Source organism: Mycobacterium sp. MUNTM1 (genome assembly GCF_054660795.1).
On the sequence record NZ_BAAGDE010000004.1, the window covers coordinates 111,462 to 167,059 of the forward strand.

53 protein-coding genes (1 of these 53 only partly in view) are annotated in these 55,598 nt (G+C 67.7%); 26 read left to right on the forward strand and 27 right to left on the reverse strand.

The window, feature by feature from the left end; genetic code table 11:
• Nucleotides 1–771 carry the 3' portion of a hypothetical protein gene (locus tag ACYQ8K_RS03860; RefSeq protein ID WP_459967064.1) on the forward strand. Its footprint begins 345 nt before the window's first position, so 771 of the gene's 1,116 nt are visible here — the last part of the coding sequence; its start codon lies off the left edge, out of view; the stop codon is at nt 769–771.
• 1 nt (nt 772) lies between these two features.
• On the opposite strand, the gene ACYQ8K_RS03865 is transcribed toward ACYQ8K_RS03860, so the two are convergent.
• Both ACYQ8K_RS03865 and ACYQ8K_RS03870 read right to left on the reverse strand, forming a co-directional pair.
• A complete protein-coding gene (locus tag ACYQ8K_RS03865; protein WP_459967063.1) occupies nt 773–2,140 on the reverse strand; it encodes an LLM class flavin-dependent oxidoreductase in 1,368 nt (455 codons plus the stop codon).
• Nucleotides 2,137–3,375: an MFS transporter gene (locus ACYQ8K_RS03870; protein WP_459967101.1), complete on the reverse strand. Its 1,239-nt coding sequence runs from the start codon at nt 3,373–3,375 to the stop codon at nt 2,137–2,139. The genes ACYQ8K_RS03865 and ACYQ8K_RS03870 overlap by 4 nt, the downstream gene beginning before the upstream one ends.
• 223 nt (nt 3,376–3,598) lie before the next feature.
• Between ACYQ8K_RS03870 and ACYQ8K_RS03875 the strand changes: the two genes are divergently transcribed.
• A complete protein-coding gene (locus ACYQ8K_RS03875; protein ID WP_459967062.1) occupies nt 3,599–4,945 on the forward strand; it encodes a flavin monoamine oxidase family protein in 1,347 nt (448 codons plus the stop codon).
• Here the strand turns inward: ACYQ8K_RS03875 and ACYQ8K_RS03880 are convergent.
• Nucleotides 4,940–5,905 (reverse strand): alpha/beta fold hydrolase, encoded by a 966-nt coding sequence (locus ACYQ8K_RS03880; RefSeq protein ID WP_459967061.1) that lies wholly within the window; start codon nt 5,903–5,905, stop codon nt 4,940–4,942. The two genes, ACYQ8K_RS03875 and ACYQ8K_RS03880, sit on opposite strands and share 6 nt — an antisense overlap.
• Before the next feature lie 120 nt (nt 5,906–6,025).
• On the opposite strand from ACYQ8K_RS03880, the gene ACYQ8K_RS03885 reads away from it, so the two are divergent.
• Nucleotides 6,026–7,414 carry a flavin monoamine oxidase family protein gene (locus tag ACYQ8K_RS03885; RefSeq protein ID WP_459967059.1) on the forward strand — a complete coding sequence of 463 codons (1,389 nt, stop codon included), beginning with the start codon at nt 6,026–6,028 and terminating at the stop codon, nt 7,412–7,414.
• A gap of 11 nt (nt 7,415–7,425) precedes the next feature.
• Here the strand turns inward: ACYQ8K_RS03885 and ACYQ8K_RS03890 are convergent, their stop codons facing one another.
• Together ACYQ8K_RS03890 and ACYQ8K_RS03895 are read right to left on the reverse strand one after the other, a co-directional pair.
• A complete protein-coding gene (locus ACYQ8K_RS03890; RefSeq protein ID WP_459967058.1) occupies nt 7,426–8,511 on the reverse strand; it encodes an AraC family transcriptional regulator in 1,086 nt (361 codons plus the stop codon).
• 34 nt (nt 8,512–8,545) lie between these two features.
• On the reverse strand, nt 8,546–9,709 hold the full coding sequence (locus ACYQ8K_RS03895; protein WP_459967056.1) for a glycosyltransferase: 1,164 nt from the start codon (nt 9,707–9,709) through the stop codon (nt 8,546–8,548).
• A gap of 204 nt (nt 9,710–9,913) precedes the next feature.
• On the opposite strand from ACYQ8K_RS03895, the gene ACYQ8K_RS03900 reads away from it, so the two are divergent.
• Nucleotides 9,914–10,810: a chemotaxis protein CheB gene (locus ACYQ8K_RS03900; RefSeq protein ID WP_459967055.1), complete on the forward strand. Its 897-nt coding sequence runs from the start codon at nt 9,914–9,916 to the stop codon at nt 10,808–10,810.
• Here ACYQ8K_RS03900 and ACYQ8K_RS03905 read toward each other — a convergent pair whose 3' ends face one another.
• The 3 genes from ACYQ8K_RS03905 to ACYQ8K_RS03915 are packed head-to-tail and all read right to left on the reverse strand — an operon-like array spanning nt 10,811 to nt 14,479.
• Nucleotides 10,811–12,652, reverse strand: a complete 1,842-nt coding sequence (locus ACYQ8K_RS03905; protein ID WP_459967054.1) for a CheR family methyltransferase — start codon at nt 12,650–12,652, stop codon at nt 10,811–10,813.
• 55 nt (nt 12,653–12,707) lie between these two features.
• Complete coding sequence (locus ACYQ8K_RS03910) at nt 12,708–13,469, reverse strand: STAS domain-containing protein (RefSeq protein WP_459967053.1); 762 nt, start codon at nt 13,467–13,469, stop codon at nt 12,708–12,710.
• A complete protein-coding gene (locus tag ACYQ8K_RS03915; RefSeq protein WP_459967052.1) occupies nt 13,466–14,479 on the reverse strand; it encodes a chemotaxis protein CheB in 1,014 nt (337 codons plus the stop codon). The genes ACYQ8K_RS03910 and ACYQ8K_RS03915 overlap by 4 nt, the downstream gene beginning before the upstream one ends.
• 116 nt (nt 14,480–14,595) lie before the next feature.
• Between ACYQ8K_RS03915 and ACYQ8K_RS03920 the strand changes: the two genes are divergently transcribed.
• Together ACYQ8K_RS03920 and ACYQ8K_RS03925 are read left to right on the forward strand one after the other, a co-directional pair.
• Complete coding sequence (locus ACYQ8K_RS03920; protein WP_459967050.1) at nt 14,596–16,698, forward strand: catalase; 2,103 nt, start codon at nt 14,596–14,598, stop codon at nt 16,696–16,698.
• A gap of 71 nt (nt 16,699–16,769) precedes the next feature.
• On the forward strand, nt 16,770–17,027 hold the full coding sequence (locus ACYQ8K_RS03925; protein WP_065030913.1) for a DUF7218 family protein: 258 nt from the start codon (nt 16,770–16,772) through the stop codon (nt 17,025–17,027).
• On the opposite strand, the gene ACYQ8K_RS03930 is transcribed toward ACYQ8K_RS03925, so the two are convergent.
• Nucleotides 17,024–17,599 (reverse strand): nucleotidyltransferase family protein, encoded by a 576-nt coding sequence (locus ACYQ8K_RS03930; RefSeq protein WP_459967048.1) that lies wholly within the window; start codon nt 17,597–17,599, stop codon nt 17,024–17,026. The genes ACYQ8K_RS03925 and ACYQ8K_RS03930 overlap by 4 nt on opposite strands.
• A gap of 91 nt (nt 17,600–17,690) precedes the next feature.
• On the opposite strand from ACYQ8K_RS03930, the gene ACYQ8K_RS03935 reads away from it, so the two are divergent.
• The 4 genes from ACYQ8K_RS03935 (at nt 17,691) to ACYQ8K_RS03950 (ending at nt 20,967) form a co-directional block, all read left to right on the forward strand.
• Nucleotides 17,691–18,362, forward strand: a complete 672-nt coding sequence (locus ACYQ8K_RS03935; protein WP_459967047.1) for a glycosyltransferase family 2 protein — start codon at nt 17,691–17,693, stop codon at nt 18,360–18,362.
• Complete coding sequence (locus ACYQ8K_RS03940; protein WP_459967045.1) at nt 18,359–19,312, forward strand: acyl-CoA dehydrogenase family protein; 954 nt, start codon at nt 18,359–18,361, stop codon at nt 19,310–19,312. The genes ACYQ8K_RS03935 and ACYQ8K_RS03940 overlap by 4 nt, the downstream gene beginning before the upstream one ends.
• The gene (locus ACYQ8K_RS03945; protein WP_459967044.1) at nt 19,309–20,082 is read left to right on the forward strand and encodes a PIG-L deacetylase family protein; all 774 of its coding nucleotides are present in this window, start codon (nt 19,309–19,311) and stop codon (nt 20,080–20,082) included. The genes ACYQ8K_RS03940 and ACYQ8K_RS03945 overlap by 4 nt, the downstream gene beginning before the upstream one ends.
• A gap of 120 nt (nt 20,083–20,202) precedes the next feature.
• Nucleotides 20,203–20,967, forward strand: coding sequence for an endonuclease/exonuclease/phosphatase family protein (locus tag ACYQ8K_RS03950; protein WP_459967043.1), 765 nt, complete (start codon nt 20,203–20,205; stop codon nt 20,965–20,967).
• 4 nt (nt 20,968–20,971) lie between these two features.
• Here ACYQ8K_RS03950 and ACYQ8K_RS03955 read toward each other — a convergent pair whose 3' ends face one another.
• Both ACYQ8K_RS03955 and mbp1 read right to left on the reverse strand, forming a co-directional pair.
• Nucleotides 20,972–21,256, reverse strand: coding sequence for a DUF3349 domain-containing protein (locus tag ACYQ8K_RS03955; protein WP_459967042.1), 285 nt, complete (start codon nt 21,254–21,256; stop codon nt 20,972–20,974).
• A 161-nt stretch (nt 21,257–21,417) separates the two neighbouring features.
• On the reverse strand, nt 21,418–21,654 hold the full coding sequence (gene mbp1, locus ACYQ8K_RS03960; RefSeq protein ID WP_459967041.1) for a microaggregate-binding protein 1: 237 nt from the start codon (nt 21,652–21,654) through the stop codon (nt 21,418–21,420).
• Between the two features lie 225 nt (nt 21,655–21,879).
• Between mbp1 and ACYQ8K_RS03965 the strand changes: the two genes are divergently transcribed.
• The 4 genes from ACYQ8K_RS03965 to ACYQ8K_RS03980 all read left to right on the forward strand — a co-directional run bounded on the left by ACYQ8K_RS03965 (nt 21,880) and on the right by ACYQ8K_RS03980 (nt 26,590).
• Complete coding sequence (locus ACYQ8K_RS03965) at nt 21,880–22,716, forward strand: SDR family oxidoreductase (RefSeq protein WP_459967040.1); 837 nt, start codon at nt 21,880–21,882, stop codon at nt 22,714–22,716.
• A 229-nt stretch (nt 22,717–22,945) separates the two neighbouring features.
• The gene (locus ACYQ8K_RS03970) at nt 22,946–23,344 is read left to right on the forward strand and encodes a heme-binding protein (RefSeq protein ID WP_459967039.1); all 399 of its coding nucleotides are present in this window, start codon (nt 22,946–22,948) and stop codon (nt 23,342–23,344) included.
• 128 nt (nt 23,345–23,472) lie between these two features.
• Nucleotides 23,473–24,528, forward strand: coding sequence for a DNA topoisomerase IB (locus ACYQ8K_RS03975; RefSeq protein WP_459967038.1), 1,056 nt, complete (start codon nt 23,473–23,475; stop codon nt 24,526–24,528).
• Between the two features lie 268 nt (nt 24,529–24,796).
• Nucleotides 24,797–26,590, forward strand: coding sequence for a thiamine pyrophosphate-requiring protein (locus ACYQ8K_RS03980; protein WP_459967036.1), 1,794 nt, complete (start codon nt 24,797–24,799; stop codon nt 26,588–26,590).
• Nucleotides 26,591–26,600: 10 nt separating this feature from the next.
• Here the strand turns inward: ACYQ8K_RS03980 and ACYQ8K_RS03985 are convergent, their stop codons facing one another.
• On the reverse strand, nt 26,601–27,275 hold the full coding sequence (locus ACYQ8K_RS03985; RefSeq protein WP_459967035.1) for a UdgX family uracil-DNA binding protein: 675 nt from the start codon (nt 27,273–27,275) through the stop codon (nt 26,601–26,603).
• Between the two features lie 70 nt (nt 27,276–27,345).
• A complete protein-coding gene (locus tag ACYQ8K_RS03990) occupies nt 27,346–27,906 on the reverse strand; it encodes a hemerythrin domain-containing protein (protein ID WP_459967034.1) in 561 nt (186 codons plus the stop codon).
• Between the two features lie 143 nt (nt 27,907–28,049).
• Here ACYQ8K_RS03990 and ACYQ8K_RS03995 point away from each other — a divergent pair, with 143 nt between their 5' ends.
• The 3 genes from ACYQ8K_RS03995 to ACYQ8K_RS04005 all read left to right on the forward strand — a co-directional run bounded on the left by ACYQ8K_RS03995 (nt 28,050) and on the right by ACYQ8K_RS04005 (nt 31,219).
• The gene (locus tag ACYQ8K_RS03995; protein ID WP_459967033.1) at nt 28,050–29,123 is read left to right on the forward strand and encodes a hypothetical protein; all 1,074 of its coding nucleotides are present in this window, start codon (nt 28,050–28,052) and stop codon (nt 29,121–29,123) included.
• A gap of 71 nt (nt 29,124–29,194) precedes the next feature.
• On the forward strand, nt 29,195–30,205 hold the full coding sequence (locus ACYQ8K_RS04000; protein ID WP_459967032.1) for a sensor domain-containing protein: 1,011 nt from the start codon (nt 29,195–29,197) through the stop codon (nt 30,203–30,205).
• 42 nt (nt 30,206–30,247) lie between these two features.
• Nucleotides 30,248–31,219: an aldo/keto reductase gene (locus ACYQ8K_RS04005; RefSeq protein ID WP_459967031.1), complete on the forward strand. Its 972-nt coding sequence runs from the start codon at nt 30,248–30,250 to the stop codon at nt 31,217–31,219.
• Here ACYQ8K_RS04005 and ACYQ8K_RS04010 read toward each other — a convergent pair.
• The 4 genes from ACYQ8K_RS04010 to ACYQ8K_RS04025 all read right to left on the reverse strand — a co-directional run bounded on the left by ACYQ8K_RS04010 (nt 31,216) and on the right by ACYQ8K_RS04025 (nt 37,514).
• Nucleotides 31,216–31,983: an SDR family oxidoreductase gene (locus ACYQ8K_RS04010; RefSeq protein ID WP_459967100.1), complete on the reverse strand. Its 768-nt coding sequence runs from the start codon at nt 31,981–31,983 to the stop codon at nt 31,216–31,218. The two genes, ACYQ8K_RS04005 and ACYQ8K_RS04010, sit on opposite strands and share 4 nt — an antisense overlap.
• A 93-nt stretch (nt 31,984–32,076) precedes the next feature.
• Entirely contained in the window at nt 32,077–33,822 is a 1,746-nt protein-coding gene (locus ACYQ8K_RS04015; RefSeq protein WP_459967030.1) for a diguanylate cyclase domain-containing protein, read from the reverse strand.
• 267 nt (nt 33,823–34,089) lie between these two features.
• Nucleotides 34,090–36,240 carry a glycogen debranching protein GlgX gene (gene glgX, locus ACYQ8K_RS04020; protein WP_459967029.1) on the reverse strand — a complete coding sequence of 717 codons (2,151 nt, stop codon included), beginning with the start codon at nt 36,238–36,240 and terminating at the stop codon, nt 34,090–34,092.
• A gap of 92 nt (nt 36,241–36,332) precedes the next feature.
• The gene (locus ACYQ8K_RS04025; protein ID WP_459967028.1) at nt 36,333–37,514 is read right to left on the reverse strand and encodes a zinc-dependent alcohol dehydrogenase; all 1,182 of its coding nucleotides are present in this window, start codon (nt 37,512–37,514) and stop codon (nt 36,333–36,335) included.
• Between the two features lie 64 nt (nt 37,515–37,578).
• Here ACYQ8K_RS04025 and ACYQ8K_RS04030 point away from each other — a divergent pair, with 64 nt between their 5' ends.
• Complete coding sequence (locus tag ACYQ8K_RS04030) at nt 37,579–37,791, forward strand: hypothetical protein (protein WP_459967027.1); 213 nt, start codon at nt 37,579–37,581, stop codon at nt 37,789–37,791.
• A gap of 37 nt (nt 37,792–37,828) precedes the next feature.
• Here ACYQ8K_RS04030 and ACYQ8K_RS04035 read toward each other — a convergent pair whose 3' ends face one another.
• The gene (locus tag ACYQ8K_RS04035) at nt 37,829–38,542 is read right to left on the reverse strand and encodes a GAF and ANTAR domain-containing protein (protein ID WP_459967025.1); all 714 of its coding nucleotides are present in this window, start codon (nt 38,540–38,542) and stop codon (nt 37,829–37,831) included.
• A 306-nt stretch (nt 38,543–38,848) separates the two neighbouring features.
• Between ACYQ8K_RS04035 and ACYQ8K_RS04040 the strand changes: the two genes are divergently transcribed.
• Nucleotides 38,849–40,159 (forward strand): NAD(P)/FAD-dependent oxidoreductase, encoded by a 1,311-nt coding sequence (locus tag ACYQ8K_RS04040; RefSeq protein WP_459967024.1) that lies wholly within the window; start codon nt 38,849–38,851, stop codon nt 40,157–40,159.
• A gap of 20 nt (nt 40,160–40,179) precedes the next feature.
• On the opposite strand, the gene ACYQ8K_RS04045 is transcribed toward ACYQ8K_RS04040, so the two are convergent.
• Nucleotides 40,180–40,716: a DUF1360 domain-containing protein gene (locus ACYQ8K_RS04045; RefSeq protein ID WP_459967023.1), complete on the reverse strand. Its 537-nt coding sequence runs from the start codon at nt 40,714–40,716 to the stop codon at nt 40,180–40,182.
• Nucleotides 40,717–40,781: 65 nt separating this feature from the next.
• Nucleotides 40,782–41,147, reverse strand: coding sequence for a MerR family transcriptional regulator (locus tag ACYQ8K_RS04050; protein ID WP_459967022.1), 366 nt, complete (start codon nt 41,145–41,147; stop codon nt 40,782–40,784).
• Between the two features lie 142 nt (nt 41,148–41,289).
• On the opposite strand from ACYQ8K_RS04050, the gene ACYQ8K_RS04055 reads away from it, so the two are divergent.
• Both ACYQ8K_RS04055 and ACYQ8K_RS04060 read left to right on the forward strand, forming a co-directional pair.
• Complete coding sequence (locus ACYQ8K_RS04055; protein WP_459967099.1) at nt 41,290–41,739, forward strand: Hsp20/alpha crystallin family protein; 450 nt, start codon at nt 41,290–41,292, stop codon at nt 41,737–41,739.
• A gap of 128 nt (nt 41,740–41,867) precedes the next feature.
• Nucleotides 41,868–42,551 carry a PAS and ANTAR domain-containing protein gene (locus ACYQ8K_RS04060; RefSeq protein WP_459967097.1) on the forward strand — a complete coding sequence of 228 codons (684 nt, stop codon included), beginning with the start codon at nt 41,868–41,870 and terminating at the stop codon, nt 42,549–42,551.
• A gap of 28 nt (nt 42,552–42,579) precedes the next feature.
• Here the strand turns inward: ACYQ8K_RS04060 and ACYQ8K_RS04065 are convergent, their stop codons facing one another.
• Nucleotides 42,580–44,232, reverse strand: coding sequence for a sensor histidine kinase (locus ACYQ8K_RS04065; RefSeq protein ID WP_459967096.1), 1,653 nt, complete (start codon nt 44,230–44,232; stop codon nt 42,580–42,582).
• 59 nt (nt 44,233–44,291) lie between these two features.
• Complete coding sequence (locus ACYQ8K_RS04070; RefSeq protein WP_459967021.1) at nt 44,292–44,960, reverse strand: response regulator; 669 nt, start codon at nt 44,958–44,960, stop codon at nt 44,292–44,294.
• 220 nt (nt 44,961–45,180) lie between these two features.
• Here ACYQ8K_RS04070 and ACYQ8K_RS04075 point away from each other — a divergent pair, with 220 nt between their 5' ends.
• Nucleotides 45,181–45,597: a pyridoxamine 5'-phosphate oxidase family protein gene (locus ACYQ8K_RS04075; protein WP_459967020.1), complete on the forward strand. Its 417-nt coding sequence runs from the start codon at nt 45,181–45,183 to the stop codon at nt 45,595–45,597.
• 9 nt (nt 45,598–45,606) lie between these two features.
• Here ACYQ8K_RS04075 and ACYQ8K_RS04080 read toward each other — a convergent pair whose 3' ends face one another.
• Nucleotides 45,607–46,581, reverse strand: a complete 975-nt coding sequence (locus ACYQ8K_RS04080; protein WP_459967019.1) for an Acg family FMN-binding oxidoreductase — start codon at nt 46,579–46,581, stop codon at nt 45,607–45,609.
• 139 nt (nt 46,582–46,720) lie between these two features.
• Here ACYQ8K_RS04080 and macS point away from each other — a divergent pair, with 139 nt between their 5' ends.
• The gene (gene macS, locus ACYQ8K_RS04085; RefSeq protein WP_459967018.1) at nt 46,721–47,881 is read left to right on the forward strand and encodes a MacS family sensor histidine kinase; all 1,161 of its coding nucleotides are present in this window, start codon (nt 46,721–46,723) and stop codon (nt 47,879–47,881) included.
• Nucleotides 47,871–48,536, forward strand: coding sequence for a response regulator (locus ACYQ8K_RS04090; protein WP_459967017.1), 666 nt, complete (start codon nt 47,871–47,873; stop codon nt 48,534–48,536). The genes macS and ACYQ8K_RS04090 overlap by 11 nt, the downstream gene beginning before the upstream one ends.
• A gap of 52 nt (nt 48,537–48,588) precedes the next feature.
• Here the strand turns inward: ACYQ8K_RS04090 and ACYQ8K_RS04095 are convergent, their stop codons facing one another.
• The 3 genes from ACYQ8K_RS04095 to ACYQ8K_RS04105 form a co-directional block, all read right to left on the reverse strand.
• Nucleotides 48,589–49,905 (reverse strand): acyltransferase family protein, encoded by a 1,317-nt coding sequence (locus ACYQ8K_RS04095; protein ID WP_459967016.1) that lies wholly within the window; start codon nt 49,903–49,905, stop codon nt 48,589–48,591.
• A gap of 153 nt (nt 49,906–50,058) precedes the next feature.
• Entirely contained in the window at nt 50,059–50,349 is a 291-nt protein-coding gene (locus tag ACYQ8K_RS04100; protein ID WP_459967015.1) for a YiaA/YiaB family inner membrane protein, read from the reverse strand.
• Nucleotides 50,350–50,394: 45 nt separating this feature from the next.
• Nucleotides 50,395–51,681, reverse strand: a complete 1,287-nt coding sequence (locus ACYQ8K_RS04105) for a hypothetical protein (RefSeq protein ID WP_459967013.1) — start codon at nt 51,679–51,681, stop codon at nt 50,395–50,397.
• Between the two features lie 93 nt (nt 51,682–51,774).
• On the opposite strand from ACYQ8K_RS04105, the gene ACYQ8K_RS04110 reads away from it, so the two are divergent.
• Nucleotides 51,775–52,830: a hypothetical protein gene (locus ACYQ8K_RS04110; RefSeq protein WP_459967012.1), complete on the forward strand. Its 1,056-nt coding sequence runs from the start codon at nt 51,775–51,777 to the stop codon at nt 52,828–52,830.
• A gap of 46 nt (nt 52,831–52,876) precedes the next feature.
• Here ACYQ8K_RS04110 and ACYQ8K_RS04115 read toward each other — a convergent pair whose 3' ends face one another.
• The gene (locus ACYQ8K_RS04115) at nt 52,877–54,067 is read right to left on the reverse strand and encodes a cation:proton antiporter (RefSeq protein WP_459967011.1); all 1,191 of its coding nucleotides are present in this window, start codon (nt 54,065–54,067) and stop codon (nt 52,877–52,879) included.
• A 267-nt stretch (nt 54,068–54,334) separates the two neighbouring features.
• Between ACYQ8K_RS04115 and ACYQ8K_RS04120 the strand changes: the two genes are divergently transcribed.
• Nucleotides 54,335–55,555 carry an HNH endonuclease signature motif containing protein gene (locus ACYQ8K_RS04120; RefSeq protein WP_459967010.1) on the forward strand — a complete coding sequence of 407 codons (1,221 nt, stop codon included), beginning with the start codon at nt 54,335–54,337 and terminating at the stop codon, nt 55,553–55,555.
• Nucleotides 55,556–55,598: the final 43 nt, after the last annotated feature.

Genomic DNA, 55,598 nt, shown 5'->3' on the forward strand with positions numbered 1-55,598 from the left:
ACCTGGAAAGGGCTGTTCGACGTCGTCCAGGAACAGCCGCACATCCTGCGGGCGGGTAACCGGGTGACGCTGGACGCACAGCGTTTTGCGCAGCTGGGCAGCTGGAGCGGACATCTCGTCATCGACGGCGAGGAGATCACCGTCGATCCCAACACCTGGCTGGGCAGCCGCGACCGGTCGTGGGGAATCCGTCCGATCGGCGAGGCCGAGCCCGCGGGACGCCCCGCCGACCCGCCCTTCGAGGGCATGTGGTGGCTGTACGTGCCCATGGCCTTCGACGATTTCGCGATCGTGATGATCATCCAGGAGGAGCCCGACGGGTTCCGCTCGCTCAACGACTGCTCCCGGATCTGGCGCGACGGCCGCGTCGAGCAGTTGGGCTGGCCGCGGGTCAAGATCCACTACCGCTCCGGCACCCGCATACCGACCGGCGCGACGATCGACGCCACCTCCCCCGACGGCACGCCGGTGCGCTTCGACGTCGAGTCCAAGCTGCCGGTGCCCATTCACGTCGGCGGCGGCTACGGCGGCGACTCCGACTGGATCCACGGCATGTGGAAGGGCGAGAAGTTCGCCGAGCGCCTGACCTACGACATGACCGACCCCGCCATCATCGGCCGGGCGGGGTTCGGTGTGATCGACCATGTCGGCCGCGCGCTCTGCCGCGACGGCGACGGCGAGCCGGTCGAGGGCTGGGGCCTCTACGAGCACGGCGCGCTGGGCCGGCACGACCCGTCCGGGTTCAAGGACTGGCTGACGATCGCGCCGTAGTTCAGCGGCGGTACCTCGCGCCGGGGTGGTCGGCCGGCAGCAGCGCGCCGACGGCGCCCAGCCTTTCGCGCAACGTCGAGCGCGGCGGCTCCTTGGGCACGCGTCCCCGCCGACGCAGCTCGGGCGCAACGAATTTCGCGAAATCGACAAAGGTGCCCGGGGTCGTCACGTAGGCCAGGTTGAACCCGTCGACGTCGGCCTCGTCGACCCACCGTTCGAGTTCGTCGGCCACCTCGGGCGGCGAGCCCACCAGCACCGGGCCGCGGCCGCCGATGCCGATCTCGTCGGCCAACTCCCGCACGGTCCAGGCCCGCTCGGGCGCCGCGGTGGTGAACGACGCCAGCGCCGAGCGGTTGGCGTCGGTCTCGACGTACGTCAGCGGTTCGTCGGGGGGGGCCACCGGCCCGGGGGCCCCCGGGGAGCCCCCCCACAAGGGGAGCGCCGCCCCGGGGGGTGCGCACCCCCCCGGAGGCCGCCCCGATGCGACGGCCTCGTCGTGCGTCTCGCCGACCACCGGGGTCACCATGGTGAACACCTTGATGGAACGGGGGTCGCGGCCCAACTCGGCGGCGGCCGCGCGCAGCGCCCGCACCGGACCGGACACGATCCGCGGCGTCGGCCCCGAGACGAAGACCGCCTCAGCGTGCGCCGCCGCGAACCGGACCCCCCGCGGTGACGCCCCGGCCTGGAACAGCACCGGGGTGCGTTGCGGCGACGGCTCGCACAGGAACGGGCCGGGCACCGCGAAGTAGCGGCCCTTGTGCTCGATGTCGTGCACCTTGGCCGGGTCGGTGAACACGCCGCGCTCCGCGTCGCGCACCACGGCGTCGGCCTCCCACGAGCCCTCCCACAGCTTGTAGCAGACCTCGAGGTACTCGTCGGCGATTTCGTAACGCTGGTCGTGCGGGATCTGGGCGTCCAGCCCCAAATTCCTTGCGGCACTGTCTAAATAGGACGTGACGATATTCCATGCCACCCGGCCTCCGGTCAGGTGGTCCAACGTCGAGAGCCTGCGTGCCAGCGCGTACGGCTGCTCGTAGGTCAGCGACAACGTGATCCCGAAGCCGAGGCTCTCGGTGACCGCCGCCATCGCCGAGACCGCGGCGGTCGGATCGTTGACCGGGAACTGGGCGGCGTCGGCGACCGCCGCGTCGCGCGACGCCCCGTACACGTCGTACACCCCGAGCACGTCGGCGAGGAACAGCGCGTCGAACCCGCCGGCCTCCAGGATGCGGGCCAACTCGGTCCAGTAGCCCAGTTCCCGGTAGCGATGGCCCTGGTCGTCGGGGTGGCGCCACAGCCCCGCGGACTGATGCCCGACGCAAGCCATGTCGAAGGCGTTGAGAAAGATCCTGCGTGGTGCGCTCATCCGAGGTACTCCTCACGCGTCTCGTCCGCCGCGTACGCGGCGACGGCGGTGATCGCCGCCAGCACCGCGAAGTAGCCCACGATCAGCCACGGCCGGCCGCCACCGACCACCAATAACGAGGCGGCGATCAACGGCGCGAACCCGCCCGAGAGCACCGCGCCGATCTGATAGCCGAGCGAGGCGCCGCTGTAGCGCACCCGGGTGTCGAAGAGTTCGGCAAACCAGGCCGCCTGGGGACCGTACATGGCGTCATGAACGATGTTGATGCCGAACACGATTGACAGCACCACCCACAGCGCCGACCCGCTGCCGGCGGCCACGAAGAACAACACCAGGGCAACGACTCCGGCCACCGCACCGAACAGATACAGTGGCCGCCGCCCCACCCTGTCCGACAACAGCGCCCAGCCCGGTGTGCTGAGGAAACCGAGGGCCGACGAGACCAGCACCGCGATCAAACCCACGGAGCTGCCCTTGCCGAACGAATCCTGCAGATAGGTAAGCGAATACGTCGTCAGCAACACGAAAAGCCCGATCTGCGAGAGCCGCAACCCGGTGGTGATCGCAACGTTGCGCGAATCGGTGCGCAGCACTTCGACTATCGGCAGCCGGGCCAGCTCGCCGCGCGCCTTGACCCGGTCGAAGATTTCGGCGTCGGTCAGCCTTAGCCGGACGAACAGGCCAATTCCGACCAGAAAAACGCTGAGCAGGAACGGGATTCGCCAGCCGTAGGCCAGGAAGGCGGTGGGCCCGGTGGCCCTGCGCGCGAGAAAGAACACCGAGGTCGCCAGCAGCATGCCGGCGGGTGAGCCCAGCTGCGTGAAGCTGCCGAACAATCCGCGACGATCAGGCGGCGCGTGCTCCACCGAGAGCACCGCGGCGCCACCCCATTCGGCGCCCACGGCGAGACCCTGCAGCACGCGCAGCGACGCCAGCAGGGTGGGCGCCAGCAGCCCTGCCTCGGCGTAGGTCGGCAGCACTCCGATCGCGGTGGTGACCAACCCCATCACCACCAACGCGCCCACCAGAACCGTTTTGCGGCCCAACCGGTCGCCGAAGTGCCCGGATAGCACCGCGCCCAGCGGCCGGGCGCCGAATCCAGCGGCATAGGTGGCGAACGACGCCAATGTCCCCGCGGTCGGTGAGATGTTCGGGAAGAAAAGCGGTTTGAAGACCAGCGCCGACGCGGTCGCGTACAGGTAGAAGTCATACCACTCGATGGTGGTGCCGATCATGCTGCCCAGGGCCACTGTTCGCAGGTCGGGCTTGGTGCCGGCGACCGGCGCCGCACTGGCCGTACTGGTGGCAGAAGTTACGGGAAGCACGTGGTGGCAGCGTAATTAACAGCGTCACGTCGGCATATGTTTGCCATCGCGGTGATGCGAAACGGCGGGCGATCCGGCAGTCAGCTTGGAGAAACCGCCGTGAAAACCGCAGAAATGCGGTTCACTAGACCGCGTGTCAAAACCCCCCCAGATTGTCGACGTTGTCGTGGTCGGTGCGGGCTTTGCCGGACTCGCCGCGGCGCGTGAGCTGTACCAACAAGGCCACGACGTGGTGGTTTTCGAGGGTCGTGACCGCGTCGGGGGACGGTCGCTGACCGGCAGCGTCGCCGGATTGCCGGCCGATCTGGGCGGCACTTTCGTCGGGCCGACCCAGGACGCGGTCCTGGCGATGGCCGCCGAACTCGACGTCCCCACCACCCCGACGCACCACGACGGCAAGAACCTCATCCATTGGCGCGGATGGACGCACGCGTATCACGGCACCATCCCCAAGCTTTCGCTGACCGGGCTGCTGGACATCGGTCGGCTGCGGTGGCAGTTCGACAGGATCGCGCGCAGCATCCCGCTCGCGGCGCCGTGGGACGCCCGGCGGGCGCGCGAGCTCGACGGCCTGTCGCTGGGCGGCTGGTTGCGCTCGGTGCGCGCGACCGCTTCCTCGCACGACCTGCTGGCGATCGTGGCGCGGGTGACCTGGGGGTGCGAACCCGACGACGTGTCGATGCTGCACGCCGCCCGCTACGCGCACGCGGCGGGCGGCCTGGACCGGCTGCTCGACGTCCAGGACGGTGCCCAGCAGGACCGCTTCCCGGGTGGCACCCAACAGATCGCCGAGGCCGCGGCCGCCGAACTGGGCACCCGGGTGGTGCTCAACGCGCCGGTGCGCCGAATCGAGCGCCACGGCGCGGGCGTCACCGTCACGAGCGATGTCGGCGAGACCGAGGCGGGGTTCGTCATCGTCGCCATCCCGCCCGCCCATCGCGCCTCGATCGAGTTCACACCCCCGCTGCCCGCCGAGTACGAGCAACTCGCCCGGCATTGGCCGCAGGGCCGGCTCAGCAAGGCGTACGCGGCCTACTCCACGCCTTTCTGGCGGACCAATGGTTTCTCCGGGCAGGCGCTGTCCGACGAAGGCCCGGTGTTCATCACCTTCGACGTCAGTCCGCACCCGGACGGTCCCGGCATCCTGATGGGTTTCGTCGACGCCCGCGCGTTCGACTCGCTACCCAGCGACCAGCGTCGCCGCGACGCGTTGCGTTGCTTCGCAACGCTTTTCGGTGATGACGCGCTCAAACCCCTGGACTATGTCGATCATCGGTGGGGGGTGGAGGAATTCGCGCCCGGCGGCCCGACCGCGGCGGTGCCGCCCGGGTCCTGGACCCGGTTCGGGCCGTGGTTGCGCGAACCGGTCGGACCGATTCACTGGGCCGGCACCGAGACCGCCGACGAGTGGACCGGGTTCCTCGACGGGGCGATCCGCTCCGGGCAGCGCGCGGCCGCCGAGATCACCGCCCTGCTATGAACTGATCCGCCGGGTGGCGGCGTTGTGTACCGCCATCTCGGCGAGCGCGCGCAACTGGCGATTCACCTCGCGCGGTTGTTCCAGCATCGAGCAGTGCCCGCCGGGCAGCTCGACCAGCTCGATCAGGTTGGGTGCGGTGCGCGCGATCCTGCGCGACTGGCTGATCGGGGTCAGCCGGTCGCGTTCGCTGCCGATCACCAGCGTCGGCACGGTCAGGCCGTCCAGGTTGAGATACCGCGACCCCAGCGACGTGACCAGCGCCCTCGCGCAGCCGGCCCGCCCCGCCGGTGATGTCTTCTCGAAGAGCTCATAAACGAGCCTGGCGATGCCCGGATCGGCGTCTCGTCCGGTGGCCAGCATCGCCACCACGTACTGGCTCGGGATGCGGGCGGCACCGGGGACCGGAAAGCCACCGAACGCGTTGATCAGAGCGCGGCCGGCCAGAACTCGGGCGGGCGACAACCCGTACGGCACCGGCAGCAGTTGCACCTGTCCGATCAGGTCTCCGGTGGTGGTGTTGAGCAGCGCGACGGCGTCGGCGCGCCGGGGAACCTTGTGGCGGTAGCGCTCAGACCACGCGGCGATGGTGATGCCGCCCATCGAGTGACCGGCGATCACAGCCCGCTCGTGTGGCGCCAGGGTCGCGTCGAGCACCGAATCCAGATCGGAGGCAAGGTGTTTGAGACTGTAGGCCTTGGGACGCGGCACGCCGCTTCGGCCGTGGCCGCGATGATCGAAGGCGATCACCCGGTAGTCGTTGGACAGGTCGGCGATCTGGTAGGCCCACGCCCGGATGGCGCAGGTGATGCCGTGCGTCAAGACGATCGGATAACCGTCGGCAGGCCCGAACACCTCGACGTGCAGCCGGGTGCCGTCTGCCGCCCGGACCGACACCGTCTCGCTCGGCGGCAACTGGTCGGGGAACGGGTCAACCGGGCGAGCCGATCGTCGAGCACTCATCACCGCTCCCCCCTCGAACGCGGCCCCGTTGCCGCAGCTAAGGATCAGACGATTTTATCCCTAAGTTCGGTTCGCTTTTACCGAAATCCGGCAAACGATTCTTATGAGACGCTTAGACACGTGTCTGGGTTGTCGCGTCGGGCATTCTTCGCGGCCGCGACCGGGGTGGCCGGCGGTGGGCTGACGGCCGCCTGCGCGCCCAACCCACCGACTCGCTCGGGCGGTGGCGCGTCCGACCGGCCCGCGCCGCCGGACACCACGTCGGTCCTTGTCGTCGGCGCCGGGATGGCGGGCCTGTCGGCCGCCCGCAGCCTTGCCGAGGCCGGACGGCCGGTTCGCGTCATCGAAGCCCGCGGCCGCATCGGCGGCAGGGTGTGTACCGACCGTGACTGGGGCACGCCCCTGGAGATGGGTGCGTCGTGGATTCACGGCATGGCGGGCAACCCGGTCACCGAGCTGGCCCGGCGGGCAGGAGCGCAGCTGGTCAGCACCGACTACTACGGATGGGCCAAGCTCGCGGTGGATCCAGCCGTGGCGCCGCTGGATTACCGCAGCGCGACCTGGCGATCGTTTGTCGAGCGGGCGCGCGGTCAGGCCGGTGCGGGGAGTCTGGGCGCCGCCGTACAAGCCGCCGCCGACAGCGCACGGCTGTCCGCGGCCGATCGCACGCAACTGGCGTTCTACCTCACCACCGAGATCGAGGACGAGTACGGCGCCGACGCGAACCAGCTCTCGGTTGGCGGCTTTGACAAGGGTGACTACGCCGGCGGCGACCAAGGCGTCATCACGAACGGTTATGACGCCCTGCCGAAATCGCTCGCCGGCGGACTCACGATCGAGCTCAACTCGCCCGTCACCGCGATCGTCCAGCGCGACGATACCGTGATCGCGCGGACCAAGGACAGATCGTTTCAGGGGCCCGCCGCGATCGTGACGGTCCCCCTCGGCGTGCTGAAATCCGGTGCGATCGCCTTCGATCCGCCACTGCCCGCTGGCCATGCCCGGGCCGTGCAGGCGCTGGGCTTCGGGGTGTTGTCCAAGAGCTTCTTTCGCTTCGATCAACGAACGTGGAAGGCGGACAACGCTTTCTATCAGCACATCGGTCCCCAAGGTGGGCTGTGGTCGCAATGGTTCACCTTGCCGGATGCCGCCGGTCCCATCGTCGTGGCCTTTCACGGCGGCGGGCGCGGACGGTTCGTGGAATCGTGTGCGACAAAGGATCTGCTGGCCGGCGCGCTGCCGGTGGCCCGCCGGCTTTTCGGTGACAACGTGGCGCTGACGGACGTGCGAACGTCGAACTGGACCCTCGACCCGTACGCGCTCGGCGCGTATTCGTTTCACCCGCCCGGCTCCGGCCTGGACGACCGGCGCCGACTGCAGCAACCGATCGGCGACCGGCTTTACCTGGCGGGTGAGGCTGTGGGCGTCGACAATCCGTCCACGGTGACGGGGGCGTTGGCCAGCGGCCGCTACGCCGCGAACCAGTTGCTGCACAAGCTGAATGGGTGACCGGGCCGGAATCAGGCTGACGAGGCCTGCTGCCGCAGCGTGGTGTGCGGGCTCTGGCCGTAGGTTTGCCGGTAGAGCACCGCGAACCGGCCGGTATGGGCGAACCCCCACCGCTGGGCGATCTCGGTGACGGTGGATGCGGCGGCGGTTACCGCCACCAGCTCTTGATGGGCGTGGCCGAGCCGCACACGACGCATGTATTCCGTCGGCGTCGTGTCGAGCTGCCGGCGAAACAGGTATTGGACCGCCCGAGGCGTCAGATGGACCGCGTCCGCGACTTCGTTGATGCCGATGTCTTCGGAGATATGGCGGTGGATGAAAGCCACCGCCTCCCTGAGGCTGTCGGGGACCGCCAGATCGCCGGCCGGATCCTGTTCGGTGAGATTGGAGGGGTAACACTCGAGCAGCGCACCGACCACCAGGTGGGCCATGCCCGCGGCGATCAGCGGCTGCTGGGCGGTGTCGGTGGACGCCAGGGTGGCTTCCACGTAGTCCAGAGCCCGATGCCATGCCCGCACGGCCGCACGGGAACGGGGCCGCCAATTCACGAACTGGGTCTGTTGACCCAGCGACGTGTGCCAGTCCGCGGCCACCTTGTGCAGTACGTCCGCGTCGACCGTCACCACGTCGAAACGCACGTTGTTGCAATGTAATACGCGAGACTTTCCGTCGGCCGCGAGGATCGGAAAATCGGCGGTCAGCACGGGACCGCCCGCGACACTCAACGATCCGGCGCGCGGCTGGATCACCACAATGGTGTCGGCCGCCGGAATCTCGATCGTCACGCGTCCCTGGATCATCACCTCGTCGACGCTCATCGAGCCCGCGTCACTGCGCCGGTGTGACACCACGACGTGATTGCCAAGCCCGGAGGTCCGCCAGCCCGGCCGATACGCGCCGGCGAAGAACCGACGTGCCGCATGCGCATCGGCCGTGCGAAACTGCTTGTACTGCACGGCGACCGGACGGAATCCATGCTCGGCATCCGCCGCGAGCACAGGACGGCGCGGGCAAAAGCCGGACCGAGTTCCCTCACCGTCGGAATCGATGACCAGCTTGGGGACCTCGCCGTCGATTTTGCTCGTCGCGGTCGTCATGGCCGGCCCTCCGAAAGGGCCACAAGGGGCCGCATCACCGCGCCGTACCTATCGGTGCCCGGTCCGGCGACGCGATGCTGCCGTAAATATTCAGCGCGTCGAGCGCTATTCGCTCCCAAGCGAAGCGTGAGGTGGCGCGACTGCGGCCCGCAGCGCCCATGCTCTCGCATTGAAAGCTATGAGCGAGAAGCCTTCTCAACGCCGCAGCCAAGCCGACCGGATTCTCCGGCGACAGCATCAGCCCGGTGATGTCGTCGAGCACGACGTCGGCCAGCACACCGACACTGGCCACGACCACGACCACCCCGGTGGCCATGGCCTGCAACACGGTGGTGGCACGAGGCGGCTCGCGCGGAGTGCACACCAGCACGTCGGCGGACCGGATCAGTTTCGGCAGGTCGTCATCGGCGACCGTGCCGGCAAAACTGACGCGGTCGGCCACACCCAGCAGTTCCGCGAGATGCCGCAATCGGGCCCGCGCGTCGTTGTGATCGGCGTTCGTCGCGTCATTCTCGGCGATCACCAGCTCCGCACCACGCACCGTGGGCAAAGCGCGGATTGCGATATCGATGCCGTGGCGCCACAAGGGATTCGGTGCCACGCACACAATGCGCTGCAGGCCGTTACGCGAGAAAGCGGGACCGGTCGGGGCATAGCGCTCGGCGTCCACGCCGCAGGTCAAGGCAGACACCCGGGTCCGGCGGTGGCGCAGCCGGGCCAGCGCGTCGACGTCCAGGCTGCTCTCGCCCGTCACCCAACTCGCGCTGCGCGCCAGCAGCGGCTCTATGCGCTCGCGTTCGCTGTTGTGGCCGTCGGCGTGGCCGCGTGATGTCGCGGCCAGACCGAGGAATGTCTGCACGACGGGGATGCGCCGACGGCGAGCGGCGAGCTGAGCGGCCAGGCCGCCGAGCCAGCCATAGGCGTGCACGACGTCCGGCGGCTCCAACGACCAGGTCCGCTCGAGCTTGACGGCCCAGTCCCCTACGTAGGGCAGGACGTCGATGGTCGATGCGGGTTTGCGCGGGCCGACGGTAACCGACTGGCAGCGGTAGTAGCCGTCGGCGGCCGCCCTTACCGAGTGTCGACCGGCACGTCGCAGATGCACCGTCGCCTCGTGCCCCTGGTCGGCCAGCGCAGCACACAGCTCCTCGGGGTCCGCCCCGACGACGTCATCGCCGCTGACAATTGCAATCTTCAACTGCAATTCCCTCCGCGCGCCATCGTCCATCCGCCAACACCAGGTTGCATACCCCGCCCGATGTTCGCGAAACGGGCCGGACGGCCACTTTGCAGGCTGGCCGAGAATCGCCTGTCCAACCCCGGTGAGCTGCTGGAATGCGCCGACGCGGGATCGTCCACCGCAGGACTTTGGCGGCGGGACGACAAGGTGGAGACTTAAGAGGTGACGACTGACGGGCATGGCCGGGGCGTTCAGCTGGTGGTCCTGCTGGCATCGGCAGGAGGGTTGGAAGCTCTGACGACCGTATTGCGGGGTCTGGCTTCCGACTTTCCCGCGGCCGTCGTCGTGCAGCAACACCTGGGCGGTCACGACAGCCTGCTGACCACAATCCTGCGCAGGCAGACGGGACGTGCGATCAGCTGGGCGCAGGATGGGCTGCTCTTGCGACCCGGGCAGGTCGTCGTCTGTCCACCGGGCGTGCTGCTGGAACTGACCTCGGAAGGGCGCTGTCGCCTGCGCGATGCGCAGAGCCATCAGGCGCTGGTGTTCGACTCGCTGCTGGCATCAATCGCCGGGTCGTACGGCCCGCGCAGCGTCGCGGTGGTGCTGTCGGGTTCCGGACATGACGGCGCGGCGGGCACCGTCGCGATGAAGCGGGCCGGCGCCATCGTCATCGCCCAAAGCCCGGAGACCGCACAGTACCCGTCGATGCCGATCGCCGCCGCGCGCGCCGGTGCCGATTTCGTGTTGGACGTCGCAGAAATCGCCGGCGTCCTCACTGCCGTTGTCGGAGGGGCGGCGCTACCCCCGCGACGAGAACCGCCGATACAACCTGCCGTGGACCGATCCGCTACCACCGCCACCACGCATGGCATTCTCGAGCGGCTGCCCCCGAGGTTCAGCACGAACACCGCGGCGGCGCGGGGTGAGCTGGCCCGGCTGCGCGCGACGGAGCTGGAACGCCGCCGCAAGGAGCTCACGGTGGGATTCGGCGCCACACAGGAGACGGTTGCCGTGGCACGGCGCAGGGCCGAGGAGTCGCGTTGCCGTGCGCAACTGGCTCATCAGGCCGCCGAGGAAGCCTCGACGCGCTACGTCACACCGCGACATCGCGGGTGACTAGCCCACAACCTCCATCAGCAGCAGCGCCCCGCCGACCGTCCCCTCGCTGGACCGGAACGACGTGCAGGTGATGCGCACCGTCGCGGGGCGGCCACGCCTGTTGACCGCCTCCACTACCGCTTCACCGGAGCTGTCCGGGTCAACGAAAGCGTTGCCGATCAGGGGCCGCACCGCGTCGAGCGGCAGGCCGATGTCCAGATTGGTCAGCCCCGTCCCGATCGTCTCGTCGGCCCGCAGCCCCCAGAGCTCTTCACAGCCGCGGTTCCACAGGATCACCTTCATCTCCCGGTCGACCACCACCATGCCCATCCGAACAGAGTCGATCAGCGAATCCTGGAAGAGCTTTGCTTCGTCGAGTTCCAGGCTGCGCTCGCGCAGCATGTCGTTGATGGTGTGCAGCTCGTCGTTGGTGGACTGCAGCTCCTCGTTCATCGTCTCGAGTTCCTCGTTGGTGGACTGCAGCTCCTCGTTCGTGGTCTCGAGCTCCTCGACGGTGGACTGCAGCTCCTCGTTCGTGGTCTCGAGCTCCTCGTTGGTGGACTGCAGCTCCTCGTAGGCCGCCTCGAGCTGGCGGTTGGTTTGGACGACCTTGTCCAGCAGCGCGCGGGTCGCGGTGACGTCGAAGAACACGATCGACACCCCGAGCAAGCCGTTCTCGGCGTCGACGAGCGGGTTGACGTGGATTTCGAACCACACCGTTTCGGCGCCCGGCCGCTGCCATTTGACGTCCTGGATTCGCGCGGAGCGGCGCTCGACCTTGGCCTGCTCCAGGTAGGCGCGCAGCTCCACCGGGCGGTAGGACACCTCGAGGTCGCGCAGCAGCCGGCCGATGTCGCGGGCCGAGAGTCCGAAGATGGTCTCCGCCTGCTGGTTGATCATCGCGACGGTGTCCTCGCCGGTGACCACGATCTGGGCCACCGGGCTGGCGCGGAAGGCCAGATCGCGCACTGTCGTCAACCCCGACAGGTCCACATTGCGTTCGTAGAACCCGGCGTTCGGGTCGTAGCGATCCGCGCCGCCGTGCGTTCCGGCCGCCTTGCGGAAGATTCGGTGTTTCAGGTTCAGCGGGGCGAACCGGTCGCCGTGACTAAGCAGCATCTCGGCGTGGCCGAGGAATAGCGTGCCCTGCGGCGCGAGTGCAAAATGCAGACGCCCCAACACATTTCGCTGTGTCTCGGCGTTCAGGTACATCAAGCTGTTGCGGCACACCAGCAGATCGACGCGCGAGATGGGCGCGTCCTTGACCAGGTCGTTGCGGCCGAAGATCACCGCGCGCCGCAGGTCCTTGTGAAAGACATAGCGGCCATTGACCTGTTCGAAGTAGCGGCCCAACAGATCCGCCGGTACGGACTCGACCGCCTTGGCATCGTAGGAGGCGATGCGCGCCTCGGTGAGCGCATCCTCGTCGACGTCGGTGGCGTAGATCTTGACCCGCTGCCGGAACCCGTCGGGTCCCAACGCCTCGGCCAGCAGCATGGCCAGGGTGTATGCCTCTTGGCCCGAGGCGCAGCCCGCGCTCCACACCCGGATCGGGTCGTTGGGACCCCGCTCGGCCAGCAGCCGAGGAATGACCTCGGTACTGACGAACTCCCATGCGTCCGGGTCGCGAAAGAACGACGTGACGTTGATCAGGATGGTGTTGAAGAGCGCGGTGAATTCGTCCGAGCTGGCCTGCAGAAAGTCGAGGTACTCGTCGAACGCGGTATAGCCCGCCTGGTCCATCCGGTGCCGGACGCGGCGCATCAGTGACGTGCGCTTGTAACCCGTGAAGTCGAACCCGCGGGAATCGCGCATGTAGCGCAACAGAGCCTCGAAGGCCTCGTCGGTCGTGGATTCCATGCAAGTCCCGTCCGGATTAAGGGTTCACCGAAGGACTTGAACACTACTCGCGGCGTCAGAGCTGGTTTTCCCGCCCGACCGATCCCCACACCGTTTTGCCGGACGACGTGGGGGTGGCCCCCCACACGCGGCACAGCGCAGACACGATCGCCAGTCCGGAGACGATGTCGGCCCCGCGGTCGGCGTCCTCGTGCCGGCCCGGCAGGTGGAAGCTGCCGTCCTCCACCGCGACGGTGACGGTGTCTTGGTGGCTCTCGACAATCAGCGCCGGCGCGCTCTCCGTATGGTCGAGGACGTTCTCGACGAAGACGGTCGCCACCGTGGCCGCGGCCGGGATCGCTTCAGGAACGTCCCATTGGGTCAGCCAGTCGGCGATCACACTGCGGGCGGTATCGACGCTGCTGATGCTGCGCGCCAGCTCGGTGCGCGCCCGCCGCCGAACCTGCAGCGACTGGCCCCGCACGGCATCCAGCGCGAGTCCGAGGGTGGAATGTATTGGTACATAACGGGTGACGCCGGCCTTGGTCATCTCCCGGTGCGCCCGCAGGTCGGCGCACACCAGCAGGATCGGCACGTCGGGCCAGACGCTGACGTGCCAGCGGGCGCTGGTGAACACCGCCCAGGCCGAGCTGGTCGACGCCCGCAAAGCGTTGATGTCGACGATCACCGCCTGCGGCTCGTCGATCGCCGCCTTGATGACGGCGTCGCGAACGGTCCGGTAGGTCGAGCTGTCGAGGTCGCCCTCCACCACCAGGACAGGCGTGTCCTCATGCGATTCCGCGCGGATACGGACGGCGGCATTCGGCTCCTCGGTCATCCGGCTTCACCCTCGTGCGAAGCGGTGGTCGACAGCCGGTCGCTGAGCAGGGCCAGCGCGCGCTCGGCCTCCTCCGCGATCGCCGCGTAGCGCCGGGACAGTAGCCCCGTTCCCGCTTTGCCCGCCATGTCACGGGCCAGCCTGGCTTTTTCCTGCAGGCTGCGCACCGCGATCCACATCGCCCCCTCGAGCTCGGTGTCCCGCGCGCCGAGCAGCGCCTCGGCCGTCCAGGCATGCCCGACCTGGCAGCGGAAGTTTCCCTTGCTGATGGAAACCAGCGAACCGTTGCAGTCCGGACAGGTATAGCCCGACGGGGCCCCCAGTTTCTCGGTGTCGAAATCGGTGGAGAACCGCGACATCATGGCGATGCGGTTCTCGAGCTCCATCGCGGAGTCGCGCTCCATGTCAGAATCCTCTATCTCTCGCTGCGACAGCTCTTTGAGGACCGCACCGATGTCGGCGACCGCGGCCTGCCGATCCACCACGCCGGCCTGCACGGCGTTGGTCGGCATCGCCGGGAACAACGCGTCCTCGGGTAACTGTCCGACGGTCGTGCCGCCACGCGAACGGATGGCGCCCATTCCCAGCACACCATCGTCGAGCACACCGGACAGCAGCACGCCGATCGCGCGCGGTCCGAAAGCCAAGGCCACCGAACGGAACAATGCATTGATGGCGGGCCGGTGCCCGTTCTCGGTCGGCCCCTGTGACAGCAGCACGTGACGATCGGCGACCAGCAGGTGGCGGTCGGGGACACCGACGTAGATCTGGCCGGGTTCGAGGGCCGCGCCATGTTCGGCGGCGGTCGCGGGCAACGGTCCACTGCGATCGATGATGCGGGCCAAAATACTTGGGGCTCCCGCGGGCACATGGAGCACCATCAAGTAGGCATAGGGTACGTCCGCCGACAACCCGGCGGCGAGATTCGACAGCGCCTCGACACCGCCTGCCGACGCACCAATTGCTACCACACCTTGCAGGGCGTCGACTTCAGCCGTCTCAATCACCACTTTCGACTACCCCTATAGATGGTAGGCAACCCTCCTCGTGGTGAATAGGGCCTCGTTCGTGCCGTTTGCCCCGGTTGCACGGTGGTACTCCCCTCCCCGTTGGAAGGAGATGAGTCATGGCCACCGACCAGAATCCGAAGCAGCGCGATCTGGAGCCCGCCCGGTTTCGACGCGACACCGGATACCTGACCACGCAGCAGGGTGTTCGCGTCGATCACACCGACGATTCGCTGACCGTTGGAGAGCGGGGCCCGACGCTGCTGGAGGACTTCCACGCCCGAGAGAAGATCACCCACTTCGACCACGAGCGCATTCCGGAGCGCGTGGTGCACGCACGCGGGGCCGGCGCCTACGGTTACTTCGAGCCATACGACGATTGGCTGGCCGATTACACCGCGGCGACATTTCTCACGACTCCGGGCGTTCAGACACCGGTGTTCGTCCGGTTCTCGACTGTGGCCGGGTCGCGTGGATCTGCCGACACGGTCCGCGATGTGCGCGGCTTTGCCACCAAGTTCTACACCGAACAAGGCAATTACGACCTGGTGGGTAACAACTTCCCGGTGTTCTTCATCCAGGACGGCATCAAGTTCCCCGACTTCGTGCACGCGGTGAAACCCGAGCCGCACAACGAGATTCCGCAGGCGCAGTCGGCGCACGACACGTTGTGGGACTTCGTGTCGCTGCAGCCCGAGACCCTGCACACCATCATGTGGCTGATGTCGGACCGGGCGTTGCCGCGCAGCTACCGTATGATGCAGGGCTTCGGCGTGCATACCTTCCGGCTGGTGAATGCCGGCGGGGAAGGCACTTTCGTGAAATTCCACTGGAAGCCGCGGCTCGGTGTGCACTCGCTGATCTGGGACGAATGCCAAAAGATCGCCGGCAAGGATCCCGACTACAACCGGCGCGATCTGTGGGAGGCGATCGAGGGGGGCCAGTATCCGGAGTGGGAGCTCGGCGTGCAGCTCGTCGCGGAGGCCGACGAGTTCAAGTTCGATTTCGACCTGCTCGACGCGACGAAAATCATTCCCGAGGAACAGGTTCCGGTCCGGCCGGTGGGCAAGATGGTGCTCAACCGCAACCCGGACAACTTCTTCGCCGAGACCGAGCAGGTGGCATTCCACACCGCCAACGTGGTGCCGGGCATCGATTTCACGAACGATCCGCTGCTGCAGTTCCGCAACTTCTCCTATCTCGACACACAGCTGATCCGCCTGGGCGGCCCCAACTTCGCTCAGCTGCCGATCAACCGGCCGGTGGCCGAGGTCCGGACCAACCAGCACGACGGCTACGGGCAGCACGCGATCCCGCAGGGCCGCTCCAGTTACTTCAAGAACAGCATCGGCGGTGGCTGCCCCGCACTGGCCGACGAGAACGTGTTTCGGCACTACACGCAGCGGCTCGACGGAGCGGCAATGCGCAAGCGCGCCAAGTCCTTTGAGAACCACTACAGTCAGGCGCGAATGTTCTGGCAGAGCATGTCGCCGGTGGAAGCCGAACACATCGTCGCCGCGTTCGCCTTCGAGCTCGGCAAGGTCGAAATGCCCGAGATCCGTTCGGCCGTTGTGGAACAACTCGCCCGGGTCGACGGCGGGCTGGCCGCCCAGGTGGCGGCCAAGCTGGGGCTGCCCGAGCCGCCGGAGCAGCCGGTCGACGACCACGTGGTCGCGTCGCCGGCACTATCCCAGATCGGAGTCAGCGACACCATCGCCTCACGCAAGATCGCCGTCCTGGCCGCCGACGGGGTCGACGTGGTAGGCACCCGGCGCTTCATCGAGCAGATGGGCGAACGCGGCGCGATGGTCGAGGTGCTGGCCCCGGTTGCGGGCGGCACATTGGAGGGCGGATCCGGCGGCGAGCTACCGGTCAACCGGTCGTTCACGTCGATGGCGTCGGTGCTGTACGACGCCGTCGTGGTGGCGTGCGGGCCCCGGTCTGTATCGACCTTGTCCAATGACGGCTACGCCGTGCATTTCGTGACGGAAGCCTACAAGCATTTGAAGCCGATCGGCGCCTACGGCGCGGGCGTCGACCTGCTGCGCACCGCCGGAATCACCAACCGCCTGGCCGAGGACACCGACGTACTCAACGATCAATCCGTCATCACCACCAAGGCCGCGGCCGATGAGCTGCCGGACCGCTTCGTCGAGGAATTCGCCGCCGCCCTGGCCCGGCATCGGTGCTGGGAGCGGCGCACGGACCCGGTTCCCGCCTAGGACGTGGTTTTTTATGCGGCCGGGGCGGGCACTCGGAGAGTTAGGCCGTCTCATCGTGGACAGGAGGAATCATGCCGCGTTCGTCGATCAAGAACGAGAAGTTGTACCAGGATTTGCGCAAGAAGGGCGACTCCAAGGAAAAGGCCGCGCGGATTTCGAATGCGGCCGCCGGACAGGGTAAGTCGAAGGTCGCCCGCAGGGGCGGCAAGTCCGGCTCGTACCAGGACTGGACGGTGCCGGAACTCAAGAAGCGCGCCAAAGAGCTTGGCATGTCGGGCTATTCAAGCCTGACCAAAGACAAGCTGGTGGCCAAGCTGCGCAATCACTAGCCGGTGAGGCCGAGCCGTTCGGTCAGGACCAGGAACGCGACCGCATAATCGTTGTCGGCGGTCAGTGTCTTGATGCTCTGCCAGTCGAGCCGTTCGCGCACCGCTCGCACGGCCGGCAGCAACTTGGCGAAGTCGCAGTAGTGCTCGTTCAACGCTCGCAGCTGCTGGACGAGGACCATGGTCGGCGGCAGCACCGGCATGCCGATGGCCAGCACGTCGTGCCGTTCAGCGTGGTCCAGGGTGCCGGCATCGACCGGTATCCCGTTGAGCCGGTGCAGGACATCGACCAGCGTGTCGGCGATCCGGGCCTTGAACAGCCAGTCCTCCGGCGGGCGCTCGATGACGAACCCGGCGCCGGCCAGGGTCGCCACGGCCGCTTCCACATCGGACTCCGCCACCACCAGGTCCACGTCATGACTGGGCTCCGGTGCCCCGTACGCCCATAACGCGTAGCTGCCGGCCAGGGCGAAACGCGGTCCGTTCTCCTTGAGCGCCGACGCCGCCCCGCGCAGCGCATCGCGCAACCGCGTGACGCAACCGGGTGCGTCGGGATGGGCGTCGGTGGCGGCCATGGTGCATACGTCATACCCGGCCTGCGGTGGAAGCAACCTGGGGCGGCGGCAGAGTCGTTTAACTTGTGGCGAGTTGGGAAATCTTGGGGTTATGTCAACCGCCGTGCCATGCGCCTATTCCGCTGCCGCCGTAGTGATCCCCGCCCACAACGAGCGGGCAAAGCTGCCGGCCTGCCTGCGCGCGGTGCTGACCGCCGCCCTGTGCGCTCCGGTTCCGGTCACGATCGTGGTGGTGCTGGACGGCTGCGAGGACGGCAGCGACGAGCTGGCCGGCGAGTACGGGCCCGACGTGCACTTCGTGAGCGTGGACGTGCACAACGTCGGGACCGCCCGTGCGGTCGGCCTCGGTTACGCCCGATCGCTGTTGGGGGACGACGCCAAAACGTGGTTTGCCACCGTCGATGCCGGCAGCCGGGTGGACCCGCGATGGCTGCTGGATCAGTTGCGGTCCAGCGCGGACATGGTCGTCGGCGTCATGCGCTGCTACGAAGCCGGCGCCCATGCCCGGGAAAGCCGACACGAGGTCGTCGATGGCGACATGGGATTCAGTGCGCGCGCATATTGGGCCGTCGGTGGCTTTCGCAGCTTGGCAACCGGCGAAAAGGCCGACCTGGTCGAGCGGTTCGAAGCGGCTGGCCACCACATACATCGAGACACCGACCTGTCGGTGATCACATCGAAGCGGATCCAGGCCCGGGACCCTTATGGATTCGCCGACTACCTCACGCAATTGGGGAGAACGGCGGCGGGTGATTGCGCGTGACAGCGGGTTTGGTTGAGCACTGGCTGGAGTCCGGACGACTGGAGTTGCCCTTCCCGGCATCGGGGCGTACGGCGGAACGCTGGCAGCGTTTGGCGCGGCTGGCCGAGGAGAACATCGTGGCGGCCCGGATCGCCGAAGCCCATGTCGATGCGGTCGCGATACTCAACGAATTGGGTGGTAAGCCACCAGAACCGGGTCAGCTGTGGGGTGTCTGGGCGGCCGAAGCGCCCGACGCCACATTGACGGCGGCCGATAGCGATGGCGCGTTCACGCTGAACGGCACCAAGGTGTGGTGTGCGGGCGCCGGGTTTTGCACCCACGCGTTGGTGACCGCGCGGCTCGACGACGGAAGGCGCGGCCTGTTCGCGGTCGCCGCGACCGATCCAAGCGTCAAGGCATTGCCCAGCACGTGGTGGAACGCCGGGATGGCGGGCAGTGATACCAGGCCCGTCCAGTTCACCAATGCTCAAGCCGTGGCGGTGGGCGACCCCGACGCCTATCTGAATCGGCCCGGGTTCTGGCACGGCGCCATCGGGGTGGCCGCCTGCTGGTTGGGCGGCGCGCGGCGGGTCGCCGACCCGCTATACCGTTGCGCCGCAAGCCAGTCGGCCGATGCATACTCGCTCGCGCACCTTGGCGCGGTGGACGCCGCACTGGCGGCCAGTGACGCGATCCTGGCCGCGGCCGCGAGTCAGATCGACGATGATCCGTTCGACCGGGCGGGCATGGCGCAGCTTCTTGCCCGCCGGGCTCGCACGGTGGTGGAACACGCGGTCGACGAGGCCATCACCCGCACCGGGCGCGCGTTGGGGCCCGGGCCGCTGTGCCAGGATGGCCGGCACGCGCAGCGGGTGGCCGACCTGAGCATCTACATCCGGCAGAGCCACGCCGAGCGGGATCTTGCCGAACTCGGGCGGCTGGCGGGTCATCAGGGGATGCGAGTGCCATGAAAACGGCGGCTGCGGGCAACTGCGCGCGGTTTGCGGCCAAGCCGCTGACTCACGGCGGTACGCCAGCGCCGTTGTGGCTGGCCAGCTTCGAGGAGCGCCCGCTGCCGACACTGGATTTAACGGAGTGCGAGCAGTTGATCGTGCTGGCCGCTCAGCCCGATGACGAAACCCTTGGCGTGGGTGCGATGATCACCCAATTGGCCGCCGCCGGAGTTCCCGTTCGCGTTGTCTGCGCCAGCGATGGCGGCGCCGCCCGGCCCGGCGCGTCGGCATCGGAACGGCTTCGCATCGAGACCATTCGTCGCTACGAATTACGCAGAGCGACAAATATTTTGAACATCCCTCCCCCGCTGCGGCTGGGTCTGTCCGCCGGTGAACTGACAAGACACGTTGACAGGCTCACCGAGATGCTGACCGCAATCCTCGACGACGCCGGCCCGACGACCTGGTGCGCCGCGACGTGGCGGGGAGACGGTCATCCCGACCACGAAGCCGTGGGGCGTGCGGCCTCGGTCGCCTGCGCCCTTACCGGGTCGACGTTATTGGAATATCCGGTGTGGATGTGGCACTGGGCGTTTCCGGCCGACGACGCCGTCCCGTGGGACCGGGCCTACGCGGTGCCCACTTCCAGTTGGGCGACGGAGCGCAAACGCCGTGCCGCGCAATGCTACCGAAGCCAGTTGGGGCGCGATGGCGACACAGCCGCGCCCAATCTGCCCGGCTTCGTGCTACCACGGTTGCTTGCGGTGGGCGAGGTCGTATTTCGGTGACCGCACCCGGGCGCGACGCCCCCGGGATGCCTGTCGGCTCGGCTCGCGTAGCCCCGTGAGCCTGCGGCGGGAACAACCCCCTGTGACTGCGCGAGGGGGAAAGTGGGTAGCCGACATCCTATGCGTGTGGCGACGTTCAACATCTTGCATGGGCGCACCGTCGGAGATGGCGTCGTCGTTCAGCGGCTGCGTGACTGCGTGCAACGCCTTGACGCGGACGTGCTCAGCTTGCAAGAGGTCGACTGCGATCAGCCCCGCTCCGAGCGCGCGGACCTGACCGCCGCGGCGGCCGAAGCCATGGGCGCGGTGGAACACCGGTTCGTGGCGGCCATTTCGGGCACGCCCGGGGCGACATGGATGGCCGCGACGGGCCGCGAGCAACCCGGCACAGCCGCATACGGGATCGCGCTGCTGTCCCGATATCCGGTGGACAGTTGGCAGGTGGTGCGGTTGCCCCGGATCCCGATGCGTTTTCCGATGTATTTGCCGGGGCCGAACCGGGTCATGGTCGTCGATGAGGAACCACGGGCGGCGGTGATCGCGCAATTGCGTACACCGTTGGGCGGACTCACGGTGGCCAACACGCACCTGTCCTTTGTCCCGGGCTGGAACCGGCGCCAGTTGCGCCGACTGCTTCACGATTTGCGCGGCTTCCCGGGTCCGCGGTTGTTGACCGGTGACCTGAACATGACCCCGAAGACCGTGCGCCGTTGGTCGGGGATGCGCGCTCTGGCGGCCGCCCAGACGTTTCCCGCGGACCTGCCCAACCGTCAGCTCGACCACATCCTGACCGACGATCACCGGCTGCGCGGCGGTCCCGCGCAATCCGATCTCATGACCATCTCCGACCACCGTCCGCTGGTGGTGGATCTGCAACGGGTCTGAGGGTTCAGCCTTCGTGACGGCCCGCCTGCACCGCGACCAGAACGCGCTCGATGTCGTCGGTGGAGGGCATCTCGTCGGTGACGCCGATGATCTCCACACCGACGTCGGCCTCGTCGATGGCGTGCCGGCGGGGCGTGAGGAGTCGCTTGGCGATGGCGATGATTTCGTCGTCGGACAGGCGCCGCGGCAACAGCGCCAGCAGCGGTGCGTACCCCACTTCGGGTGCGCGCCTAGGATAGCCGGCCCGCAGAAAAGCGACCACGCTGAATACCCGATCCCGCAGGCCCATCTCCCACCTCGCTCATCCGCCATGCCGAAAGGCGACTCAAGCCGGGGATTACCCGGTAGAGCGGCTTGAAACCATCGATCGGCGAAGTCAACGCCGTCGGAACACCCTACGTGCGAAAGGGGCCCGGCCCGACGATCGGACCGGGCCCCTTTGCGGGTGGCCTACTGGTTCTTTTTCTGGCGCTCTTCGGCGGCGTCAGCGCCGGCCCGCGCCGACTCGGCTTCGGCTTCCTTCTTGCCCGCATCGCGTTGGGCGTCGGCTTTGTCCTGCTGTGCCTTGCCCTCTCTGCTCAGGTCGTCGCGCCCGAGCACGGCCCCGCCGACCTCTTTGGCTTTACCCTTCACGCCTTCGACGGCGCCCTTGACCGCCTCTTCCGGCCCGCTCTTGTCATCCCCCATGGGTTCGACCTCCCTCTCGGTGGTTACTGAGCTTGCGCTCGATGGCACCTAGGGCGTTCCCACCGGGCGGTCCGTCAAACGACCGGGGCCTGCGTTGCGCCTGGACATCGGGGATTGCTGTGCGCGTGATCACGCCGGTGGCGGTTCCCGCCCGAGCTCACGCATTGCCCGGGGCAATCCGTCGGTTTGAACGACGCATTACCGGGTAGAACTACGGGCCGCGGCATGGAAGGGGGGAAGCAATTGACCACCATCGCCGTCATAGGGGCAACCGGAACAGCCGGATCCCGCGTTGTGGCCAGGCTGAAATCGCGCGACGTCGCGGTCGTAGAGATCTCACGCGAGCACGGCGTCGACCTGTTCAACGGCCGGGATCTTTCGCAAGCGCTCACGGGCGTCGACGTCGCCATCGACGTGTCCAATCCGGTGCCGCCCGACGGGCGGTCCGACATCACCCAGACGCTCGCGACCGCCTCGCGCAACATCATGGGCGCGTGCGCCCGGCAGGAAGTGCAGCGGCTCGTGGTGTCGACGATGGCGTGCATCGAAGACCCGGTATTCGACGGCTTTCCCTACTACGAAGCCAAGCGGGAAGCCAAGGAAATCCTGCTCGACGGTCCGGTGCCGGCGACGATCGTCAAGTCGACGCAGTGGTACGAGTTCGCGACCAACCACGACGCGGTGACCTGCACCGCCGAGGAAGTGGTCGTCGAGGACTGGCTGATTCAGCCCATTGCCGCCGACACCGTCGCCGACGTGTTGGTCGAGTCGGCCCTGGGACAGACGCACACGCCGCGCACCATCACCGGCCCGGACGCCATCCGGCTGCCCGACCTGACAACGAAACTGCTTGCCCAGCAAGGCGATAGCCGGCAGGTGCGAACCGTGGAACCCGCGGTCGCCGCGTTGGGCACCGGGGCGCTGCTCGCTTCGGGCCAGGCGATAGTCATCGGCCCGGATATCGACACGTGGTTGCAGACCATGGCTCCGCCCAGCACCAACGGGCATCATGCCGTGGACGGGGACGGCTCGAGCCCGAGCACTGGCCCGCGCCCCGGATAACAATTCCGTCACGATCGCGACGTCGGTTCCTTAGAAACCGGACCGATTTCTTAAAAATTCGGCGATCGCTTGATCGTTCGCTTAGCGAAATACTCCATGAGGGGTCCTAGTGTCGCCCGGCGTTCGTCGTCAGCGAACACGGTCATTGTGGGCTTCCGCTACTTTGGATTTCGAGGATCGGGAGCCTCTGGCGAGAGAAATCATTTTCGTTTCGAAGGACACAAACATCATGAAAATCAGCAGTATTGTCGCGCGCCGGAAAGTTGCCGGGATCAGTGCCGGCTGCTTGCTCGGGGGAATGGCCATGGGGATCGTCGGTGCGCCATCGGCGGCCGCTGCACCCGACTGCAGCCCCGCCGGTGTAAACAACACCGTCTCCACGGTGGAGGGCTCCGCCCAGCAGTATCTGGCGGCGCACCCCGGCGCCAACCAGGTGGTGACGGCCGCCTACGGGCAGCCGCGGCCGCAGGCCGAATCGAGCCTGCGCGGCTACTTCACCGGCCACCCGCAGGAGTACAACGACCTGCGCGGCATCCTGGCACCGATCGGTGACACCGAACGACAGTGCAATGTCTCCGCGCTGCCGCCCTACCTCGAGTCGGCCTACCAGGAGTTCATGGCCGGCTGATGCCGGTCCGAGACGACCCGCCACGATGTCGTGGCGGGTCGTTTTCACGTCGGCCGCGATTTTCTACGGTGTGAACGACTTCTCCGGCGGGTAATTGTGCAGTCAGCTACCAGAACTGGAGGGCGAGAATGCGGCTGCGCCGTAGCGAGCTGAGCAAGCCTGGTATCGCGCGCCAGCGACGCGGTACTGGTTTCTCCTATTACCGGCCGGACGGCAAGGTGCTGTCGGATCCGCAAACCCTGCAGCGCATCAAGGACCTGGTTATTCCACCGGCCTGGAAGAAGGTATGGATTTCGCCGTATAGCAACGGCCACATTCAGGCCGTGGGTGTCGACGCTGCCGGCCGCCGTCAGTATCTGTACCACCCCGCCTGGCAGCAGGAACGCGCCGAGGAGAAGTTCGACCGCGTGCTCGAACTGTCCACCCGGCTACCGGCGTGGCGCACCGAGATCGCCAAGGACCTGACGCGGAAGGGCTTGACCCGCAAGCGGGTATTGGCCCTCGCGCTGCGGCTGCTCGATCGCGGGTACTTTCGCGCCGGCGGTGAGCAATACGCCGAGGAAAACGAGTCCTACGGCCTGTCCACCCTGTTATGTGAGCACGTGGTGGTCCGGCGCGACGCGGTCGAGTTCGATTTCCCCGCCAAGAGCGGGGTCCGCCGCACCGTGGAGATCGAGGATCCCGAAGTGGTACGGGCGGTGCGTGCGCTGATGCGCCGGCCCAACCGCACCGAGCGACTGCTGGTGTGCCGCAACGCATCCGGGTGGCTGGATGTGCGTGCCGGCGATCTCAACGACCGATTCAAGGAGCTGGTCGGCGCCGAATACACCGTCAAGGACCTGCGGACCTGGCATGGGACGGTGCTGGCGGCCGCGGCGTTCGCCGACGCCGACCCACCGGTGTCGCGCCGCGTCGCCAAGCGCATCGAATCCGCGGTGATGAAAGAGGTGGCCGAGGAACTTGGCAACACTCCGGCCGTCGCGCGTGGTTCCTACGTGGACCCGCGCGTCGTCACCGGTTACGAGCAGGGGCTCACCATCGCCGCGGCGGCGCGCCGCGCCGAACGCGCCCGCAAACCCGATGTGGCCCAGGACATCCTGGACAAGGCGACCCGAATGCTGATCCGGCGAGTGGCCAAGGGCCACAGCGCTTCCGGATCATCCGCCCTGCCCAAGACCGCCTGAACCATAGACAATCGCCAGCTGAAAACTGGCTGAGAGTCGCCTGGCCCCCCGCGTTTGAGCGAATAACAACGGCGAATGCGGGTAATCGGGCTCCTGTGGGAAGTGCCCAAGCCGCCCTCGTAGCGGCAGCCTGCGTGGGTCACGTCTGTCAGCGGCGGCCGCCACCGGTTGGCCCCCGACTCGATGGCGCCGCCGTGCGGGTGGTTCAAACAATAGCCACACATGCCCATCCGCCAGCACCGAGGACCGTCTGCCGAGGAGGGAGAACATGTCCAAAAAAGAGGTTTCCGACTATCTGCTAGAGCGCTTGCGGGCGTGGGGCGTTGAACATGTATTCGGGTACCCCGGCGACGGCATCAACGGGCTGCTCGCGGCGTGGGGTCGCGCAGACAACAAGCCCAAGTTCATCCAGTCGCGCCACGAGGAGATGAGTGCCTTCGAAGCGGTCGGCTACGCGAAGTTCACCGGCCGGGTCGGCGTCTGTGCCGCCACATCCGGTCCCGGCGCGATCCATCTCCTGAACGGCCTCTACGACGCCAAACTCGACCATGTTCCGGTGGTGGCCATCGTGGGTCAGACCAACCGCAGCGCCATGGGCGGGAACTACCAGCAGGAGGTCGACCTGCTGAACCTCTTCAAGGACGTCGCCAGCGATTACGTCCAAATGGTCACCGTCCCCGAACAATTGCCCAACGTGCTGGACCGCGCGATCCGGATCGCGATGACGCAGCGGGCGCCGACAGCGCTGATCATTCCCAGTGACGTCCAAGAGCTGCCGTACTCGCCGCCCGAGCACGCGTTCAAGATGGTGCCCTCCAGCCTCGGCATCGAGTACCCGGACATCGCCCCCGACGACACCGCCATCGCGCGCGCGGCCGACGTGCTCAACGCCGGCAAGAAGGTCGCCATCCTGGTGGGCACCGGCGCCCGCGGCGCCCACCAAGAGCTGGCGGAAGTCGCCGACCTGCTCGGCGCGGGCGCGGCGAAGGCGTTGTTGGGCAAGGACGTGCTTTCCGACGAATTGCCTTGGGTCACCGGCTCGATCGGACTGCTGGGCACCCGGCCGAGCTACGAGATGATGCGCGACTGTGACACGCTGCTGACGGTCGGCTCCAGCTTCCCGTACACGCAGTTCCTGCCGGAATTCGGTCAGGCCCGCGCGGTGCAGATCGACGTCGACGGCCGGATGATCGGCATGCGCTACCCGTACGAGGTCAACCTGGTCGCCGACGCGAAAACCGCATTGCGGGCGCTGATCCCGCACCTGCGCCGCAAGGAGGACCGCTCCTGGCGCGAGGGCATCGAGAAGACCGTGGCCCGCTGGTGGGAGACCATGGAAAAGGAAGCGATGGTCAGCGCCCACCCGGTCAATCCGCTGCGACTCTTCTCCGAGCTGTCGCCGCTGCTTCCCGAAAATGCCATTGTCACCGCCGATTCCGGCTCCTCGGCCAACTGGTACGCGCGCAACCTGCGCTTCCGCGGCCACATGCGAGGTTCGCTGTCGGGCACGCTGGCCACCATGGGTCCCGGGGTTCCGTACGGCATCGGCGCCAAGTTCGGCCACCCGGACCGGCCCGTCATCGTGTTCGCCGGCGACGGCGCCATGCAGATGAACGGCATGGCCGAACTGATCACGATCAAGCGGTACTGGAACGAGTGGAAAGACCCCCGCCTGATCATCGCGATCCTGCACAACAACGATCTCAACCAGGTGACCTGGGAGATGCGCGCCATGGCCGGTGCGCCGAAATTCGCTGAGTCGCAGAATCTTCCGGATATCGACTTCGCCGCGTTCGCCGCCAGCCTGGGCCTGAGTGCCGTGGCCATCAAGGACCCGGAGGAGTTGTCGGACGCGTGGCGCAAGGCGCTGTCTGCGGATCGGCCCACCGTGCTCGACGTCTACACCGACCCCGACATGCCGCCCATCCCGCCGCACGCGACATGGGAGCAGTTCAAGTCGGCGACCACGGCGGTGCTCTCCGGTGACGAGGATCGCGTGGGCTTCGTCAAGGTCGGCCTGAAGACCAAGGTCCAGGAGTTCTTGCCGCACAAGAAGAGTTGACCGCAACGGGTCAACTCAGCCCCGCTTGTCCCAGCCCTGCGCCCGCGCTGCGCAGGTCGTCGACGAACGCCTTATAGACCTCGTCATGCCGGTCGCTGCGATCGCGCAACACCGACGAGGGATGAACCGTCGCCACAAGGGTCGGCTCGGGTGTCAGGTCGACATCGACGGTGGAGGGCAGCCGCAGTCGCTGGCCGCGCTGGGTGGATACCCGAAATGTGGCTCCCAGCAACGACTGTGCGGCGGTGGCGCCCAGGCACACGATGACCTTCGGTCGCACCGCCTCGATCTCGGCGATCAGCCAGGGCCGGCAGGCGACCACTTCGGTGCGGCCCGGTTTTTGGTGGATGCGCCGCTTGCCGCCCTTGCGGGTGAACTTGAAGTGCTTGACGGCGTTGGTCTCATAGACCATCGCCGGGTCGATCCCGGCGTCCTCGAGGGCGCGGGCGAGCAGTCGTCCGGCCGGGCCCACGAACGGCTCGCCGGCGCGGTCCTCCTGGTCGCCGGGCTGCTCACCCACCAGCATGATCGGCGCCCCGGGATGGCCGTTGCCGAACACCGTTTGGGTGGCATCCTCGAAAAGCGAACAGCCGTGGCAGGTTTCGGCCGCATCGCGCAGCGCGTCGAGGCCGCGCTCCTGCGGGAGGTAGCGGGCGGCCCCAGGTGCGTTCGATGTTGCGGCCATGATCAGATGAAGGCCGTGGGTGCCCCCGCTCCCCCACCGAGCGGGGGTACCCACGCCTTGGGCGGCTTGGTCAGCCCTTGCCGATGATGGCGTCGCGGGCCCGATCGAGCATCGCGGCGAACGGCCCGGCGGCCAGGTTGGCCACTTGGGATTCCACGCCGGCGTGCGGGCGGGTGGGGGCGATCGCCTCGGCGAGCTTGGCGGCGCGGCCCATGCGTTCGAGCTCCTCGCCGCTCAATTCCTCACCCAGCTTGGCGAATTCGTCGTGCTCCTCGTGCTCGGCGTGTTCGACCACGGCGTGGCGCAGCTTCGTCAATTCGCGAGTGAACTCCTCGCTGTCGACGTCGAGCTTCTCCAGCTTCTGCAGAACGGTCTTGGCCTCGTGCTCTTCGTGCAGCCGCTCATCCACCACGGCGGTGCCGTTGGCGATCTTGCGCTTGGCGCGGGGGTGAATGATCTCTTCCTCCGCGGTCTCGTGCACGGCGAGCATCCGGCGTAGTTCGACGAACGCCTTCTCGCGGGCCTTCCCGGATGCCGCCAGGGTTTCGGCGAACATCGCCTTGATCTGCTCGTGCTGACTGACGAGGAAGTCGACCACGTCGGTGGGCGACTTGATGGCGGTCGGTGCCACAGTGTCCCTCCCATCTTGGTTGGACGCGCAGGGCTGTGCGCGCTCGCTGAAACGGCTACCCGACGATTCCGACCGTCAAACGGGGTGTGGCCGTGCCCGTAGGGGGTATGTCCTGGACAAACGGCGAAAGGAGCACGCGGTCGATGGGCGCCGGAATGGGTCTCCGCGCGGGCCAGCGCACGCGGGCGCTGCTGCGCTGCGGGGTCGTCGGAGCGGTCGCGGCGGCCGCGATAACCACCGGGTGTTCGCATCCCGGATCGTCGTTGGAATCCGCGCCCGACGTCGAACTCTGGCGAACCGGCGCCGCGTTGCACGAGCCGGTGTGGTCCTACCGAATGCAGGCATTGCTCGCGCTCACCGACGATCACCGGCTGGCCGAGGTCACCGCCGGCGAGCGGGGCGGCGACGCCAAGACAAGGTTCTCCGCACCCATGGCGTCCGGGCGCAATCTGCAGATCAGCCGGAAGGACGAGGGCGACGTCTTCGTGCCGCAGCCCGATCGCGGCAGGGTGGCCGTGGTCGACCTGCAAAGTCTGCGCCAGGTCAGCGATTTCGACGCCGGACCGGCGCCGGCCTATCTATCTGAGGACGCGGGATTGCGGATGCTGCTGGCGCTGTCGTCGGACGGGACGGCGGTGACACCGGTAGACCAGTACGGCTACCGCAAGCTCCCCACCGCGGTCACCGGCACGAGCGCCGACACGATCGACGGCGCGAACCGCGGCCGCGAGCTCGACTATCACCTGTTCGGATCGTCGGGCATCCGCCATTTCCAGGGGACGTCGTCGCCGGCGGCGCAACGCGGCTCACTGGACTTCGACGTCGCGGTCTCGGCCGGTGACGGCACCGCGGTGACCCGCAGCTATGTCGCCGGCCGCGACGACGGCACGCTGCATGCGATCGATTCCCGCCGCGGCGGACACGGATTGGAGGAGCTGGCCAGCACGCGGTTGCCGTCGCCGATCCGCGAACTCGGCACCGACGACACCAGGATCTACGCCGCCACCGACCACGAGCTGGTGACCCTCGAAACGGCGAGCTTCACCGGCTTTCCCGACGGGCGAATCCCGATCCTCCGCAGCATCGATTATCGGTCGGGGTTGCCGCCCGACGCGCAGGCGGCCGCACTCTCGGGCATGGCCGTCGGGCCGCATCGGGTCTACCTCACCTTCGCGCACACGCCCTACGTGGTCGGCATCGCCAAGCCGCGGCTGTGACGGTCCCGGTTTAGGGGAGGGCCCTCGTCGGCTACATTTCGGGCAGGTTCGGCCGGTAAGGAGGCACTGGGGTGACCAACCCGCAGGACCCGTATTGGCAGAACCCGCTGAGCTACGACCCGCTTGGCCGTGTCCCGCCACCCGACGTGCAACCGCCCGCCATTCAGCCGCCCGCCATACCGCCGCCGCCGCCCGCACCCGCGCCCTATCGCCCTCCAATCAACACCATGGCGACGCTGTCGCTGGTTTTCGCGTTCCTGTTCGCGCCCCTGGGGGCGGTCCTGGGACATCTCGGGCTGGCACAGATCCGCCGCACCGGCGAACTCGGCCGGGACCGCGCCCTGGTCGGCGTGACGCTGTCGTACATCTTCATCATGTTGGCGGTCGTCGCCCTGGCCGGCTGGGCAACGCTGGCCGGGTCGACCTCGTCACACCGGGCGGCACCCGGCTCCAGCACGACGCCCGGACCCCCGCCGCCGACGGTTCCACCGGAGACCATCGCCACCCTGTTGCCCGGGCTCGACGCGCTGCGCAACATCACCGCCGACGCGAACCTCGACGTCGGCCCGACCTGGAACAGCCCCGGCCGGTCGCCGGACGACGGCAGCATCGACCGCCCGGAGTGCTGGGAAAGCATCGCCGCCGGCAGCCCGGACGCGTACACCCCCGGGGCGCTGGCCGGGTATCACGCCGGCGAGTTCACCGACACGCGCAGCATGATGAAGTCCATGCAGGTCATCCAGGGCGTGGCGGCGTTCCGCGATCCGGGCGCGGCCCAGGCGCAGCTGGGCACCCTGCTGTCGGGGTGGCACAAGTGCGGCGGCTCGACCGTCACCGTGAGCGCTCCCGGCGGGCAGCCGATCCCCATGTCGGTGAGCGAGCCCGCCGACGCCGGCAACGGCATCACCACCCTGGACCTGACGCCCAAGGGCATCCAGGTGCGCTCGGCCCGGGCGATCGCGGCGAAGGCGAACGTCGTCATCGACCTGAACGTGTCCGCCAGCGGCACCACGGACAGCGCGTCGCCCCGCGCGGCGGCCGTCAGCATCGCCAACTACATCCTCGGCAAGATCCCCGGCTGAGCGCCCCGCGCGCATCGGCCGCCGGCTAAGTAGGCTGGGCGGATGAAATTCGTCGACGTCGACGGGGTCGGGCGGGTCAGCCGAATCGGCCTGGGCACCTGGCAATTCGGTTCACGCGAGTGGGGTTACGGGGACAGCTACGCGGCCGGCGCCGCGGGCGATATCGTGCGCCGCGCCCGCGCCCTCGGGGTCACGCTGTTCGACACCGCCGAGGTCTACGGCCTGGGCAAGAGCGAGCGGATCCTGGGCGAGGCGCTCGGTGACGAGCGCGCCGACGTCGCGGTGGCCAGCAAGATCATGCCGGTCGCACCCTTCCCCGCCGTCGTCAAGCAGCGCGCCCGCGCCAGCGCGCAGCGACTGGGTCTGGACCGCATCCCGCTGTACCAGATTCATCAGCCCAACCCGGTGTTCCCCGATTCGGTGATCATGCCGGGCATGCGCGACCTACTCGACAGCGGCAAGATCGGCGCGGCCGGCGTCTCGAACTATTCGCTGCAGCGGTGGCAGAAGGCCGACGCCGCGCTGGGCCGGCCGGTGATCAGCAACCAGGTGCACTTCTCGCTCGCCTACCCGAAGGCGCTGAAGAACCTGGTGCCGTTCGCCGAGCGGGAGAACCGCATCGTGATCGCCTACAGCCCGTTGGAGCAGGGGCTGCTGGGCGGCAAATACGGCGTCGACAACCGCCCGGGCGGCGTCCGCGCGGTGAACTCGCTGTTCGGCACCGAAAACCTGCGCCGCGTCGAGCCGCTGCTGCAGCTGTTGCGCGACGTCGCCAAGGACGTCGACGCGAAACCGGCACAGGTGGCGCTGGCCTGGCTGATCAGCTACCCCGGCGTGGTCGCCATTCCCGGCGCGTCCAGCGTCGAGCAGCTCGAGTTCAACGTCGCCGCCGCCGATATCGAGCTGCCGACCGCATCGCGTGACGCGCTCACCGAGGCGGCGCTAGCCTTCCGGCCCACGTCGGCGGCGCGCTTCCTCACCGACCTGGCCAAGGAGAAGCTCGGCCGCGCCTAAGACTGGTTGGCCTCGGCGAACGCGGCCGGGCTGGCCGGCGCGCCGCGGGCGACCACCAGCGGCATAGAGGTCGAGGCGTTGGTGCGCAGGATGGTGTGCACGACGTCGATCAGGTCCTCGACGGGCATCAGCTTGCCGGGCATGCAGCCGCGCGACGACCACAGCGGGACGGCCTTCATCGCGAGATCCATGTCCCAGCCCTCGTTCATGCCGGTCTGGCCGTCGCCTTCGCCGCCCGCGCACTCGCCGACGATCAGATTGGTGAAGCCGATGTCGGAGTGTTCGGCCCGCCACGCTTCCACGAGCCGTTCCAGCGCGGCCTTGCTGACGCCGTATGCGCCCAGCCCCGGCCACGGCGGCCCGAAGGTGCCGGCGTCGGAGGACAGGTACACCGCCTTGCCGGCCGACGCGGTCAGGTGCGGCACCGCCGCCGCCGTCACCAGCGACGCGCCGATGACGTTGGTGTCGAAGATGCGCCGCCAGGTGTCGGCGTCGGTGTCGACCATGCGGACCAGCGGGCCGACGGCGGGTGTGTACACGAGGTTGTCGATGCCGCCGAGGGTCTCGGCGGCACGATCAATGGCCGAGCGGCAGGACGCCTGATCGGTGACGTCGCACTCGACGGCGATCGCGTTCGGGCCGGCGTCCTTGGCCGCGGCTTCGATGCGCTCCCGGCGCCGGGCCAGCAGCGCCACCTGATCGCCACGCTGCGCAAGGCCGACGCCTATGCAACGCCCCAGCCCACTGGAGGCGCCGACCACCACTGTCCTTGACATATTTGCCCTCTCCTGTAACGCAAGACGCTGTCGCCAGAAACCTACCGGATGCGGCGCGTCGCGTCGTGGTCACTCAGCCGCTTAATTCGGAACGACTGTTTTCCGGTCACTCAACTTGGCCCGGTACATGGCGGCGTCCGCTCGGGCAGTGATGGCGTCAACGGAGTCGCCGGTGTCGGCAAGCGCGGCACCGATGCTCAACGTTGCGCGAATCATGTTGCCGGACAAGTGGATCGGTTCGGCGACCCTGCTGCGAATCTTTTCCGCAATCTGGGCGAGCTCGCCGGGGCTGCGCACGCCGGGCAACAACACCAGTATCTCGTCACCCCCCGTCCGCCCGACCGTGTCGCCGCGACGAACGCTCGTCCGAATCCGCGCCGCCAGGGTTGCCAGCACGAAGTCCCCGATGCCGTGCCCCCACGTGTCGTTGATCGCCTTGAAGTGGTCGACGTCGCAGAACAGGACGCCGACGTGCGTTCCCGCGGGTTGCGGCTGCGCCAATTCGGACTCGAGCCGGCTGAGGGTCTCGGCCCGGTTGACCAGCCCGGTCAACGTGTCGAACCGCGCCAACCGTTCCAGGCGCTGTTCGGCCTCGACCTGGTCGTCGACGACGCGGAGCGAGGCTATCAACCCATCGGTGTTGCCGTGCTCGTCGACGTAGGGCTTACCGTGGGCATCGACCCAGTGGTATTCACCCTCGTCCGAGCACGCTCGGAACCGTTGGCGGACCCACTCACCGCCCGCAATCCTGTCCAGGGCGGCTTTTAGGCCTTCGCGGTCCTCGGGGTGGACGTGCCGGGCGAACTCGGAGCCGGTCCACCGGCCTCCCAGCGCAACCTCCGCGGCTGGTGACACCCACACGACCTCGCCGCCGCGGAGGTGAACCTTGATGTCCACGGCATTATCGGCGAGGACGCGATAGCGCATCTCCGCATAAGCGCGCTGGTTGTTGATTATCTCCTTCTCCATCAGCAGTTTCTGTTCACGCTGACTGAAGTAGAAGGTGACCGCGCCAACGACCGCGGTGCCCAGCAGTATCGAGAAGGTCCACTCGGCGTGCTCGTCCAGGCCGAGCTCCAGGAAGATCGGCCTCGCCAGGGCCACGACAAGCGGGAAACTGGCGAGGATGGCGACCAACCGGACCAGCGACCGCCGGTCCGGGCGGGCCAGGAGCCAGGAAAGCGGAAACCGATCGCGACGTGCCAACGAGGTCGCGGCGACGAGAAGCAGCAGAGTCGACGCCGACAGGAACGCCTGGCCCTTCGAAGGCGAGACGCCCACCAGCGCCAATGCATCAAACAAGTAGGCCGCCACCATGACAAACGGCACAGCCGCGCCACCCAGGATGCAGACAGGCCAGACCACGCGCGCCCCGCGGTCTACTCGTACCAATGCGATCGCCGTCGCCAAAGGCAGCACTGATGAAGCCGTCTGGGCGCTCGGGCGCCCGGGCCAGGACCATTGGTGCAAGCCAACCTCATCGCCAAACCAGACCGTGTCGAGCGCGAACGATCTGCCGGCCGCGTACTCCGCGAGCACGATGACCGCAAACGCGCCCACCGCTACGGCCAGGACGCGCCCGGCCCATATGCTTCGCGACGATGGATGCCCGAGTTGCGCCAGAATCGCCAGACCCAGTGCAGCGAGCCACAGCCCGGTCCACGGCATCATTTCCGGCCAGGTCGGATAGATTCGTTTCAACTGCTCGATGCCGGTCGTCCAGCCCAGCCAGTTTGATGCGGCGACGGTAAGGACGACGACGACGACCGCCTGGCCGCACCGGGTCACCGCCGTTTCCGCGCCCAACGCAGGACCCGGCCTGTCCATCGACTGTCCCTTCTTTGCCGGGCGGCTTCTGGACCGCTGATCCTGGGGCGACGCCGAGCGGTTCGACGCCATCAATGATCCGCAAAAGCGACGACCAATATCGCATTTTCGTCAAGATCAATCCCGCCGCGCCGCGCATACCCATGAATGCGGAGGCGGCCGACGGCTTGTCGCTCCCGACGACAGTGTCGTCATACACCGGCGCATCGTTTCGGCGCCGACCCGGCCCGCGGGCTCACCGGCCGAGATCTTGTCACTGGGCGAGCGTCAGTCGCCGTCGGGGGCCTGCAGCACCACGGCGGTGTGCGCGTCCACGGTGAACGTGCCTCCCCCGGGAACCTCGTCGGCGGGCGTGGCCTCTTCGGGCCCGGTGAAGACCACCACCCGCCAGGCGGCACCGAATTCCTTTGGCGGCAAGGTGAATTCAATCGGTTCGTAGTGGGCGTTGAAGCACAGCAGGAAGGAGTCGTCGAGCATCCGCTGCCCGCGCGCATCGCGGTCGGGGATGCCGTGACCGTTGAGGAACACGGTGACCGACTTGGCGAATCCGGCGCCCCAGTCCTCGTCGGTCATCTCCGCACCCTCGGGGGTGAACCAGGCGATGTCGGGCAGCCCGTCCTGACCACGGCGGCCCAGCGGTTTGCCGGAGAAGAACCGGCGCCTGCGGAACACCGGGTGCTCGGCGCGCAGCGCCGACACCGCGCGGGTGAACTCCAGCAGTCCGGCGTCGGCGCTGGACCAGTCGATCCAGGTGAGCTCGTTGTCCTGGCAGTAGCCGTTGTTGTTGCCGTTCTGGGTGCGGCCGAGTTCGTCGCCATGGCAGATCATCGGCACGCCCTGGGACAACAGCAGGGTGGTCAGGAAGTTGCGCTGCTGGCGGGCGCGCAGGTCGTTGATCTGCTCGTCGTCGGTGGGCCCCTCGGCTCCGCAGTTCCAGGACCGGTTGTGGCTCTCGCCGTCGTTGTTGTCCTCGCCGTTGGCCTCGTTGTGCTTCTCGTTGTAGGACACCAGATCGCGCAGCGTGAAGCCGTCGTGGGCGATGACGAAATTGATCGACGCCACCGGCCGCCGTGCGGTGTGCTCGTAGAGATCGGCCGATCCGGACAGCCGGTAGGCGAACTCGTCGAGGGTGGCGGGCTCGCCGCGCCAGAAGTCGCGGACGGTATCGCGGTACTTGCCGTTCCACTCGGTCCACTGCGGCGGGAAGTTGCCCACCTGGTATCCGCCAGGGCCGACGTCCCACGGCTCGGCGATCAGCTTGACCTGGCTGACGGTCGGATCCTGTTGCACGAGTTCGAAAAACGTTGCCAGGCGGTCGACGTCGTAGAACTCGCGGGCGAGCGTGGCCGCCAGGTCGAAGCGGAAGCCGTCGACGTGCATCTCGGTCACCCAGTAGCGCAGCGAATCCATGATCAGCTGCAGCGCGTGCGGGTGCCCGACGTTGAGGCTGTTGCCGGTGCCCGTGTAGTCCATGTAGTACTGCTTGTCGTCCTCGACCAGCCGGTAGTAGGCGGCGTTGTCGATGCCGCGCATCGACAGGGTCGGGCCCAGGTGATTGCCCTCGGCCGTGTGGTTGTAGACCACGTCGAGGATGACCTCGATGCCGGCTTCGTGCAGCGAGCGCACCATGGCCTTGAACTCCTGCACCTGCCCGCCCGGCGTGGTGGCGCTGGAGTACTTGAAGTCGGGCGCGAAGAAGCCAATCGTGTTGTAGCCCCAGTAGTTCGACAGCCCCTTGTCGACCAGGGTGGAATCGTTGGCGAAATGGTGCACGGGCATCAGTTCGATGGCCGTGACGCCCAGGCTCTGCAGGTGCTCGATGATCACCGGGTGCGCCACCCCGGCGTAGGTACCGCGCAGCTGCTCGGGGATGTCGGGATGGGTCTGGGTCATGCCCTTGACGTGCGCCTCGTAGACGACGGTGTCGGCGTAATGACGGTCCGGCGGCCGGTCGTTGCCCCAGTCGAAGTACGGATTGATCACCACCGACTTGGGCATGCTTGCGGCGGAGTCGTCGTCGTTGCGGCTGTCGGGGTCGCCGAAGTTGTAGCTGAACAGCGACTGGTTCCACTCGAACGAACCGTCGATGGCTTTCGAATAGGGGTCGACCAGCAGCTTGTTCGGGTTGCAGCGCTGCCCCGCGGCCGGGTCGTAGGGACCGTACACGCGGTAGCCGTAGCGCTGACCGGGTTCGATGTTGGGGATGTACGCGTGCCAGATGAAGCCGTCGACCTCCGGCAGCGTCACGCGGCTCTCGGCGCCCTCAGCGTCGAACAGGCACAGCTCCACCCGCTCGGCCACCTCGCTGAACACGGCGAAATTGGTGCCCGCGCCGTCGTAGGTCGCGCCCAGCGGGTAGGCCCTGCCCGGCCACACCTCTCCGGTGGGCGTGGGAGCGAGAGCGTCTGCGGTGGTCATGGCGTTTTCAATACCCTGCTTACACAACCGTCAAACTGTGCACCGCGCACCCTGTTGCCGGGACTAATCGGAAAGCATTGGGCCATAAACGATCACGGCTTGAGTATGACCTTCACCGCACCGTCCTGTTTCTTCTGGAAGATGTCGTAGGCGTGCGGTGCCTTATCCAGCGGCAGCACGTGGGTGGCGAAGCTGTCGACACCGAGCGGGTCCTCATCGGTGAGCAGCGGCATGATGTCGTCGACCCAGCGCTTCACGTTGGCCTGCCCCATCCGCAAGGTCACCTGCTTGTCGAACAGGGTGAGCATCGGCAGCGGGTCGGCCATGCCGCCGTACACGCCGATCAACGAGATCGTTCCGCCGCGCCGCACGATGTCGATGGCGGAGTACAACGCGGACAACCGGTCCACGCCGGCGGTTTGCATGACCCGTTTGCCGAGCGCATCGGGCAACAGCCCGGCGACCTGTTGCGCCAGTTTTGCCGCCGGAGAGCCGTGCGCCTCCATGCCGACCGCCTCGACGACCGAGTCGGTTCCCCGGCCGTCGGTCAGGTCACGGATCACGTCACCGAGCGAGCCGTCGAGCCGGCTCAAATCGATGGTGTGGATCCCGCGTTTGGCCGCGCGACCTAGCCGCTCGGGCACCAGGTCGACGGCGATGACGCGGTAGCCCAGGTGGTCGGCGATCCGCGCCGCCATGTCCCCGATGGGTCCCAACCCGAGCACGGTGACCGACCCACCGTCCGGAATGTTGGCATAGTCGACCGCCTGCCATGCCGTGGGCAGCACGTCCGACAAATAGACGAACCGCGAATCCGGCGGTCCCACAGGAACTTTGATGTGAGTGAACTGCGCCTGCGGGACGCGAAGCAGCTCGGCTTGTCCGCCCGGGACCGAGCCGTAGAGCTCCGAATAACCGAACAGCGCCGCCCCCATGCCCTGCTCGCGCACCTGGGTGGTCTCGCACTGGGTGTAAAGCTTCTCACTACACATCTGGCAACTGCCGCAGGAGATTTGGAACGGGATGACGACCCGGTCCCCCACCCTCAGGTCGCCCGCCTCGGTGCCAACCTCCCGCACGATTCCCATGGGTTCGTGGCCAAGGATGTCCCCGGGGTTCATGAATGCCCCGAGAATCTCGTAGAGGTGCAGGTCGGATCCGCAGATGTTGGTCGAGGTGACCTCGATGATGGCATCGGTGGGCTGCTCGATCTTCGGGTCGGGCACCGAGTCCACCCGTACATCGCGTTTGCCGTGCCACGTGACAGCCTTCATGTGAAGGGCGATACCCGCCTCGCATCGGTCGAAACCGCGTCCGGCACTGCTACGGGTTGAGCCCGTGGTGCTGACGGTCCAGGAAATCACCGAAGCGGATGTGCGCCTGGACAACGGCGTCACCATCGACTTCGACCCGGTGCTCGCCCGGGTTTTGGACCACCATCGGCGACGCGACGCTGAATACCACGCCTGGGGCGACGGCTACGAACCCAGCCGGATGCTCGACCACGGCGACGGCACCTCGCCGAGGGTCGGCCCGCGCCCTTTCCGATGAAGTGAATACCGCGAAAACCACTCGCCGACGACCAGATTCAGCGTTTCAGTCGGCAATGCTTGAGCGGGTGTTCGCTGTCGATGAGGGCGGCCGCGACGTCCACCAGCCTGATGTTGGATTGTTGCGAGAGCCGCCTGAGCAGTTCGAACGCCTCGACGGAATCGAGATTGAACCGTTCCATGACCACACCCTTGGCCTGGCCGATGACGTCACGCGAGGCGAGCGCGCTGCGGAATTGGTCCTGGCGGCGCATCATCGACCAGGCCAGCGCGATATGGGTGGCGTACACCGTGCCGAGCTCCACGGACTCCGCGCTGAATGCGCGCGGGGTATCCGCATAGAAGTTGAGGGCGGCCATGCTGCTGCCGTCGACGAACAACTCGAACGACAGGATGGAGCGGATCGGGGTCTGCTCGAGGGCATACCGGCGGTAGCGCAGCCAGCGCTGTTCGGCGTTCAGGTCGGCGATGTGCATGATGTGGTGCTCCCAGGCTGCGGCGAGGCACGGCCCTTCGCTGAACCTGTTCTGAATTGCGTCCAGGATCGTCGGGTAGCGATGCGTGGCGGCGACACTGCTGACCGACCTGCTCTTCTCGGCCAGCGTGATCCCCGCATACTGGGCGCCGGAGACGTGGTGCACCCCGTTTTCGATGAGCTCGTGCAGCCCGGCCGCGGTGTCGCGCTCGTCGCGCTCCAGATTCGTCACCAGCTCCACGAGCTGGGCGGCGATGGTGACGGTGCCGTCTCGCATTAACATCACCTCCAAAGGCCGTCCCGGCCGCGGAGCCCCTTCAACAGGGTCACGGTGACATTGACATTTTGCGATTGCCAACGCCCAATCAGAAGTCTATGAGCCATTCAGCGAAGCGCAAGGCCACCTAACGAACACGCCCAGGGGTGCGGTGGGACCCAGTCCGGCGATGGGGGGCAGACCGAGGGCTTGAATCTCCCGAGCGGCCTCAAACCCGCTCCTGGCCAATGCCTTTCGCTACCGGAACCCCGCGATCCGGGGATGTGGGTCGCGGCCCACCCTTCAACGCCGCCTACACTCGGGGCAGTGACCTCCATTGTGATCGTGGGAAGCGGCTTCACCGGATTCACCTGCGCCAGTCGGCTGGCCCGGACGCTGCGCCGACGGCGTGCACCCGTCGACGTCACGATGATCTCGCCGGTCGACTACATGCTGTACACGCCGCTGTTGCCCGACGTCGCCGGTGGCGTCGTCGATGCCCGCTTTGTTGCTGTCCCACTGGCCAATTCGCTCAAGGGCGTCCGCGCGGTGCGCGGCCGCGTGGACACCGTGGACTTCGACCGACGCACGCTGACCTATTGCGATCCCGAAGAGCGAAGCCATTCCATGTCCTGGGACCGGCTGGTCCTGACCCCGGGATCGGTGACCCGGTTGTTCGATGTCCCGGGGCTGGCCAGGCACGCGCGCGGGTTGAAGACCACCGCCGAGGCCCTCTATTTACGAGACCATTTCGTCGAACAGCTGGAGCTGGCCAACATCGAGGACGATCCCCGGGTGGCCGCGGCCCGGCGCACCGTCGTGGTGGTCGGCGCGTCGTATTCGGGCACCGAGCTGGTGGCCCAGCTGCGGGCGCTGGCGGACGCGGCGGCCAAACAGATGGGCTTCAACCCCGCCGAGGTCCGGTTCCTGCTGCTGGACCTGGCCGATCAGGTGATGCCCGAGGTGGGAAAGAAGCTGGGCGACGCCGCGCTCAAGGTGTTGCGCAAGCGCGGCATCGACGTCCGGCTCGGCATCACCCTCAAGGAGGCGCACGCCGATCACGTTGTGCTCAGCGATGATTCACGCATCGAGACGCGCACCATCGCCTGGGTCACGGGGGTGACCGGCGCCCCGTTGATCCAGAACCTGGGACTACCGACCGAAAAGGGCCGGCTCACAGTGCGGGCCGACCTGCAGGTGCCCGATCACCCCGAGGTGTTCGCCGCGGGTGACGCGGCCGCGGTTCCCGATCTGACTCAGCCGGGTAAGGTCACCCCGCCGACCGCCCAACACGCCACCCGGCAGGGCAAGGCGCTGGCCCGCAACGTCGCGGCCAGCCTCGGTCACGGCAGCAGCAAGGAATACAAGCACCGCAACCTGGGCCTGGTGGTCGACCTCGGACCGCGCTACGCGGTGGCCAACCCGCTCAACATCCATCTGTCCGGGTTGCCCGCCAAAGCGGTCACCCGGTCGTACCACTTGTACGCGATTCCGCGGGGCGTCAACCGGTGGGCGGTGTCGCTGGCGTATTTGACCGACGCGTTGTTCACCCGCTCGGTGGTCTCGATCGGGTTGTCCTCCGAGGGCGACGCGCAATTCACCGCCAGCGAAGGTATTCCGATGCCGAAGACGAGCTGACGCAGCCGATTTCGGCGAGCTCAGCCTTCGGCCGACTGCTGCGCCATCGCATAGGCGAGCTGCAGGAAGTCCGCGCCGGCCAGGGCGGTGAACACGCCCGCGATCAGCCGGGTGAATCGGGGTGCGAACACCAGGCCGATGGCAAACCCCGTGGCGACCCACATGTCCAGACAGAACGGGCAGGTCAGCAGCTCCCCCAGGCTGTGCCTCAGTTGGCTGTGCTTACGCACCTCCTCCTGGACCTCCGCGGGCCCGCCCGTGCCCTGGTAGTGCGTAAAGGGCGCGCGCAGCGGGCTGGTCACCGCGTCCTTTGTCAGGGTGCGCGACAGTTTGTGGGTGCCCAGCGTCAGCAGGAGCAGGTCTTGGACCCGCCAGCGCGTCGGCAACGTGCGCCCGCTGACCAGCGCGGCCAGCACCGCAACGGTCACCACGACGCCGTAGACGACCAGCACCGCCAGGTAGCCGCCCAGCGGCCGGTCGTTGTCGCCGCGGTAGGCGTCCGCTTCCTGCCGCGCGCTACCGGCGACCTGAGCACCGGCTTCCGCCAACTCACCCATCGCTTCTCCTCACAGGCACAGCGGGACGGGTACCCGGCGTCGGCCGATGCAATCCGCGGTGCGGTCTACCGGGTGCCGGGGTCGACGGGCTTGGCCGTCTTCGCGGCCTCACGCAAGCTGCGGTTGGTGGACCTCAGGTCCGTGTTCGCCGCCGACAGCGTGGCGTTGTGGTCCTCCAGATCGAGGATGCGCGCGACGCCGGCCAGGTTGACCCCGGAATCGACCAGCTCACTGATGCGCCTGAGGCGCATCAGGTCGTCGGCGCTATACCGGCGCGTTCCGCCGCGGCTGCGGGCCGGTGTGATCAGGCCGTAGCGCTCGTAGAGCCGCAGCGACTGCACCGCGATCCCGGACAATTCAGCCGCCACCGAAATGCCGTACACACCATGGTTGGACGAGGGGGCACCCGGGTCGCCACGGTGGTCGGCCATCGCACCTCTCCTTTGAGCAATCGGCTAGAAAATCTGTTTAGCACACTTGCGTCATTCTGTCGACAGTGCTATATCAAATCTATGTCGTTAGACATAGGAAATTGCCGACCCGCCGCCTAGATTGGAGTGAGAGGTGACCACCATGCTGATGCGTTCAGATCCCTTCCGTGAGCTCGACCGCTTCGCCCACCAGGTCCTCGGTACCGCCGCCCGGCCGGCCGTGATGCCCATGGACGCCTGGCGGGAAGGCGAGAAGTTCGTCATCGAGTTCGACCTGCCCGGCATCGATGCCGACTCGCTGGACATCGACATCGAGCGCAACGTGGTGACCGTGCGCGCCGAACGACCGGCCCTCGATCCCAACCGCGAGATGCTGGCCACCGAGCGGCCGCGCGGCGTGTTCAGCCGCCAGCTGGTGCTCGGCGAGAACCTCGACACCGACAAGATCGAGGCCTCGTACGCCGAAGGTGTTCTGCGCCTGCACGTTCCGGTGGCCGAGAAGGCCAAGCCGCGCAAGATCACCGTGGGCCGCGGTGACACGCCCCGTGCCGTCCGGGACAGCGCGGAGCAGCACGAGGTGATCAACGCCTGATCGACCGGCGGGCCGGGCGGCGGCCCCCTGCACGCACCCGCGTGCCGACTCCCCCAACCGCCGCCCGCCGCCGGCCCCAGGCCACCGGCGCGGACGTCTCGCCCGGTGCTACCGAGACCGGACACACCATGAAATGGGAACTCGACGGCCAAACCGCCGACGTCGAACGGGCGTTGGCCGGGGGCGCCGCGCAACCGGCGGGCTGGTTTCGGTTCTACTTCACCGACCAGCGCTGGGAATGGTCGGATCAGGTGCACCGCATGCACGGCTATGAGCCCGGCAGCGTCACCCCGACCACCGAACTGGTGCTGTCCCACAAGCATCCCGACGACCGCGGACACGTCGCGACCACCATCGAGCAGATTGTGCATACGCGCCAGGCTTTCAGCACGCGCCATCGGATCGTCGACACCCGGGGGGAGGTGCACCACGTCGTCGTGGTCGGCGACCGGATCTTCGACGACGACGGCGACGTGGTCGGAACGCACGGGTTCTACATAGACGTCTCCGGTCCCCGCGAACGCATGCGCGAGGACGAGATGAGCGCGAAACTCGCTGAGATCAGCGAGAATCGGGCCGGCATCGAACAGGCCAAGGGCATGCTGATGCTGATCTACGGGATCAACGAACGCGCGGCCTTCGACTTGCTCAAATGGCTGTCCCAGGAATCGAACGTCAAGCTGCGTCCGCTGGCCGAGCAGATCGCCACGGACTTCCGCCGGGCCGGCCTGCCGCTGAGCACGCAGTCCGAATTCGACCACCTGATGCTGACCGCGCACCAGCACGTCCGCTCCACCGGCGATCCCGAGTAAACAGCCTGCGGGCCAAGATCTTTCGCCATCAGTGGTCGTCGATCAGTGGGGCGACCCAATGCACCCGGGTGCCGCCCTCGGGCGGGCAGGTGATCTCACAGGTGCCGCCGAGTTGTTCGGCCCGCCGCTTCATGTTGGCCAGGCCGCTGCGCCGCGTGTTGGTGGCCGGGATGCCGCATCCGTCGTCAATCACGTTGAGGATGAACATGTCCGCGACGCTGATCTCGACGGTTAGCCGCGATGCTCCGGAATGACGCAAGGCATTGCTCACGGCTTCGGTGGTGACCGATTCGGCGTGGTCGGCCAGCTCGGCGCCGACGGCGGTCATCGGCCCGTCCAGGCGCACGGTCGTGACGAGATCGCGGTTTTCGGTCAGGTCGGCGACCACCCGCTGGATGCGCTGCCGGAAGTCTTCGCTGGCGGCCAGCGGGGATTTGAGCGCGAAGATCGTCGTGCGGATTTCCTCGATGATGGTCTGCAGGTCGTCGAGCGTGCGATTGAGCCGGTCGGCCACCTCCGGCGAGCGGGCCCTGGCCAGCGTGCCCTGCAGGTTCATGCCGGCCGCGAAAAGCCGCTGGATGACGTGGTCGTGGAGGTCATGCGCGATGCGTTCGCGCTCCGCCAAGATGGTCAGCTGCCGGGCGTCCTCACGCGCCGAGGTCAGCGCCAGCGCTATCGCGGCGTGCGTGGCGAAATCGCTGACCAGGTCCAGGTAGCTCTCGTCGAACGGCGGCTGATCTGCTCCGCGGGCGATGGCGATCACGCCGACGACCTCATCGCGGGCGCGCAGCGGCATCAGGATCGCCGGGCGCTGCCCGACGTCGGTGAAGGCCTGGATCGGATACCGCAGCTCCTCGGTGATCAGCGGCTCGCCGGACCGAAACACCGCGCCGCTGGTCGAGCCGTCGACCGGGACTCGCTGGCCCAGCACATCGGTGGCGTGTATCCCCACCGCGGCGGAGACCACCAGCGTGTCGACCTCGTCGTCGGCTGCGTCGGCGTCGTCCGGCACCAACACGATGGCCTGTTCGGCGTCGGTCAACACCCGCGCGCGTTCGGCGATCAGCTGCAGGGGACGCCGGTGCGGTTCGGGGCGCGACAGCAGCGCGGTGGTGATCTCGCGGCTGGCTTCGATCCACTTCACCGATGTCCGTTCGCGTTCGAAGACCTGCGCGTTGTCGATGGCGACGGCGGCCGCGAAGGCCAACGCGCGCGCGGCGACCTCGTCGGACTCGGAGAACACCCGCGCCGGATCGACGTGAGTGAGATACAGATTGCCAAACACGGTGCCGCGGATGGTGATCGGGACCGCGAGGAAGGCGCGCATCGCCGGATGGTATTCGGGAAAACCGACCGCGGCGGGGTGCGTGGTCAGATCGTCCATCCGCAGCGCGGGCGTGTCCAGCAGCGACAAACTCAACAGCCCCTTGCCGACCGGCAGGTGCCCGATGCGCCGAACGGTCTCGGCGTCCATGCCCTCGTGGACAAACGACATCAAGTCGCCGTCGCGATCGCGGATGGCCAGCGCCCCGTACGGGGCTGAGGTTAATTCCCTTGCGGCGCTGATGATCCGGTGCAGCGTGGCGTCGAGGTCGAGGCCCGCGCCGATCTCCACGATCACCCGCAGCAATTGCTCCATCTGATCGCGCGCGGCCAGCAGCTCGTCGAGCTGGGCATGCATCTTGCCGACCAGCCCGCGCTGTCCGAGTCCGGCGAACGCCGAGCCCTTTTCGCCGCCGGTCACCCCGACCAGTCCGGCGGCGTCGACGGTGGGCCGGACCGCTGATTGAGTTTCGACGCGAACACCGCCGCCTGGGTGCGGCGCTCCATGCCGAGTTTGGCCAACAACCGCGACACGTAGTTCTTCACCGTCTTCTCCGCGAGGAACATCCGCGCGGCGATCTGCCGGTTGGTCAATCCTTCGCTGAGCAGTCCGAGCAGCGTGCGTTCCTGCTCGGTCAGTCCGGACAGCGGATCCTCGCGCGTGGTCGCGCCGCGCAGCTTGGCCATCAGCGCCGCGGCCGCCCGGTTGTCCAGCAGCGACTTGCCGGCACCCACCTCTTTGATCGCGTGCGCCAGCTCCATGCCCTTGATGTCCTTGACGACGAACCCGCTGGCACCGGCCAGGATCGCCTCGAGCATCGCCTCGTCGGAGGTGAACGACGTCAACATCAGGCAGCGCAGGTCGGGGTGATCCGACACCAGGTCGCGGCACAGTTCGATGCCGTTGCCATCGGGCAGGCGAACGTCGAGCACGGCCACGTCGGGCTGCAGCGCCGGTATCCGGGCTTTCGCCTCCGCCACCGTGCCCGCCTCGCCGACGATCTGGAGATCGGCGTCGGAAGCGAGCAGATCGGAAAGACCGCGGCGGACGACTTCGTGGTCGTCGACCAGGAACACCTTGACCATGGCGGGCCCTTTCCTGCCGGTCTCGCAACTGGAAAGATTCGCGGCAGACCAGACCAATATCCCATATTCTCGACGGGAGCCATCGAGAAGCAACGGGTTCAACGACTTTGGTCCCCACGGCTGAGGACCTTCGGCCGACGCTCCGGCTGACGGCGCGTCAATACCCTTGCGGCAGTGGCCCGTTGCGGACACCGGACGCATTCGCGGGAAGGGAATCTTGATGACCGATGACGGAGTCACCATCCTGCCGGTGCACGAGTGCTGGGAGCTCCTCGCCAGCCTGGCGCTGGGCCGGCTGGTCACCTACGCCGACGGTCAGCCCGACATCTTCCCGGTCAACTACGTCGTCCAGCGCCGGACCGTGCTGTTCCGCACCGCCGCGGGAACCAAGCTGGTCAGCGCCGCGATCAACAATCGGGTGCTGTTCGAGGTCGACGACCACAACGTCGCCGAGGCATGGAGCGTGATAGTCCGCGGCACCGCGCGGTCGCTGCGCACGCCCGAGGAACTCGAGGAGGCCGAACGCGCGCAGGTGTTGCCGTGGACCAGGCCGGAAAAGACGCACTATGTGCGCATCGTTCCGCAGAGCATCACCGGCCGCCGGTTCCAGTTCGGGTCGCCGCCGGGTGACGTGTAGCGCCCACGATCAGTTCGCCCACTCGACGAAGTCGCCCAGGTCGCGTCGCGGCGTCGCCGGCAGCGGGTCGGCGTTGATCGGCGCCCAGCCCACCCGAAGCAGCATCTGCGGGTAGTTGCTGTCGCCGAAGATGTCGGAGCGGACCGCTTCGCGGGTTGCGGGCATCTCCAGGGGTTCGGTGACCGGGCAACTGGCCAGCCCCGTCGACGTCGCGGTGAGCAGCGCGACGCTGGTCGCTTCCCCGGCACGCAGCTGCGCCAGCCGGTCGTCGTGGCGGGTGCCGAGCGCGAGCACCACGGCGTTGTCGTCGGCCGGGCACGAATCCGGCGCCATCGGCAGGACCGCTCCGGCGAACACGCGGCTCGGGATCTTGGCGTCCGGATCGGATAGCGGCGCGTTGTGGGCCGGAACGCCCGCGACCGAGAAGTAGCGCCCGCTCCACGCCGTGAGCTCGGCGAGATAGTCCTGGGTCAGGTGCTCGCGGACGGATTCGGCGACGATGTCGTGCAGCCTGTCGATGTCTTCCACCTGGCACAGTGTGACGCCGGCGCGGGCGGCGCGCGCCGCCATCAGCGCGATATCACCCATCGGCACGGGCCAGGAGCTGTAGTGGCGCCGATCGGTGCGCCGCCGCGGGATGGCGGCCGCGAGCGCGATGTCGACGTAATCGGCGAGCTGCGGGGAGAGCTCGATGGTGGCGAGGTGGGTGGGATCGTCGGGGTTCGGCAGCCGGCTCACCCGGGATCGCCACCCCACCGCCGCGAACGCCGCCACGCAGTGATGCAGCGCCGTGCCGCAACTCAGGATCAAGTCGCGACCATCGGGGTCGGTATTGGGCAGTTGCCGGCCGGGGTCGGCGTACAGCTGCAGGCTCGCCGCGTCGACGCGCCACCGCCACGGTTGGGTGTTGTGCACCGACGGGGCGCGCGATGCCAAAGTCAGGGCCGTCCGGATCGTTCCGGCGTCCGGAAAGCGGGTGTCCATGCCCGGTCCCCCTCTCGCGTAGCGCCTACAGATATCCACGATCACGCGTTCGCGGCGGTCTTGCGAGGGCACGACGGCTCTAGCTCAAGGGACTTTTGGCAATATCCGCGGCCGGCCCGCAGTGGGGCCATCGGCCTTTATGCTGACCACGATGGCGACCCACGGCCCCGATCCCACCACGCCGCTGTGGCGCGCGGCGCAAGTGTTCCGCCTGCTGAGCTGCGTCTACGCCACCGGCTTTCAAATCGCGATCAACCCGGATCTGGTTCGGCCCGTGCTGGGTTGGGTGCTTTTCGCCGGGCTGATCGGCTGGAGCGCGGCGTGCGCGGTCGCCTATCTGCGGGGCTTCGGCCGCACACCGGCGTGGGTGCTCGCCGAGCTGGCGGTCGTCGTCTTGCTGATGTGGTCGAACAACCTCGTCGCGAGCCCGCACTGGGCGGCCGACAACCAGACCTGGCCGACGACATTGTGGGCCAGCAATCCCACGATCTCGGCCGCCATCCAGTTCGGCCCCGCGGGCGGGATGCTGACCGGCCTGGCGGTGATGGCCACCAATTTCGCCGTGAAGGACTACCTCGCGCTCAACCTCGGGCACAACGCCACCGTCATCATCGAACTGGCGATCGGCATGGCGATCGGCATGGCCGCGCAGACCGCACGGCGCGCCCACGACGAGCTGCAACGCGCGGCCCAATTGACGGCCGCGGTGCAAGAACGCGACCGCCTGTCCCGCCAGGTGCACGACGGGGCCATCCAGGTGCTGGCGCTGGTCGCCAAGAAGGGGCACGAGATCGGCGGCGCCACAGCTGAACTCGCCGACCTGGCGAGCGAGCAGGAACGCGCGCTGCGGCGCTGGCTGGCGTGCACGGACATCGATCAGGACGCCGACGGCGCCACGGTCGACCTGCGCACGTTGCTGCGGTGCCGGGAATCCGATCGGGTGTCGATCAGCCTGCCCGGCACCCCGGTGCCGTTAGGACGTTGGGCGGCAACCGAACTCGATGCCGCGGTGGCCAATGCGCTGGACAACGTGGTCGCCCATGCCGGTCCGAAGGCGCACGCGTTCGTGCTCGTGGAGGACCTCGGCGATTCCGTTCTGGTCAGCGTCCGCGACGACGGCGTGGGGATTGCCGCCGGCCGACTCGAAGAAGCGACGCGTCAGGGGCGCCTGGGCATCTCCCAATCGATCGTGGGACGGTTGACGTCGTTGGGCGGCAGCGCCGAATTGCACAGCGAGCCCGGGGACGGCACCGAGTGGGAGTTGTGCGTGCCGCGCCGGGAGGCACGCCATGACGGATGACGCGACGCCGACGACGGTGATGGTGGTCGACGACCATCCGATCTGGCGCGACGCGGTCGCTCGCGACCTGGCCGAGGTCGGCTTCACCGTGGTCGCCACCGCCGACGGTCTGGCCACCGCCCAGCGGCGGGCGGGCGTGGTCAAGCCCGACGTGGTGGTGATGGACATGCAACTCGCCGACGGCGACGGTGCGCAGGCGACCGCCGCGGTGCTCGCGGTCTCCCCCTCGTCGCGGGTGCTGGTGCTGTCGGCCTCCGACGAACGCGAGGACGTTTTGGAGGCGGTCAAGGCCGGCGCGGCGGGCTATCTGGTCAAGAGCGCCTCGAAAGTCGAACTGGCGCAGGCGGTGACGGACACCGCGGCCGGGCGGGCCGTGTTCACCCCGAGCCTGGCCGGACTGGTGCTCGGTGAATACCGGCGCATCGCGCAGAGCAAGGACGACGGCCCCGCTCGCCCCAGCCTCACCGACCGCGAGACGGAGGTGTTGCGTTACGTCGCAAAAGGGCTGTCCGCCAAGCAGATCGGCGCGAAGCTCTCGCTGAGCCACCGCACGGTGGAAAACCACGTGCAGGCGACCTTTCGCAAGCTTCAGGTCGCCAATCGGGTGGAGCTGGCCCGCTACGCCATCGAGCACGGCCTCGACGAAGAGCCGTGACCCGACGAGGCGGTGGGATAACCCTTGCCTCGCGGGTCGACGGATCGCGCGGCTACCGCGACAGGCGCGCCGGCACTGTGCGGTGGTGCTGGGCCACGATCCGCGCGGTCACCAGTGCGGCCACCACCACGCTCATGCACACCAGCCCGTCGTTCTTGAGGCCCCACCTGATCGCGGCGAGCAGCGCCACGCCGGCCACGCACAGCAGGGCACCGACGGCCGCACCCCACCCGCGCGAGGTCACCGCGGGCGCGCCGTCCCAGCCGGACAGCGGGTTGTTCTCCAGTGGCCGCAGCACGACGAACAGCACCGCCACCGCGACGACCACGAGGAACAGCTGCGCGAGGCTGACGGCGAGAAAGTCCGGCGCACCCGGAAAGCGCGGGCGGCCAAGGTAATCGAAGGCCAGGTGCACGCCCAGCAGCACCGGCATGTGCCACAGGTACAGGGTCATCGCGCCGGAGTTGCCGATCGCGGTCCACCACCACACCCGCGGCCGCTGCGCCCAGCGTGCGATCGCCGGTGCGGCCGCGATCGCCAACGCGCTCAGGATGATTGCGTGCCCGGCCAGCAGCAGCGACGGTGGGCTGGTGTTGGACAGATGGTGGTCACCGGTGCCGACCATGCTCAGCTGATACGGGCCCCAGTGCACCAGGGCGACATCCACGGCGAAGACGGCAGCGGCGACGGCCAGCGCGGCGCGGCCGTCGAGCAGCCCGCGACGGTAGGCCACCCCGAACATGGCGGGAATGAGCCAGACGGCCAGGTTGAGGTAACCCAGCGGCATCAGCGCCGGCCAGTGCAACCGGATCACGTCGATCAGCGCGATGGCGCCGTAGACCGCGGCCACGTTGGCGGCCAGCCGTCCGGCCGTGGTGATGCGGTGCAGCACGGGCATGGCGGCCAGCACCAGGACGTAGGCCCCCAGGAACCAGAGCAGCTGCGTGCTGACGCCGGCGACCGGCTCGTAGATGTGTTGCGGCAGAGCCTGATACAGCACCGTCAGTGTCACGGCCCAGAATGCCAGGTAGTAGAACACCGGCCGGAACAGCCGGGTGCAGCGCTTCATCAGCCAGTCTCCCCAGTTGGTGCCGGGAGCCCAGGAGGACACGCAGGCCGCCGCACCGGCGAAGAAGAACAACGGCATGATCTGCAGCAGCCACGTCATCGCCTGGAACAGCACCGAGGTGGTGAGCAGGTTGTCCCAGATCAACACGTGGTTGCGAATGATACTGGCCGCCATCACGGTATGGCCGAGCACCACGCCGACCAGGGAGGTGATCCGGATGACGTCCAGGACGCGGTCGCGGTCGGCCGGCGTGCTCGCGGCCACCTCGGCGACGTCGGGAAATCTCACAAGAGTTGTCATGGGAGCGAAATGCCCTTCTGCTGATGCGGATACGTTGTGCAACGTTGTGCTGGAGAGTTGTGGTGGAGAGGGAGTCGTGCGATGAGAGAAGCATCGCCGATGGCGCGGGCGGGGACCTGCGCGCTTCTACGCGTTGAGGCTGAGTAGTACTACTCAGTTCGAGGCGTTGAGCGGGTCGTAGTCGGCGAGCAGCCTTTCGATGCGGGCCTCGTCGAGTCGTACCCGCACGGTGGCGGCCTCCTGCTGGTCACGGATCACCTTGGCCAGAGTGAACGCGCTCGACACCAGGAACAAGAAGGTGACGCCGAGAAACAATCGTGGCCACGGGTCAAGCGGAAGGAAGTAGATCCCGCCGAGCGCGGCCACGAAGCTGATCGCGAACGCGACGGCGGCCTGAACGAAGAAGGCGGCGGTGGTTTTCGACATGCTGTTGGGAACGGTCATGCCAACAAGCCTGCGGCAGTGAACCGTTGGCGGGGATCCGTAAGACTACTCAGATTCGGCGGCGCGATCGCGGGGCCGCGCCAGCAGCGCCGCCGCCGCGCCCGCGGCACACACCCCGATCGCGGCGGCGACCACCGTCGCCACCTCGACCGAGGCGAACTCGGAGTCCACCAGCGGTTTGACCACCGCCACCACGCCCAGCGCCGGCATCACCAGCCGGACCCACCAGGCCACCACGCTGTCGCCCGGGATCCGCGAATTAGCCTCTGTGACAAACACATACAGCGCCATCAGCAGCAGGGGCGCCGCGCCGAGGATGACCAGCCCGATCCAGCGCGCGCCGTGCGCCGAGACTACGACGGCAACCACAGCGACGAGCCCCACCACCGCCAGTCGCAGGCCGGCGTTCGGTGTCGCCTCGCGCATCACCGCCAGGCCCGCGGCCGCGCGCATCGTGGCCCACCCCGAAGACAGCGCGGCCGCCACGGCCAGGCTGATGCCCGCGATGGCCATCCATTTCTGGCCGGGCCCGGCATAGAATTCGGGCACCGCCTCGGCCAGGTGCATGGCACTCCATCGCCACGGCCCCACCACACCCTGATGATCACCGACCCACAGCACCACCGCCGCCACGGCCACCAACGCAACGGCCAGCGACATGGATCTCCCGGGCCTGGCTACGCGCGCGCTTCGGACCGTGATGAGTTCAACGCCGACCATCCCCAGGCCGAAGCCGACGAGCTGGCCGGACAGCTGTACCTGCGTTGCGGCCGTGCCGATGACGACTGCGTCACTGCCTGCGGCGACGCGGGCGGTCACCGCCACGGCGAGATAGACGTAGACGAGCAGGCCCGCGAGCACCAGTGGCGTCACCACCGATGCGACACCCCGGCTCGGAAACCGACAGGCGGCGGCACCGACGGCGGCGGCGGTCCCCACCGCGGCAACCGGTAACCACGACACAATCGTCGCGGGATCAACGCCTGGTGAAAGCAGCTGCAGCAGCTCCAATCCGAGGGTGGTGGCGAACTTCGCGGCCAGTACCAGGTAGGCGGTCAGCTGGAGGATGCCCGCGGCCGTCCCCGCTCTCGGGCCCAGGGTGGCACCGATCAACTCGGCGGTGTTGCGCGCGTTTGGCGCGTGCGCATGCAACCGCGCCAACGCGTAGATGACCGGAACCATAACCGCCGCCCCGACGACGGCACCCAATCCGTGCACCGCGGCGGACACGATCACGGCCATGCTCAGGCCGGCGGCCCGCCAGGTGCCCAGCGCAGACATCTTCGAGCCGGACCCTGGCCGCGGATTCGCCCGCAGCATTTTCTTCGGCATCGCCCAAGCATGACGCAGCGGCTATGCAATTGATCCCGGAACACGGGGCGGTTTCGATACTTTTGTAGGTCCAACGGCAGTGAGGGCTCAGATATGACTGACACGGTCAAGGTGTCTGTGGACCGCAGCTCGGTCGCCATGGGCGACGACGTCGACTCTCACCGCGAATTCTGGGTTTTCCCCGAATCGGCCACCGTCGACGACCTACTGGTCGAAATCTCGTCGCACTTCCTGCCGGGAGTCGCCGGCCCGGCCGGCTGGCGCGTGTACCTCGGGACTCGTCGCGACCGGCAACGGGAGATCGGCCTCGTCTACACCCGCGATGACCTCAGACAGCAGGACCAGATCTGCAGGTTGTCGGCCGGCAACACAACGCTGGGTGAGTTGTCCCGATGGTCCGGCTTGCCGGAGTTGGATGTCTACGCCGCCTACCTGACCTTTGACCAAGCCCGACCCTTGACACTGGACGAGGTGACGGGCGGCCCCAGTTTCACCGGTTCTCGGCCGACCAAGCTGGAATCCGAGGCGGCCGCCGACGCCAAGCGTGACTGGGTGATGATGCGCGAACTCGACCGACGCGCCGCCGCGGTGGCCGGTGCGCGACGCGACTGGGTTCGGGCCAATCTGCTCGCGGCGCCGCCGCCGTGGATTGACGTCTTCATCGCACGCAACTTCCCCTATCTGACCGAGCTGCACTGCCCCGCCAGCATGACCCTGGCGGCAAATATGCTGGGGATCAACGAATCCAGTGGCGAGCAGTTGGCGGCGCGGGCCAACGTCGACGTGCGCTCCGACATCGTGATCCTGGCGATGGTGCTGGCCGCTTTCGAGTGGGGAACCCAACGCGATACGTGGCGCGTCGGCGAACGACCATACTGCAAGGCGTATCTCGAGCTACTCGCCCATTGCGGCTACCGGCTCTCGCCGATCGAACAGGTCATGGCCGGCCACATCAGCATCGAGCAACTCAAACTTTCCGAGGCCGATAGCGCCAGACTCGACCGCATCCGGCAACTCCGAGACCAGCAATACCAGCTCCGAATGAACCGCTACTACACAAAAACCCTCAGCGAGGAGCAATACCGGGCCGCCATCGGACCCGTCCACTCAGAGCTTTCCAGTTTAGGAGAGCTTCCCGGGCCGACGTAGGTCATCGAGACCGGCTGCGCTCGAACGGAGTCCGCGTCGCCGCCGGTTACTTGGCGGCGGCCTTGGCGGGCTCGTCCCGTTCGGCGGCACCCTGGCGGCGCGCCGCGATCGCGCCCGCGATCGACGTGCAGGCGATGGTCAGCAGGGAGCCGAACATCAACGCCGACGCTTCGGCCGGGGCGAGCAGGTGCTGCTGGGTGCCGATGGTGGCGGCGGCCACCGCCACGCCAAGCTGAGTGGAGGACATCACCGCATACGTGAGCGGCTGGCCGAGCAGCCTTCCCGCGCAGTGCGCCAGCACACCGCCCAGCCCCAGGCCGACCCCGAGCAGAATGTATTTCGGCTGCGATCCTAGCTCGCGCACTTGCAGCGAGGCGCCGAGCCAGACGAAGAACACCGGGCTGAAGAAACCCTCGGTGATGCCGAACAACTGGCGCGCCAGCCGCCGCGGCTCGCCGACCGTGGCGATCACCAACCCGAGCGCGAATCCCGCCAGCATGATCGACACGTCGGTGCTGACGGCCAGCATCGCCAGCCCGAACAGCACCAGCAGGTTGATCCGCAGTTCCAGCGCCAGCCGGTTCTTGTGCGAGTAGTCGTGCATGCGCTGACGCCAGCCCCGGCGGTCGACCCAGCGCAGCACCACGTAAAGCAGCACCGCGCAGCCCGTGATCGCCAACCCACCCAGCGCCGCGGACGCCGCGTGACGAAAGTCAATCACCAAGGGAAGCAACACGATACACGCCGCGTTCGCGATGGCTATCTGCGCTGTCACGGACAGCACCTGCGGCCCGCGCAATCGCAGCGAGTCGATCATCGGCAACGTCATGGCCGCCGACGACGAGGCCATCAGCACCGCGAAGAGCGCCGCGTGTCCGGTGCCGAACTGCGTGGCCAGCCCGAAGCCCAGGGCCGCCGCGGCGGCGCCGGCCAGAACCGCTCGGGCCAACGCCTTCGGCACGGCCGAACGCATCGCGGGGTCGCGCACCGGGACGTGGCTGCCCACCACGAACATCACCAGCGCGAAGCCGATGTTGGCGAACAATTGGAAGGTCGGGTCGGTGGCATCGACGACGCCGAAACCGGTCTTGCCGATGACCAGACCCGCGATGAGTTCGCCGACGATCACCGGTATCCGCAGGCGCGGCACGGAGGCCAGCACCGGGCCGGCGAAACCAACGGCGGTCAGCAGCGCCAAAGTAGGAAAACCGAATCCGTGCACCAGGTTATTCTGCATGGTGGAGGGCCAGAACCCGCTTGGCTCGCGGTCTGCGGTGTGGGCTTGTTGCAGCGGGTTGACTTGTTGTTCTTCGGATTTAGGTTGCGAGATCTCTGTGCACTAGTCCGTGCCAGGGTGGCCCCGGTTGGCAGCGTGCACTGTGAATGCCGCCGTGTGCTGCGACTGCGGTGCGGGGTGAATGGTTTTTGGCGGGGTGGATGGTGGCGCTGCCCCGATGCGGATTGCGGCCCGCATCTTGTCGGACCCCCCTGCAATGCTGTCGTTATGTCTGCGACCGCGACTGCACGTAGCGTCGAAGCGTCTCCCAAGGAACGTCTTGAGGTGCTGTTCGAGGAGCTGGCGGAGTTGGCCGGCCAGCGCAACGCGATTGATGGGCGCATCGTGGAGATCGTGGCCGAGATCGATCGCGACGAGCTCTGTGGAATGACGGGTGCGCGGTCGGTGCCGGCGCTGGTGGCCTGGAAGACCGGCTGCTCGCCGGCCAACGCCCACACGATCGCCACCATAGCGAGCCGGCTCGAGGAGTTCCCGCGCTGCGCGGCGGGCATGCGAGAAGGCCGGCTGTCGGCCGATCAGGTCGGGGTGATCGCCGCACGCGCCGGCGAGGGATCTGATCAGCACTACGCAGAGCTGGCCGCGGTCGCGACGGTCAACCAGCTGCGCACCGCGGTCAAGCTGGAACCGCGACCCGAACCCGAATCCCGGCCAGAGGGGCTTGAACCACAGGCCTCGATCACCAAGACCTCCGACGACGAAGGCGCCTGTTGGCGGATCACCCTTCCACACCTGGACGCGGCGAAGTTCGACGCGGCGTTGGCGTCTCATCGCGATGCGCTGATCGCCGAGTGGAAGCGTGATCACGATGATGGCGACCGCGCCCGCGATCAGCTGCCGCCGTTGCCGGGCACGGTGGAGGCGTTCATGCGCTTGGTGGAGGCCGGGTGGGACGCCGAGGCGGCGCGGCGCCCGCATGGGCAGCACACCACCGTGGTGGTGCACCTCGACGTTGAAAAGCACGCCGCAGCACTGCATCTGGGTCCGTTGCTGTCTGACGCCGACCGCCGCTACCTGACCTGTGATGCCACCGCCGAAGTCTGGTTCGAACGGCACGGCGAGCCCATCGGGGCGGGCCGGGCGAGCCGGCTGATCAATCGGCGGCTGCGCCGCGCGCTGGAGCATCGCGACCGCACGTGCGTGGTTCCGGGCTGTGGTGTCACCCGTGGTCTGCACGCCCATCACCTGCGGCACTGGGAAGACGGCGGCCCCACCGAGTTGGCCAACCTGGTGTTGGTGTGCCCCTACCACCATCGCCAGCATCATCGAGGTGCCATCACCATCACCGGACCGGCCGGCCACCTCGTCGTGACCGACTGCGCCGGGCACGAACTACACCCCGGATCGCTGGCCCGGGTGCCGACGAGCCCCCCACCCGCAGTCCCACCGTGCCCCGGACCCCTCGGCGAGCGCGCCCAGTGGTGGGGGTAGGACCCCATCCCACCCCAACCACCCCCCCCAACCAACAGAGCGC

Bases quoted from the DNA above. Each gene is read 5' to 3' on its own strand.
- ACYQ8K_RS04075 (WP_459967020.1), top strand. From the start codon at position 45,181: ATGACCGATGACGGAGTCACCATCCTGCCGGTGCACGAGTGCTGGGAG.
- ACYQ8K_RS03865 (WP_459967063.1), bottom strand. From the start codon at position 2,140: ATGAGCGCACCACGCAGGATCTTTCTCAACGCCTTCGACATGGCTTGC.
- ACYQ8K_RS03905 (WP_459967054.1), bottom strand. From the start codon at position 12,652: ATGGAATCCACGACCGACGAGGCCTTCGAGGCTCTGTTGCGCTACATG.
- ACYQ8K_RS04050 (WP_459967022.1), bottom strand. From the start codon at position 41,147: ATGGCCGACCACCGTGGCGACCCGGGTGCCCCCTCGTCCAACCATGGT.
- ACYQ8K_RS03975 (WP_459967038.1), top strand. From the start codon at position 23,473: ATGCGGCTGCGCCGTAGCGAGCTGAGCAAGCCTGGTATCGCGCGCCAG.
- ACYQ8K_RS04105 (WP_459967013.1), bottom strand. From the start codon at position 51,681: ATGCCGAAGAAAATGCTGCGGGCGAATCCGCGGCCAGGGTCCGGCTCG.
- ACYQ8K_RS03995 (WP_459967033.1), top strand. From the start codon at position 28,050: ATGGGCGCCGGAATGGGTCTCCGCGCGGGCCAGCGCACGCGGGCGCTG.
- ACYQ8K_RS04065 (WP_459967096.1), bottom strand. From the start codon at position 44,232: ATGCATGCCCAGCTCGACGAGCTGCTGGCCGCGCGCGATCAGATGGAG.
- ACYQ8K_RS04025 (WP_459967028.1), bottom strand. From the start codon at position 37,514: ATGAAGGCTGTCACGTGGCACGGCAAACGCGATGTACGGGTGGACTCG.
- ACYQ8K_RS03935 (WP_459967047.1), top strand. From the start codon at position 17,691: ATGTCAACCGCCGTGCCATGCGCCTATTCCGCTGCCGCCGTAGTGATC.
- ACYQ8K_RS04100 (WP_459967015.1), bottom strand. From the start codon at position 50,349: ATGACCGTTCCCAACAGCATGTCGAAAACCACCGCCGCCTTCTTCGTT.
- ACYQ8K_RS03920 (WP_459967050.1), top strand. From the start codon at position 14,596: ATGGCCACCGACCAGAATCCGAAGCAGCGCGATCTGGAGCCCGCCCGG.
- ACYQ8K_RS03880 (WP_459967061.1), bottom strand. From the start codon at position 5,905: ATGAGTGCTCGACGATCGGCTCGCCCGGTTGACCCGTTCCCCGACCAG.
- mbp1 (WP_459967041.1), bottom strand. From the start codon at position 21,654: ATGGGGGATGACAAGAGCGGGCCGGAAGAGGCGGTCAAGGGCGCCGTC.
- ACYQ8K_RS04060 (WP_459967097.1), top strand. From the start codon at position 41,868: ATGAAATGGGAACTCGACGGCCAAACCGCCGACGTCGAACGGGCGTTG.
- ACYQ8K_RS03965 (WP_459967040.1), top strand. From the start codon at position 21,880: ATGGAAGGGGGGAAGCAATTGACCACCATCGCCGTCATAGGGGCAACC.
- ACYQ8K_RS04015 (WP_459967030.1), bottom strand. From the start codon at position 33,822: ATGGACAGGCCGGGTCCTGCGTTGGGCGCGGAAACGGCGGTGACCCGG.
- ACYQ8K_RS04080 (WP_459967019.1), bottom strand. From the start codon at position 46,581: ATGGACACCCGCTTTCCGGACGCCGGAACGATCCGGACGGCCCTGACT.
- ACYQ8K_RS04005 (WP_459967031.1), top strand. From the start codon at position 30,248: ATGAAATTCGTCGACGTCGACGGGGTCGGGCGGGTCAGCCGAATCGGC.
- ACYQ8K_RS04110 (WP_459967012.1), top strand. From the start codon at position 51,775: ATGACTGACACGGTCAAGGTGTCTGTGGACCGCAGCTCGGTCGCCATG.
- ACYQ8K_RS04095 (WP_459967016.1), bottom strand. From the start codon at position 49,905: ATGACAACTCTTGTGAGATTTCCCGACGTCGCCGAGGTGGCCGCGAGC.
- ACYQ8K_RS04035 (WP_459967025.1), bottom strand. From the start codon at position 38,542: ATGCGAGACGGCACCGTCACCATCGCCGCCCAGCTCGTGGAGCTGGTG.
- glgX (WP_459967029.1), bottom strand. From the start codon at position 36,240: ATGACCACCGCAGACGCTCTCGCTCCCACGCCCACCGGAGAGGTGTGG.
- ACYQ8K_RS03955 (WP_459967042.1), bottom strand. From the start codon at position 21,256: ATGGGCCTGCGGGATCGGGTATTCAGCGTGGTCGCTTTTCTGCGGGCC.
- ACYQ8K_RS03970 (WP_459967039.1), top strand. From the start codon at position 22,946: ATGAAAATCAGCAGTATTGTCGCGCGCCGGAAAGTTGCCGGGATCAGT.
- ACYQ8K_RS03930 (WP_459967048.1), bottom strand. From the start codon at position 17,599: ATGGCCGCCACCGACGCCCATCCCGACGCACCCGGTTGCGTCACGCGG.
- ACYQ8K_RS03910 (WP_459967053.1), bottom strand. From the start codon at position 13,469: ATGACCGAGGAGCCGAATGCCGCCGTCCGTATCCGCGCGGAATCGCAT.
- ACYQ8K_RS03945 (WP_459967044.1), top strand. From the start codon at position 19,309: ATGAAAACGGCGGCTGCGGGCAACTGCGCGCGGTTTGCGGCCAAGCCG.
- ACYQ8K_RS03870 (WP_459967101.1), bottom strand. From the start codon at position 3,375: ATGATCGGCACCACCATCGAGTGGTATGACTTCTACCTGTACGCGACC.
- ACYQ8K_RS04045 (WP_459967023.1), bottom strand. From the start codon at position 40,716: ATGGGTGAGTTGGCGGAAGCCGGTGCTCAGGTCGCCGGTAGCGCGCGG.
- ACYQ8K_RS04115 (WP_459967011.1), bottom strand. From the start codon at position 54,067: ATGCAGAATAACCTGGTGCACGGATTCGGTTTTCCTACTTTGGCGCTG.
- ACYQ8K_RS03985 (WP_459967035.1), bottom strand. From the start codon at position 27,275: ATGGCCGCAACATCGAACGCACCTGGGGCCGCCCGCTACCTCCCGCAG.
- ACYQ8K_RS03925 (WP_065030913.1), top strand. From the start codon at position 16,770: ATGCCGCGTTCGTCGATCAAGAACGAGAAGTTGTACCAGGATTTGCGC.
- ACYQ8K_RS03890 (WP_459967058.1), bottom strand. From the start codon at position 8,511: ATGACGACCGCGACGAGCAAAATCGACGGCGAGGTCCCCAAGCTGGTC.
- ACYQ8K_RS03980 (WP_459967036.1), top strand. From the start codon at position 24,797: ATGTCCAAAAAAGAGGTTTCCGACTATCTGCTAGAGCGCTTGCGGGCG.
- ACYQ8K_RS04090 (WP_459967017.1), top strand. From the start codon at position 47,871: ATGACGGATGACGCGACGCCGACGACGGTGATGGTGGTCGACGACCAT.
- ACYQ8K_RS04055 (WP_459967099.1), top strand. From the start codon at position 41,290: ATGCTGATGCGTTCAGATCCCTTCCGTGAGCTCGACCGCTTCGCCCAC.
- ACYQ8K_RS04070 (WP_459967021.1), bottom strand. From the start codon at position 44,960: ATGGTCAAGGTGTTCCTGGTCGACGACCACGAAGTCGTCCGCCGCGGT.
- macS (WP_459967018.1), top strand. From the start codon at position 46,721: ATGCTGACCACGATGGCGACCCACGGCCCCGATCCCACCACGCCGCTG.
- ACYQ8K_RS04120 (WP_459967010.1), top strand. From the start codon at position 54,335: ATGTCTGCGACCGCGACTGCACGTAGCGTCGAAGCGTCTCCCAAGGAA.
- ACYQ8K_RS03950 (WP_459967043.1), top strand. From the start codon at position 20,203: ATGCGTGTGGCGACGTTCAACATCTTGCATGGGCGCACCGTCGGAGAT.